Here is a 54446-nt window from a genome sequence, read left to right as displayed (position 1 = left end):
CGTGTTGCCTCACGAAGGAATGTTACCCGACGGATTGTTGTCGTTTCGCTTTCCTTCTTCTTTTCTTTCGTGGTTTTCCGGGCGCGCAGCGCCCGGCCCCCGCCGGCTTTCAACTTTTCTGCAGTTCACACTTCAGTCGGCGTTTCGGTGCACTGGCGCATGCTGCCCAGAACCATTTCTCTCACACGCTCAGCGCGCCATGCGTTGACCCGGCGATGCAGCGTTCGTAGTTGCGTCTTGCGTGCATAGACGTCCGGAACCATCGTTGCCAACCGGTCCATCAACTCCTTAACAGCAACTGTGGGCTCGGCGATCAACCACCCTTCAATGACCGGCCACACGTCGGCGAACGGATCCACCCGGGTCTTCCACCAGTGCTTTGCCTTGGGTTGCTTGCGGTGCGTCGGACGTGCTTCCCCTTGCTCCCATGCCGAAGAGAGGCTCGCGAGGAAAACGGCAACATCTGATTCGCCTGCTGGCGTTGCTTCAGCGGGCGCACCGTGGGCCGCGAACTCGCTCAAAGTCTGCTGGGCCGTTCGCATCTCCTGCAACAGTCGTACAGGATCGAGGCTGTTGAACTGCGCCTTCAGCTTTTCCTTGATCGCGGGTTCGACGCTGTCGTGCGCCAGAAGCCGATCGCACGGCGTTGCCGGCGCAAGGTAGACCTTGTGCACACGAGCGCCGTCGCGCGTCTTGGACTTCAGCTTGAATGAAGGCTGGAAGAAGTTAATGTATAGACGCGATGACGCGTATAGCTGCGCTAGCGCGTTCTTCGCATTGGTACCGCTCAGACGGCCATAACCAACCAGTCGTCGCACGACGGCGCCGTTCTTCTGTTCCACCCAGGCCTGATCGTTCTTCTTGTACGCACGCGAGCGAGTCTGCTCAAGGCCATGTCCCTTGCAGTAGTCGAATACGCTCTGGTTCATGAATGCGGTGTCGTTATCCGAATCCACCCCAAGCATTGAGAATGGCAGATCGGCGGCCACCTTCTCAAACGCTTCGATAACAAGCATCTGGTTGCGCGTACGCATGGCCACACATTCTGTCCATCCGCTGGCTATATCGGTCAATGTCAGCGTGTGAACGAACTCACCGTCGGTCTTCGAGCCGCCGCAGTGTTCGACCATATCGATCTCGAAGAAACCCGGCGGCGGATCACGCCAGTCGGCGAACGTGCGCACCGGGATGCTACGCCGGATGGCCGAGCCCACACCCTTGCGGCGTTTGCGCTGCCCGTCAATGTGCAAACGCGCATTGGCCAGCAGGCGATCGATGGTCGCCGCGCTGACCTGAAGGAGTTTGGCCTTGATGACCGGATCCAGATCGAGATGGCCGTGCCGTTCCATGGCGTCAACCAGCTTCGGAATCAACGCCTTCAGGCGCTTGCCACAAACCCGGTCGGCCGCTTCCCACAACACCGTCAGCGCCTGGCGTACCGCCTCGTCGTATAACCGGTTGCGCTCGCGGGTCTCCTTCGTTGCGCCGGGTTGCTCCCGCAGCAGCCGGATGGCGTGCTTGCGGTGATAGCCGGTCAAAGCCACGAACTCGTCGAGAATCCTGATCCGGTCACCGAACGTCGCGCTTCTATACCGCGATTGCAATGCTGCGACCAACTCCTTGCGTGTCGTCATGCTGATTTGCCTCGTCACCTCGTGCCGCTCCCGCCGGACAATCCGACGGGTAGCAAACTACGTGAGGCAACAGGTCAACGCGAGTTGCAATTCTGATGAGTCAATGCGCCCATGAAGTGTCGATTAGCGCATCCGGGAACACAGGTGCAATTGGCATAACAGCTAGCAGTCCGATCATAAAGAAGACCGCTAAAATCACCTGAAACGCTCGCCGCTTAACGGCCATGTTGATTGAGCCGAATATCTGCACAGGGAAAATTTTAAAATAGAGTCATAGCAATCGAATGCGACGAGATACTCTAGGTCGCCGGATATCTGCTTTTCATTCGAATCCTTTCGTTTTTTCGGATTCTATCGAAAAAAAGACCATCCAATAGCTTTTCGTCCAGCGCTCCGAGGCCTACGTTCGTATGGTGCACAAGGCGAGGTCATCCACCGTCACCCGGTTGGCCCCGTCTGTACGTTAGCGACCGTGGCAAGTGGACAGAAAATTCCATCGCGAAAAGCGTACGCTCGTACTGCTCCGTGCCCCCCACGCACATAGCCCACCCACCCAGAGTTTTGCTCAACACCCGGGACAACTCGGTCAACGTCTGGGCGCAAATCTCCACTTACGCCATAACCTACCGTGTCATTTTGCTCGTCAACGAGCACAATCAGGATCGCTTTGCGTACCTGCGGGAAGGAAACCCATCCCCCTAGTCTGCGCACCGAGCCAGCGACGACAATGCTATCCAAGGAACCTTTGCAACTGCGGGAAACGGCGCTGGCTTGAGAAAAATGCACCTGCCCCACCTCCGAAAGCAGACTATGCCCAAAGACAGAAAGCGCATGCATATTGGAATACGTGGCTAAGTCGCGCAATTCAGCGTGCATTGACCTTGGGTAAAGCCAGTCCGTATAAGCGAAGTCGTCCACTCCCATTTTTAGCGACAACACGCCGACGCGGCGATAAAAAATCTGCGGATCGTGATCAGCGATGTGAATTTGATAGAAGACCACTCCAGGTAACACAATCAAAGCCAGAAAAGCCGTAAACATCCAGAAGGCCGATCCGATCAGTATGTCAAGAAAAAGAAGAACACAGGCCAGCCATGAAAGAAGCGCGGGCGTCATGTAGCGCGTAGCTTCGGCAGCCTCGATACCGAAATTCCACCGGCCCGTCGACGCGGCAAATGCAGAGAGGGTAGCAAAGCCGAAAGTGGCGATCAGCATGGTCCGATAGGGATTCATCGCACCTCGTACGAGCAGTACGCCTGCGACCCCAAGAGTACTTAACAATACAATCGCACCTGTCACCATCGCCAGTTCGGCGGAGCCACTAAGAAAATACGCGGGTCCGCCTAGGAAGATCAGAAAAAATTGCGTAACTTGCGGAAAGTGGTGGATCACTCCATCCAACGGCGATGCATGGTATTTAGGCTGCTCGTAGCCGATGAAGTATAGGAGCCAGATTACGGCCGAAGCCACACAAAAAAAGATTATAGTTTTCTTATTCCGCCTCAAAGCGATCGCTTGTAGCACAAGCACCGGAAGCGCCAATAAACCATTCGACATACTGCCGGAAGCTAATGCGCAAAATAACACCGGCATTGAATTTACCAAACCGCCATATCGGCGCTCAACAAGCATGCTGTTCGACAGAAATGCAAGTACTGCGAACAGATAAACCGCGATAAACTGGCTTTGAAATCCCCAAGTCCAGTTTTCTCCCTGCATCCACGAAAATCGCAAAACTGCGACTACACCGACAACCAGAACAAACGAAATTTTCCGAGATTGAAGCCTGCAGTAAGCGATCAAAAACGTCCCAGCCAGTGCGACTTGCAGCACGCAATTCATCAAAACCGTGAAGATGTTTAATCCATCGAAATACTTAATGTCGAGCCAAAAAAGCAGCCGGGACACAATAATTCGATGTTCATTATGCTGGCGCCACCAAGCCGACCAATGGCCATTTTGAATTTCTCGCCAGAACCCAAGGTAACCGTTCCACTGATCCATATATGGAACTTCCGAGAAATTTAGGACAACCCCAACAAGGGAACTGATCATCGTGACCAGACCGAGTAGGGCGACCCAGCGTGTCATCACCGTCTTGAGTGGCGACCGGTTATTGCTTGACGCATGGACGTTGATGTCTGGGGAAAAACTCATTGGCTAATGTTATGTAATAGAAATTGTGGGGGCGTCGGTCCGCTACGACGCTCTGCCAACAAACACTCGTCGTGCACCCTAGGCAAAACAAGGTTCACTACGGGTGAAACTTTAATACAGTTTTCAATGCCCGCAGCGGCCGCGTAACCCGCCACGAGGTGCTACGCTTAATAGCCTCGATCATACGTAAAAATTTGTCACGCTCATCGTTTGAGGCGACGATCTGCTGCTTCAGTTCGACAATTTCGTCTGCCTGCTGCCTCGACAATTTCAGCACGCGATCCAATTCTGCCGCGGCGGAATTCAGCGTGGAAATTTTTTCACAAAAAAGCTGACTAGAAGAAACACCTTCGCGTTCGATCTCGCCTAACAAAACCGTTCGAGAAATATCTTCAGGCGCCGCCGCATGCTGAGACATAATCGCCATGAATTCGCATCCGACCTCTGGATGAAAAAAAGATTGCTGAAGATTCACCAAACCAGCGTCCCGTAGATCGCGCATCATTAGTCGAAAACTCGCCGGTGTAAAAACCCATTCATGCGCGTCCACGTATTGATCGCTTGCAAGCGCGTCAGCCAGCACCCGAGACGCGTCCTGTGCACCGTGCAGGCATTTCAAGTCTTGTTGCGCTGCTTCCCCCCAAGCCATTAAATCTGAATTTAGAACGAAAAACGCGTAGTGATCAAAAAGAGCCCCGAAATGTTTTTGGCGATGGGACAGGTAGGCATCGATGGCATGCCCAGCGGTGGAATTTGGCCTAAAATGATCGAAACAGAAGCGTTTGTCCGGGACGATCAACATTAGTTGGCCATCGTCAAGAAGAGCATCGCAAGATTTCAAAAAGCCGATAACGTCTGCGGTGTGCTCGATCATGTGACTGGCAACAATAACGTCAAACTTCCGACCAGCGGCTACAAGCGCGTTTAGATCGGTCGAGACAATATCCACATCCTCAATTTTCGACACGTCTACTCCGAAAGCTGCGTACTTCACCTTCAGCGCAACCGCGTCCGCGTGATCCATCACCGTGACGTCGAAACCATCGGCTCGCGGGGTAATCGGATTGTAGGACGGACCAATCTCTAAGATACGTTTGCCCCGCGCTTGCTCCCTGATGTATGAACGGAAATCCACAGCGACTCTCCTAAAGAAGATCAGCGAATAGCGTTGTTCTATACTTTTCCAGACTCAATGCTGCGCGGGAAGTAGACCGCAGCATCTCAATCCCACTTAAAGCGACCGTCCAAGTCCATACATTCTCTTCTTCGCGGCATCGACAGCCCCGTATACCATCGCGCGCCAGTACGAAATGCGTGGCCTAACAAGGAGACCATAGAAGAACATGAATTGCGCAAGACGATAGACGTGCGCAATGCGCCATGCCCATGGCATCGGCGTTACAGAAACCATTCGAAGCGTATTGCGGAACATGTAATACATGCGCACCGGGGAATGCACAGCTACCTCGCGCCACCTTAGAAACCAGACCCGGACTATTCGATCGCCCAACTCATGGTCCAGACGCGCCGCATCCACGCCAAACAGCGAATAACCTGAAGCACTCGCCCGTAAGCACCACTCTGTATCAACATGGTCAATAAAGTACGCCTCGTTCATTGGCCCCACGAACTCGAAAACGGTGCGATGAATCAGAGAACCTGAAGCAATTAGAAAGTCGGTCTTGACAATGGGACAGTTCGATGATGAAGCAATGCGTCGGACAAATAAGCCATCGAGGCGAACGAATGGCCAACGCGCGCCCGTCCTGAAATCCTCGCAAACTGGCCCCACCGCGCCCACTGGCTCGCCTCGCAACCTCAGCGCAATATCTGCACAAACGAGTTCCGTAACCATTCGGGCACTGGGCACACTATCATGATCCAATAACAAAAGATAATCACATTGCTCGGCCAACAGTAGTTTCGCACCCTGGTTCTGCGCTGAGGCGATCCCTACGTTGACAGGCTCTTCCACCAAGAGCGCCTCGAACCGGCGACAAAGCCCGCGCAGTTGATCGACTGACTCCGGCGGCGAACCGTTGTCAACGACGAGCACTCGAGCGACTTGAGGTGTAATTGCCTCGATCACACGCTCGATCTTCCGAACTTCCGGGCAAAAAGTGACAATGACTGCACCCACACGGACGGACTCGGCACGCACACCACCTGCATTGAGTTCAATCAGAGTCGTAGGACTTGCGGAGTTCAAACCGGTCATTGCTCGTCCAGCACCATCACACCGCGTTCAGCGAACTGCGCAGGATCGATCGGCTCATCGAGATTCGTCGTCGATGCGCTATAAAAGCCAGCGTGCTGCGCTGCCAAGGAAAACGCACGCTCTATAACGTGCGCCAAAGTTGCGTCGCGTTGACCCGCCTCTGCTTCGAAGTCCGACGTCTCGATGTGAAGCGCACGCAGACCGTCCAGTGCTGCGGGCCTGAACCAAAACATCGTACCAGCGAAAAAACCCAGCGACACTTGCGCGTCCGGGATTCCCAGTCGGGAGGCGAGATGGCGGAGACGCGCTTCATTGCCGCCCCAGAAGCGCGCGTGAGTAACGAACGCGTCATCCGGCCCAACGATCCCGCAAGACGGATTTCGCCGGAACGCTTCGACAATCTTAAGAACACGATAGGAATTGCCTAGAAGGCTGCTGAACAAACTGTCGCGCCAAGCCTGGCCTTTCGCACTATAAACGCTTTTCTTAGAATGAATCTTGCAAACACATAAATACCGGTCCAGTAATCCGCTATTGAGCAAACTGATAAACGGACCGACGTCGCGACCAATATTCTCATGTACATATAGAAAGACTTTGTGTCCGCGTCTACTGAAGACCTGTTCCGCAGAAAAATAATCCTCTACACTTTTTACTGAGACAAAAACATCAACTGGCACAACGATGTTGTCCAAGTAGTCGCTAATTTCGTCTGCAAGGTCTACGTGATAAAGATGAACAATCACCGCCAATTCGGCGTGAAGATGCGATAAATCAATCGACGACAGCAAAAACTCCGGTAGCAATATACTTACCGAGTTCGCTGCGGCCGGTGCGACGGCATCCCCCACAGGCCGTTTCCGCCGCATCCGCGTCATTTCCGCATTAATTTCCGAAACACGCTCAGTACCGACAATCTCCGCAAGGCGATGCATGCGCAGGCCGTTTGGATTGTCGCGCAATACTTCGCATTTAAGGAATCCGAGTTCCGACGCAACTCTGTCCCATAAGTAATGCGTTAGGTTTGAAGATCTAACACGCCGCCAATGAAGCAGCTCGATCAAAAATTGAAAAGGCTGAATTACCTTGCGTCGAGCTGCTAGCCGCCACGCAATGGTTAAAAAGTCGCCGAATTTTGGTCTGAATGCGGCCTTAATCCGTGCTCCGTGAGCAACAAAATGTTGCGTCATCCCAACTTCGTAGTTAAGGATGATCTCCCACTTGTTGTCTAGAACGCGCACATTGCGCCAAAACTTGGCGAACGCCGGCGTGACCAAAACAGACTTCCTGAATACCACAAAGTAAGACTGAGCATGCGAAACGATCTGGTCTGAAATGGTCATTGCCCACATATCGCACTCTGCATCCGACATGCGTTCGAACACATCCGAAAAGCTATGGTCGCGCACCATGTAGATGCTGTCGTTCGCGACAATCAATTCGTCATAAGCCCACAACGCGGAAATTGACTCGATTCCCACCTTGAATGAATAAAAATCGTAACCTACATTTTGACGAAGTACGACGGTAATGCGAGGGTCGCTTGACTCGAACGCCTCCGGCCGTAGGCCCGTTGAAACCACGATCAAGTGATCCGCGACCTCGAGCAACTGGCGCATGAGTCGCCTCGTTCGAACGGGCATCTCACCAGTGGGATCGAAATGCGCCATGACGGCGATTCGCTTCGCCCTCTTCATTTTATCGCCCTGTACAAACGCAGTACTGTCCGGTAAAGACGAGGGTAATGCACAAGACGGCTTGCAACGCGCTGCCTGATTCGTCGAGCACGGATCGTTTCTTGACGCTTAAGGTGATGCCTAGACTCGGCGGCGTTCATAACCAAATCGCGTTCAAGGCTCGCCTTTTGCTCTAGCAAACTCGCAAGACCGTCTTCGCCAATTGCGCGGGCCAATTGTGGATCCGACATGAGTATGCGTCGAGAATCATCGATTCCTTCGACCGCCTCTTTCGTAGCCTCCAGATATGCCAGACCGTGCTTTAAATCAGGCTCTAGATGGCAACCCTCCCCCCATTCGTTCCACGCATTAATAAACAGGAATTGGTGATCATCGCCGTTATTGACGCGTGTAAACTCAACCAACTGGTTAAGCCAAAAGCGATAAAGCTCAGGAGACGAACTAACCACCGTGTGCGGGTTGTTCTGGCGTCGGGCGGTATTGTCCCAAGAAGGAATGATGCCCCGGTACCACTGATAGTCTTTTGACGTCCGCTCCATCGACTGTGCAATGATTTTTCGATAGTCGATCATTCCGCCAACGAATTTGTCATTGATTAGTTCGGGAAACTTATCTGGCTTATTTTCCGGGCCAATGAACGTGTGCGGAGGAAATTCGACTGCCGCATCAAATCCCCACACCCTAGGATCCTCAATCCCATAGAACTGCACCGCACAGAGATGGAGTTCCGGAATGCCGTGATCTCGAGCAACCTCGCGCCAACGCTGAACGGTATTTTTGGCGCTCGGGAACAAGTCTGCTCGATACACCAGCAACATGGGTTTGCCGTCCACCTTAATTGCGCGACGGTCTTTTAGAATTGGAATCAGGTCCTCGATAAAGTGTCGATCTTCCTCGTCGCTATGAACCTGCTCTAATAACACGTTCTTTTCCATCCCGTCCCACGTGCGGGTCCAGTTCTCATTGGCCCAACACACGCAGAACGGGAATTCGATGTCACTTGCGAGGAAATTGTTCAGCGGCAGCTCGAGAATGCGACGTCCATTGAACCAATAATAATAGAAACAGAAACCGTGCACACCGTAGAGCGTCGCGTATTCCGCTTGCTGCCGCATCGTATCAACGATCCGGAGGTCATAAAATCCGAGGTCGCGCGGCACATGTGGCTGATAGTGGCCAACGAAATTTGGCTTCGCCTTGGCAACGTTGGTCCATTCGGTGAAGCCCGGCCCCCACCACTCCGAATTCTCGCGAACAGGGTGGAACTGAGGCAGATAGAATGCGATTGGCTTGATTTTCGACATGTCTTTTTTGCTAACCCGCAACTTGGCAACGATCACTGATTCAAAGACGCAAACGCCGACAGCGGCCTTGCATCTAGGCTAATAGATAGCACACATCCTGGACGAATCTTGTCAAGAATGTCTGCGGCGAGCGCCAGTGTTCCTCGCGGATCAAATCCTTGGGCGACCAAAAACAGCCGGACATCTGGGTCGGACGACGCGAAAGGCTGCAACTCCACCATTCCGGACAACAATGGAGCCTCGCCATCCCATCGCCACAACATCGATCCGTCCGCCGCCAAGATCTTGGCATCCCCAAGGTGAAGCGCCGAAGGCCAATCCGTTAAATCGAGACGTAGGCTGACCGGGGACTCAACGTCGAGCACGACGCGCACGGTCTGCCATCCGCCGCCGATTACAAGAGGCGCAGCGGCCGACCATTGTTCGGACATCTCACCGTCGGGACCCGCCCAATATATCTTTGTTTGCGTCTCTCTGAGCTGCCCGTTGCGCAGAGTGTTAACTGAGGACTGTCCATGGCGAAACTCGAGGCGTTCTCCTGCAACAGTGAAGAAGTTATGCATGTTTTGCTTCAAGCCTTCTTCGCTGCAGTCCTTGAACAATTCGATAAATTCGGCGGGAACATTCTGCCCCACGAACAGAACACCCAAGCCATTGCTGTGATGAAAGCGAAAACCAGGATAGGTTTGAACGATCTCGTCCCAGAAACGGTGAACACCAAAATTGTCGCGCTTTACTTCTGTGTCGTGGAAAAGAACGACCGCCCGATCCGACAGCTTTGGAAGCCAAGTCTCGAAGTCGTGCTTTACAGCGTTATAGGTATGCAAGCCGTCGATATGTAGAAGGTCGATTGTGGCGTCGGCAACCTGCTTGAGTGCATCATCGAAGGTCATGCGCAACAACGTGGCCTGCGAAGCGTAATTGGCACTGTTGTACTCCGCAACCTCCCGATAGATCTGCTCTTCGTAGAAGCCCGCATGTGAATCGCCGGCCCACGTATCGACACCGAACACGCGGGTATCGAGGCCCGCTTGGGACACACCTTGGCAAAACGCAAAAAACGAATTCCCAGTGTGTACACCGAGCTCGACAATAGCGCGTGGCTTGACAAATTCCACAAGCCAAATCGCGAAAGGTATATGTCCAAGCCAACTGTGAGGTGTCGTAACCCGACGCGGTTCCAAATTATGTAGGTTCATCTTCAGCCTTATTCGTCGTGATATTCGCCCGCGACGAGCTTGATATCGTTCATTGGAATTCCCATAAGCCCGGTCGGAACACTCGTAGACTCGGACCTAAACATGAGTGCATCGTGAACCCAATGATGGTGCACATGCTCATCCTGCGTTCCGTCAGCCACCGCCACACAAACCGAATAGTCGCCCTTGGGCAGGACGGGCACGAAGAAAGAAAAAAATGCTTCAATAGTCTGCCCTTGATCACACGGCGGTGCGTCGTTCTGATAACTCAGGTAGGTGTTGTCACCAAATAGCGTTTGACCGAGCCGATCGCGGATGTAAAACCCGATGATAGGCGAGCCCAACTGAACCAGCGCTCTCGCTTCGACATGAAGCGTCACTTCTTCTCCACCCACCACCCAATTGAGCGGATGTCCTTCTGAGTCGCAGAACGAGACGCTCATCACCTGCGCCCCCCCTTCCCCGAAGCTCTTGGCCGCTGGATCGAACTCGAAAACGCGGAGATCGTTGCGTAGGTTGCTGCTGTTCAGCCAATTCATGCGGTGGTCACGGACGGCTTTACGTTTAATCGGCAGCGCGGCCCGCTTTTTTTGCAAACGCGTCGTCGTCCCCGGACCTTGCTGCTCCTCAAAGAACGCTTGCAAGTAAAGATCACATACAGTCTTTGGGTCGCCCGCCTCAAGCACCTCGCCTTTCTCAATCCATATAGCGTGCGAGCACAGCGCCTTCACGGAAGCCGTATCGTGGCTAACGAAAAGGATGGTACCTGTCTTCATGAACTGCCGAAGAAAGCGCATGCATTTTTGAGTAAAGAACGTATCACCGACAGCAAGCGCTTCGTCGATCACTAGGATGTCGGCGTCGACGTGCGCGATGACCGCAAACGCCAAGCGCACAAACATACCGCTTGAGTACGTTTTTACCGGTTGATCAATGAACTCGCCGATATCCGCGAATGCGGTGATCTTGTCAAACCGCTCAGTGATTTGCTCCCGTGAAAGCCCATGAAGCTGAGCATTGAGAAAGACATTTTCACGTCCCGTATAGTCGGGATTAAAGCCTGAGCCCAGTTCGAGCAAAGCGGCGATCCGTCCTTTCGTTGCTACGGAACCCAACGTCGGCTCCAGCGTTCCGCAGATAATCTGAAGCAACGTACTTTTGCCCGATCCGTTCCGCCCGATGACGCCCACCGTCTGACCTCGCCCTACTTCGAACGAGATACCCTTCAGTGCCCAAAATTCGCGCGCACAGGCTTTCGCGCGCGCGCGAAAACGCTGCCTCAACGACTGAGTCGGCGCAAACCGTGCCGCCGCACCGTAAAAGCTTTGCTTTAGCCGATCCTGAGGACGCTCGTAGGTGTTAAAAGCCTTCGCAACATTCTGTGCGCGGATCGCGATTTCAGATGACATCAGCAAACCCCTTGCGAACGCGCTGAAACCACGCAAATCCCAGCCATGCGATAACTGATGTCGCCGCGACGTAGATCAACCACTTGGTCCACTCGATGGGCGTGCCGAAAACAAGTACGTTGCGCGCCTGTTCGATAGGAAAGGCCAGCGGATTAAGGTGGGCTATCAGCCGAAAACGCGGCGGCAACGAGTCGAGCGAGAAAAAAACAGGAGAAAGGAACATCAACGCCGTAATAAAAATGCCGATGGTCTGGCCGATGTCGCGAACAAAGACCCCTGTTGCCGACAGCCACCAGGTCACGCCCAAGGTCAGCAACGAAAGAGGCAGCAAGACGAACGGAAGCCAAAACACCGTGAGCGGAATCGAACCGCGCTCAACCAACTCGAACACCAACAGCACCGCAAAGCTGATGCATGCATGGAACAGCGCAGATAGGAGATTGACTACCGGCAACAGTTCGAGCGGGAAAATGATCTTTGTGACGTAGTTCGAATGGCCAAGGACGACACCGGGCGCTCTCGATACGCATTCACCGAAAATGTTGAATACGATCATGCCGGCGAAAAGCACGATGGCAAACGCCGTTTTTGAGTCTCCGGCGCTTGCACCGGCACCACCCCAGCGCGCCTTGAACACCTCGCTGAACACAAATGTGTAGACCGTTAGCATCAGCAACGGGGTCAACAGGGACCACAGAATGCCGAAAACAGACCCTTTGTACCGGCCAATAGCATCACGCTTGGCAAGATCGTATAAGAGTCGCCGATTGCGGGCGAACGAGTCGACTATTGCTTTGGGAGAACTAGAGAAACGTTTCATTACCTTGAATTCGAGTACGGCAAGCGGCATGAAAGCCACTCGTGCCGCAAGTACGATTTATGGTGTGGCGGCCGCGAACAGGTCATCCAGAACGAGGTGCATCGCGTCGCGCCAATCGGGACGGAAAATATCAAACCGGCTGGTTAGCTTGCCGTTGTCGAGCAATGAATTGAGAGGTCGACGCGCGGGAGTCGGATACTCTGCAGTAGAAATTGATTTGACGAGTCGCGTGACAACAGCGCTTGGCGTGCGCGCCCTCGCGGCATCGATGATCGCTTCGGCAAAACCGTGCCACGTAGTCACGCCCGCTGCCGTCAGATTAAATAAGCCGCTTTCAAACTCCGCTTCTGCCCGGCGCTCCTGCATGCACTGGGCAACAATGTGCGCGGTGGCATCCGCAATCATTCGCGCAGACGTCGGTGCGCCCAGTTGGTCACCGACAACACTGAGCTCTTCACGCGAAGCCGCGAGCCGCAGCATCGTGCGCAGAAAATTCTTTCCGCGCACGCCATAGACCCAAGTGGTTCGAAAAACAAGCCAATCTCCACCGGCCTGTCTGATCGCACGCTCACCCGCAAGCTTGCTTCTCCCGTAGGCGCTGAGCGGAGAGGTAGTGTCGTCTTCAAGATACGGTGAACTTTTAGTGCCATCGAAGACGTAGTCGGTGGAGTAATGGACGAACAATGCTTTGGCGTCACGTGCGGCGCACGCGAGTTCGCCAACGGCCTCGCCATTGATGCGTGTCGCGAAGGCTTCCTCGCTTTCGGCGTTGTCCACCGCCGTGTACGCTGCAGCATTGATCACTACATCCGGCGACATACGCTCGACCACTGCGGCAGCGCTGCCGGGTTGTGCCAGATCCAATTGCAGACGGTTCAGGCCTATTACCTCACCTAGAACGGCCATGCTGCGTTGCAACTCCCAGCCAACCTGCCCGTCGCAACCTGAAATAAGTATCTTCACGCGAAGACCTCGATGTCTGCCAAGCCCTTGGCTGCCGCATCCTTCGCCGCCAGTTGCGGCTGGCCGTCCATCGGCCATTCAATCCCAATCTGGGCGTCACTCCACAACAGAGAACGCTCGAACTCTGGAAACCAGTAGTCAGTGGTCTTATAAAGAAATTGCGCAGTGTCAGACAATACGACGAACCCGTGCGCGAAACCGGGTGGCACCCACAACTGCCGGTGATTCTCTTCAGAAAGATTCACACCGACCCACTTACCAAAGTTTGGTGAACATTTGCGAATATCAACGGCCACATCGAAAACATGGCCTTCAACGACGCGCACGAGCTTCCCCTGCGGGTGCTGAATCTGATAATGCAGCCCGCGCAGCACGCCCTTCGCCGAACGAGAGTGGTTATCCTGCACGAACGTGACACTGGCGTCCACGTGCTCGGCAAACTCGAGAGCATTAAAGCTTTCGTAAAAAAAACCCCGCGCGTCGCCGAACACTTTCGGCTCGATAATCTTGACTTCCGGCAGCGCCGTAGCGGTTACTTGGATGGCCATGCAACTTGGTCCGTAAGAAGGTTTTGCAGATACTTGCCGTATGCGTTCTTCGCCAGCGGCTTAGCGAGCGCAAGCAGTTGCTCACCGTCGATCCATGCCTGCCGGTAAGCAATTTCCTCCGGACACGCAACCACCAGCCCCTGGCGCTTTTGCAGCGTGGCGATGAACGTGGCCGCTTCGATCAGCGAATCGTGCGTGCCCGTATCGAGCCACGCATAGCCGCGCCCCATGATCTCCACATTGAGCGCGGCGTTAGCCAGATAACGCGAATTGACGTCGGTGATTTCAAGCTCGCCGCGCGGCGACGGCTTGATGTCCGCCGCGATATCGCAGACCTGCTTGTCGTAGAAGTACAAGCCGGTAACGGCGTAGTGCGAGCGCGGCTTGACCGGCTTCTCTTCGATCGACAATGCCCGGAACTGCTTGTCGAATTCGACGACGCCATACCGCTCCGGATCGTGCACGTGATAAGCAAAGACGGTCGCGCCCTCGTCCTTCTCATTTGCACGCTCAAGTTGCTTCGCGAGATCGTGCCCATAGAAGATGTTGTCGCCGAGAATCAGCGCCGACGGATCGTTGCCGACAAAATCACGGCCGATGATGAACGCTTGCGCGAGACCGTCCGGCGAAGGCTGAACCGCGTACTGAATGTTCATACCCCACTGGCTGCCGTCGCCGAGCATCGCCTCGAAACGCGGCGTGTCCTGCGGCGTGGAAATAATAAGCACGTCGCGAATCCCCGCCACCATCAGCGTGGACAGCGGATAGTAGATCATCGGTTTGTCGTAGACCGGCAGCAACTGCTTGGAGACGACATGCGTAATCGGATACAGGCGCGTGCCCGATCCGCCCGCGAGAATAATGCCTTTGCGCGCCATTGCCGTGCCCTTACGCGCGCTGCGCGTAGTTGGTCTCAACCCACTTCCGATACTCACCCGAAGCGACTTCGTCAGACCACGCCTGATTGTCCAGATACCACTGAACCGTCTTGGCAAGGCCCGTTTCGAACGTCTCGGCCGGCTTCCAGCCGAGTTCGCGCTCGAGCTTGCGAGCGTCGATCGCATAACGGCGGTCGTGGCCCGGACGATCCTTCACGTAGGTGATCTGGTCGCGGTACGAGGAGCCCGCCTTCGGACGCAACTGGTCGAGCAGGTCGCACAGCGTATGCACGACGTCGAGGTTCTTCTTTTCGTTCCAGCCGCCGACGTTGTACGTCTCGCCCGGCGTCCCGCGCGCGAGCACTTCGCGGATCGCGCTGCAATGGTCGCCGACATACAGCCAGTCGCGCACGTTCTGACCGTCGCCGTAAACCGGCAGCGCCTTCCCGCTCAGCGCGTTGGCGATCATCAGCGGAATCAGCTTTTCGGGGAACTGGTACGGACCGTAGTTGTTCGAGCAGTTCGTGGTGAGCACCGGCAGGCCATACGTATGATGGTAGGCGCGCACCAGATGGTCGGAACCCGCCTTGGTGGCCGAATAGGGACTGTTCGGCGCGTACGGCGTGGTTTCGGAAAACTGCGGATCGGTAGCGGAGAGCGAGCCGAATACCTCGTCGGTCGAAACATGCAGAAAACGGAACGCGGCCTTGTCGGCCTCGCCGAGCGTGTTCCAGTACTGGCGAGCGGCTTCAAGCAAGGTAAAGGTGCCGACCACGTTGGTCTGCACAAAATCCGCCGGACCGTGGATTGAACGGTCCACATGGCTTTCCGCGGCGAAGTGCAGCACGGCACGCGGTTTGTGCTCGGCAAAAAGCGCGTCCATTGCGGCGCGATCGCAGATATCGGCGCGCACGAACACGTGCCGGGGATTTCCCTGTTGCGACTTGAGCGTACCCAGATTGCCGGCGTAAGTGAGTTTGTCTACATTCAGCACCGCTTCGTCCGACGTATCAAGCCAGTCGAGCACGAAATTGGCGCCGATAAAGCCGGCACCGCCCGTTACCAGGATCATGTAATTCCCTTCTAGATGTTGGTGGCGGATCGGATTCGCTTTGCCGATCCACACACCCCGCGTTGTGGTGTCGGATTCTTGTCAACGCCCGGCGCAGCCCCTCGCACAGCAGGCAGGCGCTCAAACGCCAATCTTATGAAGCCCCGATTATAAAGCCGCCCGAGGCAAAAACTAGAACCCTAACAACTTGAAACAGCTTGACAAGTTTGGTTTCGACTGCGCAGCAAGGAACCAGCCGAACGCGCCGACCAAAAGCAAGATAACGACAAATGAGCGCAAATACCGTGGATTGCGCGACTTAAGCCGCCAACATCCAACGCAGCGTATCCATAAACGGAATGGCCTCGACCTTCGGCACCAGCGAACGCAGCTTGGCCGGCGACCCCGCCAGCATCTTCACGTCGGTTTGACGCACGAAAGCCGGATTGACCTGAATCTCGATCTCATGCCCGGTCAGATCGCTCGCCGCCGACAGAATCTCGCGCAGCGTGTACGGCGTGCCGGTGCAAACGTTGACCGTTTCGGCCGCGGCCGCCGAGTCGAGCAAAGCCTCATAGGCGCTCGCCACGTAACGCACGTCCGAGAAATCGCGCGCCACGTCGATATTGCCGAGTTCGATAGCCGGTTCACGCCGCGCAAAATGCTCGACGATCTTCGGCACGAGGAAGTTGGATGCCTGCCCGCGGCCGGTATAGTTGAACGGCCGCACGATCAGAATCGGCAGCCGGTCGAACCAGGTCCGCACCATCGTTTCCATCGCCGCCTTGCTGGCGGCATAGTGGTTCACCGGCGTGACCGGGAACGTTTCGTCGATAGCATCGCTCGTGACATTGCCGTACACGTTCGCGCTGCTCGCGATCAACAGCTTGCGGGGCGTATGGCCAACGGCTGCGCAGGCCTCCAGCAGATTCAGCGTACCGAGCACATTGACGCGATAAAAATCGAGCGGATCGTTATGGCCTACGAAGCTGATCGCCGCCAGATGCACAATGTAGTCCGGCCGCACGGTTTCGATCACACGCCGGCACATATCGGGCGACGTAATGTCGAGCCTGACGCGTGTCGGCGTTTCCGGTTCGTGACGCCCAGCCACGGTTTCGATCACGGTATGACCGCGGCCAAGCAGGTTGTCGACCAGATAGCGGCCCGTGAAGCCACTCGCCCCGGTGACGAGCGTGCGGATAGGTTGCTGTGCATGAGTAGACGGCATGCTTTCTCCGTTCACGAGGGTCATCCTGTTGTGGTGCAATATCGCGCGCGCCGGCAGCGGCACGTCTGAACTCAAGCCCGGCACCGCCCATTGCTGGCGGCTCGGCGCGGCGCATCCGCGATACCCGTGCTTCAAACGGGCTATTATGTCACGCTAACTTGCTGCACCGCCCAACGCGGCACGCCTTGTTCGTAACCGCGTGTATCGAATTGCACCGACTTCCGATGACATCCTCCCCCGCTTCCACCGCATCCACCTCTGCCACCGCCGCTTCTGCTGCCAGCGCCGTCCCGCAACCGTACCCGCTGCCGCTCGCTTTCGGCGACCTGCAAGGCTGCCGCACGCCGTTCCAGCAGTTGCTGGCCAAAGCCGCGCCGCCCGCGGACACGCCGCTGTGGTTCGCCGGCGACCTGATCAACCGGGGCTCCGAGTCGCTCGCCACGCTGCGCGACATCATCGCGCTGGGAGAGCGCGCAGTGCCGGTGCTGGGCAACCACGACTTGCATCTGCTATCGGTGTCGGCGGGAATCCGCAAATCGAAGAAAGGCGACACGATCAACGACATTCTTTCCGCACCGGATGCCGCCGATCTGCTCGAATGGGTCCGCCACCGTCCGCTCGCGCATTTCGATAACGGCATGCTGATGGTCCATGCGGGCGTGCTGCCGCAATGGGACGCCGCGCTGACCATGGAACTGGCCGACGAATTGCAGCGGGCGCTGCGCGCGCCGAACTGGAAGGAAACGCTCGCGGGACTCTACGGCAATGAGCCGAATCGCTGGACACCCGGTCTCAAAGGTATCGAGCGGCTGCGTCTAACGTGCAGCGCACTTACACGCATCCGCTTCTGCAATGCCGAAGGCGTAATGGATTTCAGCAGCAGTGGCGGCCTGAATTCCGCCCCGCCGGGCAGCATGCCGTGGTTCGACGTGCCGTCGCGCAAGACCGCGGATGTGACGATGGTGTTCGGCCATTGGGCCGCGCTCGGTTTGACCTTGCGCGACAATCTGATCGGGCTGGATTCCGGCTGCGTATGGGGCGAAAAGCTCTCCGCCGTGCGCCTCGCGCAAAATCCCGCGGAACGCACGCTGACCCAGGTCGACTGCGAGACCTGCCGCGCGCCGGCCGGCGGCAACTAGAAAGCCGGCTTCCAAAAAGCCGGCTTCTTTGACCGGCCGGCGGGACCGGTCAAGCCGAGCGGCCCGACCGATCGGCCGGCTCGATCAACACTGCCGGGGCGTTGGAAGCATTGGCGTCGTTAGCAGCCACAGGCGAGGAAATCGACGCCGCGATCGCGGCTCCGGAAGTCGTCATACCGCCCTGCATCTCCCGCAACGCCGCGGCAATCACCCTTTCCGCCTCGGCTGCCAGCGTCCGTCTGTCCGCGCCCGGCGCAAGCGGCGCGCCGACATACACGTGCGCGGTCAACGGGCCGCCGCGCAGCAACATATTCAGCGAGTCGGCCAGCGTCAGATCGTCGATATAGGCAGGCGCGGTGGACTGCCGGCCTTGCGCATCTTCGTACATGATGCACAGCGGCTGCACCGGCGCCGAGGCCGACACGGCGGCCTGAAACATATTCGCGTGGAACGGCAGCAGCGCCAGCCCGTTCGACGTCGTCCCTTCAGGAAACACGCACATCAGCTCGCCCGCGCTCAGACGGTCGGACAGCTCGTGCATGATGCGCTTCGCGTCGCTGCGCTTCTCGCGCTGGATGAACACCGTGCCCAATTGCTGCGCCAGCCAGCCGACCACCGGCCACTGCCGGATCTCGGCCTTCGAGACGAACGGCGTGGGCCGCCACGCGTTGATCACATAGATGTCGATCCATGAGATGTGATTGGCGACCACCAGCGCGCCGCGGTCGAGCCGTGCGCTGTCGTTATGCACGACGAGCCGCATGCCGCATAGACGCAGCATTTTCAGCGACCATTCGCGATTGAGTGTCAGCCGCCCTTCAGCGCCAACTTTGTGAAAGCGCGTCGCGACGATCCACATGCCGTGCAGCAGATGCGCGATAAGACGGGCTTTGCGTAACGCGAGCTTCATGGTCGGAGCTTTCCGTAACTGGGCATTGCCGCGGATATTAGTGCTGTTCGAATGCAACGTGACCGGACACGATGGTCGCCCGCACGCGCGCCGGCAATTCATAGCCGAGGAACGGCGTGTTGTGTCCCTGGCTCTTCAGTGCGCGCGGTTCGACACGCCAATATGCGTGGCGGTCGAACACACAAAGATCGGCGACCGAGCCCACGGCGATGCGGCCCGCCGCACCCAGCTTCAGCACCTCGGCCGGCGCCGTGGTGATGCGGTTCAGCGCCTTCGCCAACGGCACGCGCGCCTCGTCGGCCCACTTGACCGTCAGCGACAGGAACAATTCGAGCCCCGTCGCGCCAGGTGTGGCTTCGGCGAACGGCAGGAGTTTTTCGTCGTCGTCGACCGGCGTGTGGTCGGAGCAGATCGCGTCGATCGTGCCGTCGAGGAGACCCGCGCGTATCGCTTCGCGATCGCGCTGTTGGCGCAACGGCGGATCGAGCCGGAATTGCGCGTCGAAGTAGCCGATGTCGAGGTCGATCAGATGCACATGGTTCACGGTGACGTCGCACGACACCGGCAGGCCTTCGGCCTTGGCCGCACGCATCAATTCGATGCCCGCCGCCGAGGACACATGCGACAGATGCACCCGTGCCCCCGTCACGCGAACCAGTTCGAAGATCGTATGCAGCGCGATCGTCTCAGCCGACACCGGCACGCCCGACAATCCAAGCCGCGACGCCAGCGCGCCGCTCGCGGCCACGCCGCCCTTGCCGAGATACGCATCGACCGGGCGCAGCCACACCGTGAAGCCATAGGTCTTCGCGTACTGCAACGCGCGCATCAGCACCTGCGTGTCGACCACCGGCACATCGGCCTGCGAAAAGCCGATACAACCCGCTTCGGTCAATTCAACCATCTCGGTGATGACCTGGCCTTTCAGACCGACCGTCAACGCGCCGAGCGGATACACATGCGCCTGGTTCAGATTGCGCGCGCGGAACTTGAGCATCTCCACGAGGCCCGGTTCATCGAGCGTCGGATCGGTATCCGGCGGACACACGAGGCTCGTCACACCGCCCGCGAGCGCGGCGGCCATTTCCGATTCGAGCGTCGCCTTGTGTTCGTAGCCCGGTTCGCGCAAGCGCGCGGACAGGTCGACCAGACCCGGCGTAATCGAGAGGCCTTTGGCATCGATCGTCTTTTCGGCACTGAAATCAGCGGGCGCGTTGCCAATGGCAACGATCTTGCCCGCCGCGATAAAAATGTCCTGCTGCCGTTCGGTGCCCGCTGCCGGATCGATCAGCGTGCCACCCTGAATATGAATCTTCATGCGCTGCCTTATTTTTTAGTCGTGGTTGCCGGCGACAATGCCCATCACCGCCATGCGCACCGCGATACCGAACGTCACCTGGTTCAGGATCACCGATTGCGGGCCGTCGGCCACCTGCGAATCGATTTCGACGCCGCGGTTCATCGGACCCGGGTGCATCACGATCGCGTCGGGTTTGGCAAGCGCAAGGCGCTCCGGCGTCAACCCCCAGCTCTTGAAGTACTCCTGTGCCGACGGCAGCAGCGCGCCGCTCATTCGCTCGTTTTGCAGACGCAGCATGATGATCACGTCGACGTCTTTCAGGCCTTCGTCGAGGTTATGGAAGACGCGCACGCCCATCTGCTCCAGGCCACCCGGCAACAGCGTGCGCGGACCGATTGCGCGCACTTCCGGCACGCCGAGCGTGGTCAGTGCATGAATGTCCGAACGCGCGACCCGCGAATGCAGAATGTCGCCGACAATCGCCACGCGCAGATTCGTGAAATCCTTCTTGTAGTGGCGGATCGTGTACATGTCGAGCAGACCCTGGGTCGGGTGTGCGTGACGGCCGTCGCCGGCGTTGATCACATGCACGTGCGGCGCGCAGTGCTGCGCGATCAGATACGGTGCGCCGCTCGACGCATGACGCACGACGAACATATCGGCATGCATCGCCGAGAGGTTATTGATCGTATCGAGCAGCGACTCGCCTTTGCTCGTCGACGAAGCATTGATGTTCAGATTCAGCACGTCCGCGGATAAACGCGTCGCGGCGATTTCGAAGGTCGTGCGTGTGCGCGTCGAGTTCTCGAAGAACAGATTGAATACCGATTTGCCGCGCAACAGCGGCACTTTCTTCACTTCGCGATCGGTCACGCTGACGAACTGGTCGGCGGTATCGAGAATGTGATTGACGATCGCCTTCGGCAAGCCTTCGATCGACAACAGATGTTTGAGCTCGCCGTTTTTCGTGAGCTGCGGATTGCCCTTCAGAAAGCCGTAACGGAAGCGCTCGGTGGCGCCGTCGGCTGAATCCTGGGAGGCCTGGGTGGCGGTGTTCATGGTGTACCTGCTTATTGCTCAATGCGGCTCAATGCGGCTCGATGCGCAAAGCCGCGTTCAATCGACGCGGGCTTCGGTGTGAAAGGTGAAACGCTGATTGCCGTGCGCGCCGCCCTCTTCGCGGCTCAGCACGAGCGTCGTCTCGGCGGGCACTTGCACCACCCCGCCGACGAAGCGGGCCGCCACCGGCAACTCGCGTCCGCCGCGATCCGCCAGCACCGCCAGTTCGACCGATGCCGGCCGGCCGTAGTCGTACAGTTCGTTCAGTGCCGCGCGAATCGTGCGGCCGGTGTATAGCACGTCGTCCACCAGCACGATGCGGCGCTTGTCCACGGAAAACGGCAATGAGGTCGGGCTCGCCTGCGAGTGCAAGCCTTTTTTCGCGTAATCGTCACGATGCAGCGCGACATTCACTACGCCGAAGCTGGGCACGTGCAGGTCGCGCGCGAGACGCTCGGCGAGCCACGCGCCGCCACTGTAAATACCGGCCAGCACGGCGCCTTCCGCACTGTCTTGGCCGGCGCCGAGCCTGTCGCCATAGGCAGCACGAATCTGCTCGAGCAAAGCGCTGTACAGCGCTTCGGCGTCAATGGAACTCATGATCGTCGGAAAGTCCGTCTAGATATTGCTGGAGAATAATGCTGGCGGCTTCGGCGTCCAGCATGTCGGCGCGGCCGTTGCCGGCGCGAATTACCGCCTTCGCTTCGACTGACGAATAGCGCTCGTCGATCCACGTTACCGGCAGATTGAAGCGGCCATTCAGTTGATTGCCGAAGCGCTTCGCGAGTTGGGTCATTTCGTGCGGCGTGCCGTCCGGGTGCATCGGCAAGCCGACCACCAGCGCGTCCGGCTTCCACTCGGCAATCAGCTTGCCGATCGCCTCGAAACGGTATTCGCGGCTGCGGTTCTGCACGATCACGAGCGCCCGTGCGCTGCGGGTGAGCGAGTTGCCCACCGCCACGCCGATCCGCTTTTCACCATAGTCGAACGCAAGCAGCGTCGCCTCACGTCCGGCCGGCGGACTCATACGTTACCTTTCATGCGTGACCTGCTTCGCCCGACAGCATCGACAGCGAAATACCGAGCAGCGCGAGCGCGGCTTCCAGGCGTTGTTCGGCGGGCACGTCGAAAACGATTTTCGGGTCGGCTTCAACCGTGAGCCAGCCGTTCTTGGAAATCTCTTCCTCGAGTTGACCCGCGGCCCAGCCGGCATGACCGAGCGTGAGCAGGAAGCGTTCCGGACCGGTACCGCTCGCGACGGCTTCGAGCACGTCTTTCGAGGTGGTCATTTCAAGGCCGCCCGGTACCGACATGGATGACGTATACGCATTGCCGTCTTTCGGATCGTGCAGCACGAAGCCACGCTCGGTTTGCACCGGGCCACCGAAATACACGGGCACATGAAGAAGGGGTTCGATCTCGAGCTTGAGATCGATGCGACTGAAGAGCGCTTCAAGATCGATATCGGTCGGCCGGTTGATCACGAGGCCGAGCGCACCGCGCTCACTGTGATCGCAAAGGTAGACCACCGTTCCTGAAAACGTGGGATCGGCCATGCTCGGCATGGCGATCAGGAACTGGTTGGTCAGATTGATGCGATCGGTACTCTTGGACATAGTTCGAATTTTAGCAAAGACGATGCAGGATGGCTGGCTTTGGGCGCTGGAGCGCAACATGCGCGATGAAGAGCGCCGCGAGCCATCGACGGCGAATCAAGTTGCACTCTATCACGCACGCAGGCCTTGTCCACGGTGCGTTAGCGGTGTTTTGCGACACGCGGGGCGCGCGCCGCCGGGTCCGAACCTTGCTCCCCGCGGCGGCCGGCTGAGGGTGTCTGCCGGCGCGCGGGACAGGTTGCCAATTGCGCCGATTGCGCCAATTGCGCGGCCGCTCAGGCGCCGCCCTGCTCGATCGCGCGCGTCAACGCGGCCAGCGCGGTGTTGCTGCCGGTCGGCGCGACGCCGGCGGCGACTTTGTGCAACATCGCGCGCAACGCCTCGGCAGCCTGCTCGAGCGTGCTCGCCGCAGGCGCTCCGACGATGACGTGCGAGCGCACCGCCGGCGTGGAAACGCCGGCATGCGCGCGGCGGCGCCACGCCAGCCCGAGCGCGTCGGCTACTAGCGCCACGTGGCCCAAGCCCAGCGCGCATGCGGCAGCGCCGAGCCGGTAGGCGGCATCGCCCGCCTGCAGCGCTTCGCTCGGATCGGCTTTCTCGGGCTGATCGGCCGCGCGGGCGTGTTCGGTCAGCGCCGAAATCGACGCATCCGCCGTCTGCAGGAAATCTTCGTAAGCGTGCGCGTTGACGGTCAGCACACCCAGTTCGCGCGTCAGCGAACTGCGAGTCGCGCTGATTGCTTGCGCCTGCACGGCGCCCGCCTCCCAGAGCATTTCGGAAGCCTGCGTACCGGCGACGTGCCAATCGACCGTCAGGCCGTAGTCGTGCAGCACTTCGACCTGATCGGCATCTTCCGCTGCAGCGCCGAATAGCGCGTAGTCGCGCCACAGCAGCGCCAGCGTCGCGCGCACCAGCGAACGCGGCGCACGCTCGATGCCGCGCGCGTGATCGGCCAGCGTGAGATTGCAGCGCGCATAGAAGCGCCGCGCGTCGGCTTCTCCGGCAGCACGGCCGCTGACGCGCAGCGCCTTCGCGCACGCTTTGGCGAGACGCCAGAAATCGTAGGAATCCGGGCCGGCGAGTTCGGACAGGACTGCGTCCAGTTCGTCGAGCGCGGCATTGGTGAACGCCAGCGCGGCGCCGCTGTTGTCGGGCTGCGCGCGCAACACGGGCAGCAGCGCGCGCTCGTAGCGCGCCCGCAAATGAGCCAGTTGATCAGCGGGCTGGGCGTGCAGCGACACCGGCGGTATCGGACGTGAGGTCAGCGCGAGGTCTTCGAACGCGGCGGTTGAACCCGGCGTGTGCTCCGACAGATGGGTGCAGAGCGCGCGATAGTGCCTGAACAGAGTGGGCGAACAGGACAGCTCGTGCAGATTGTGACGCTCGAGCGCCGCGCGGAAATCGCGCAACGCCGCACCGAACACGGACCGCGCGTTGTCCGCGTCAGCCGGGTTCGCCGGACTCCCCTCGTCGGCCAAAGGCGAAAGCCGCACCAGCGCGTCCGCGAAGCGCTGCGCGCTCAGCCAGCCTGCCTCGCGCAACGCGTGCGACGCACGCAATAACGCCGAGGTGCTCTCGCTGTGTTGCTCGAACGCCAGCAGCGCCTCGGCCAGCGCCAGCTCTGCGGAACGGACAGCGCCGCCGCGCGGATTGGGCAAGGCATCGAAGGAATCAGGTGCAGCGGATCGAAGAGTCATGGGCTAGCGACAGGAAGCTGACGGGCCGCCGCCCGGCGCTGCACGAGAGACTGATCGGCTAACGCGCGAACTGGCGACAGAACAATGACAGACTACCGCTGCGACACGGTGCAACCGGGGACGTTCCGCATCGACGCGTTGGGGCGGCGTTCCGAACGCACGAATCTCGTTCGATCCGGGCGGCGCCGTCTGCAAAGCGCTGCGCGGCAGACGCACGACTGGCGCCCAGTCAGACAACGCCGGGCACCGCCGTTTACCCTCTCGGATCTCAGATCTGGACCATCTCGAAGTCTTCCTTGCGCGCTCCGCATTCCGGACAGGTCCAGTTGATGGGAACGTCCTCCCAACGAGTGCCCGGCGCAATGCCTTCGTCCGGCAAACCGGCTTCTTCGTCGTAAATCCAGCCGCAAATCAGGCACATCCAGCTTTGATATTCCATTCTTGTGTCGCGTCGTAGAGTCCGTGGAAACGGGAGCCATGATGGTACCGTGTTGCCGCCCCAATGCCTAGCAATCAGAAACGCGCAAATCGCAGCGTGCGACGGCCTTCGGCGATGCCGGGCGGGTCGCTACGTGGCACGCTTGCGGCGTAGTGCCACTGCACGATCGATTCGTCCCTGCGCCTGGATTTGCCGTCTGTTCGCCAGATAGCGGCTGCCGGCTTGCAGCAGGACATCGAAGAATGCGAAAAAACGCCTTCATGACAGTTTAGGCCGCATAATTGAGCCGATTGCGCACCGTCTGCGCCTAAATACAGCCCCTTTTTGCAAATTTTCATGCCCAGCGATACGCCTCCGATCGTCCTCACCTTCGGCCTTTCCGATCCCACCGGCGGCTCCGGCCTGCAAGCCGACCTGATGACGCTTGCCAGCATGGGTTGCCATGGCGTCTCCGTACTCACCGGCTATACCGTGCGCGACTCGGCAAGCTGCGACGAAGTCACCGGGCTCGACCCTGAAGTAGTCGCGACCCAGGCCCGGATGCTGCTCGAAGATATGCCGATCGCCGCGTTCAAGGTCGGCGCATGCACGCGTGCGGAAGTGGTGAGCGCGATTGCCGAAGTGGTCGCCGATTACGACGACATCCCGCTGATCCTTGCCCCCGACTTCACGCTCGACGACGAACACGTGCTCGCCGCCGACGAACTGCGCGAAGCGATTGCCGACCTGCTCGCACCGCAAACCACCTTGCTGGTCGCCGATTCGGCCACGCTGCTCGCGCTCGCCCAACCGGACGGCGACGCCGAGGCGCCGAGCCTCGACGCAGCGATCTCGCATTTGCTGTCACAAGGTTGTGAATACATTCTGTCGACGGAAACCGGCACGCACCGGCTCGTCAATACGCTGTTCAGCGAAGACGGCCAACTGCGCCAGGACATGTGGGACCGCGGCAGTCACAGGATCATGGGCATCACGGACACGCTCGGTTCCGCGATTGCTGCCCTGCTGGCCAACGGTCAGGAACCGGCCGAAGCCGTGCGCGAAGCACAGGAGTACCTGTATCAGGCAGTGCGCAGCGCATTTCGGCCGGGAATGGGCGCGTATATGCCGGATCGCTTCTTCTGGGCCCGCAGCAGCGACGACGATACACCGCCGGCAGCGGGTAAAGACGCGGCGCCGGGTGAGGCACGTCATTAATATTCGACGCGAGGCATGAGCGGCAAGCGCATGGCGAGCATTACAGCCATAACCTGGCAGCACCCATGAAAAACCCGCATTTCTGCGGGTTTTTTTCTTTTTGAACAATCCTCTGGCCGCCCTTTCGGGCGCAAACCCACTTTCAAACTTGTAATCAAACGTTACAACGAACGTTTTATCATCAGGTTAGACTTTCGATTCGTAATTCTGTCATATAGCTCTATGTCGTCGCCGACACCCATTCCCTTACCAGCCGGTGCTCCTGACGACTCCCGCGCCTTCCTGCAACGCAGCCACGGCGAAGTTACCAGCCGCGACAGGATGCAAATGTTCCGCCACAAGCCGGTTACGATCTGGCTGACGGGATTGTCCGGGGCGGGCAAATCAACCATCGCTTTCGAACTCGAGCAGCAGCTCGCAGCGCTAGGCCACGCGTGCTATGTTCTCGACGGCGACAATGTCCGCCACGGCTTGGCAAGCGATCTTGGCTTCGACAGCAAAGACCGGCGGGAAAATATTCGCCGGGTGGCGCACGTGGCGCAATTGATGAACGACGCGGGCTTGATCGTCATTACGGCTCTGATCTCGCCGATTCGCGAAGACCGGTCAATGGCGCGCGAAATCATCGGGCCCGGCAATTTCATCGAAACCTACCTGTCGGCCTCTGTCGACGCTTGCGCCCGCCGGGATCCAAAAGGTCTTTATGCCAAAGCCTGGAATGGCGAGATTCCGTCATTCACCGGGGTATCTGCCCCCTATGAAGTCCCGAGCGATCCTGAACTGAAGATAGACACCACAACGCTGACGCCGGCCGAAAGCGTGGGAAAACTGTTCGCCTACTTGCACGACAACTGCCTGACGGATCCCTGCTGCGCAGCGCGCAAGGAATATTGAGCGCTCCTCAGAGCAGTTCACCGTTCGCCCCAAAAGCAAAAACCCGCATTTCTGCGGGTTTTTGCTTTTGAGAAGCACGCCTCGCGACGCACTTCCCCATGTGTTTCGAACTGGACCTCTCATGAGAGAGGCCCAACCGAAATTACATGTCCATGCCCATGCCGCCCATGCCGCCGGGCATACCGCCGGGCATCGGAGCATCTTCCTTCGGCAGTTCGCAAACAGCTGCGTCGGTGGTCAACAGCAGGCCAGCGACCGAAGCTGCGTTTTGCAGCGCCGTACGCGTAACCTTCGTCGGGTCCACGACACCTGCGTCAACCAGGTCGACGTACTCGCCGGTTGCTGCGTTGTAGCCGTAGTTGCCCTTGCCTGCTGCAACTGCTGCCACCACGACGCTGGCTTCTTCGCCGCCGTTCGTGACGATCTGGCGCAGCGGTTCTTCCATTGCGCGCAGAACGATCTTGATACCTGCGTCTTGATCAGCATTCGCGCCCTTCAGGCCAGCGATTGCCGTGCGAGCGCGGATCAGTGCGACGCCGCCGCCAGCCACGATGCCTTCTTCCACAGCTGCGCGCGTTGCGTGCAGTGCGTCTTCGACACGTGCCTTCTTTTCCTTCATTTCGACTTCGGTCGCAGCGCCGACCTTGATCACTGCAACGCCGCCTGCCAGCTTGGCAACGCGTTCTTGCAGCTTTTCACGGTCGTAGTCCGACGTAGCTTCTTCGATTTGCGTGCGAACTTGCTTCACACGCGCTTCGATGTTTGCTGCTTCGCCAGCGCCGTCGATGATCGTCGTGTTTTCCTTGCCCACTTCGATACGCTTCGCTTGACCCAGTTCGGCCAGCGTTGCCTTTTCGAGCGTCAGGCCGGTTTCTTCAGCGATAACTTGACCGCCCGTCAGGATCGCGATGTCTTCCAGCATGGCCTTACGACGATCGCCGAAGCCCGGAGCCTTGACAGCAACAGTCTTCAGGATGCCGCGAATGTTGTTCACCACCAGCGTTGCCAGTGCTTCGCCTTCGACGTCTTCTGCGATGATCAGCAGCGGACGGCCAGCCTTGGCGACTTGTTCCAGAACCGGGAGGAGGTCACGAATGTTCGAGACCTTCTTGTCGTGCAGCAGCACGAACGGGTTGTCCAGAACAGCAACTTGCTTGTCCGGGTTGTTGATGAAGTACGGCGACAGGTAGCCGCGGTCGAATTGCATACCTTCGACAACGTCCAGCTCGTCTTGCAGCGACTTGCCGTCTTCAACCGTGATGACGCCTTCCTTGCCGACCTTGTCCATTGCTTCAGCGATACGGTCGCCGATCGACGAGTCGCTGTTTGCCGAAATCGCGCCAACTTGAGCGATTTCCTTGTTGGTCGTGCACGGCTTGCTGATCTTGCGCAGTTCTTCGATCGCGGCCGTCACAGCCTTGTCGATACCACGCTTCAGGTCCATCGGGTTCATGCCCGATGCAACGTATTTCATGCCTTCGCGGACGATCGACTGAGCCAGGACCGTTGCGGTCGTGGTGCCGTCACCTGCGTTGTCGCTGGTCTTGGAAGCAACTTCCTTGACCATTTGCGCGCCCATGTTCTGGAGCTTGTCTTTCAGTTCGATTTCTTTCGCGACCGAAACACCATCCTTCGTGACCGTCGGGCCGCCGAAGCTGCGTTCCAGGACAACGTTGCGACCCTTCGGGCCCAGCGTGACCTTCACAGCGTTCGCGAGGATGTTCACGCCTTCAACCATCTTGGCACGGGCGGAATCACCGAATACGACGTCTTTAGCTGCCATCTTCTAACTCCTTGAATTCTTGGGATATAACCGGGTAAGTAGCGAGTTACTCGCTTACTTCTGCACCACGGCCATGATGTCTTCTTCGCGCATCACGAGCAGTTCGCTGCCGTCGACCTTAACGGTCTGGCCTGCGTACTTGCCGAACAGGACGCGGTCACCAACCTTCACGTCGAGTGCGATTTGTGCACCCTTATCGTCACGCTTGCCCGGGCCGACTGCCAGGATTTCGCCTTGATCCGGCTTTTCCGCTGCGGCTTCGGGGATCACGATGCCCGACGCAGTCTTGGTTTCTTGATCCAGACGTTTGACGATCACGCGATCATGCAAAGGACGAAGGTTCATACATACTCCTCTCTTGATTGAGACTGAAGAACGCTGAGAAAACCCGGCTGGCTAAGCCAACCGGCGATGTTGTTAGCACTCTCGTGCAGCGAGTGCTAATTATATGGACGGGTGGTGACAAATTCAAGAAGGGATGTGGAGATCGATGCTGCGATTGTCGAGATTCGTTTAAGGTCGAATTTTGTTCGCTGCCGTTTGACCTCGCGCGTTGCGTCCGGATCAACATCACGGCGGGGGAATCTGCTGCCAAAACAATGGGTTGACAGAAAGCGAGTTGATTCGCGGGGCCGCGCGGGCAGCATAGCGGCGCGCTCTGTCTGATGGCTTGTGCCGGGGAAGGTGCTGGCGATTTACCTTTGCTCCAGGGAAAACCCCGAGTCGATGGGACGCCGACTGCGCGCGGTTCGCATGTACCAGCTGTCGGGTGAATACCGCGAGATTGTCAGGACGGTTCCTGATGGGGGGCTTCCAAGTACTGCACCGAGCCCTGCAGACGTCAGCCCTCGCGGCAGGCCGCGAACGGATAGCGCACCGGTGTCTGGAAGACCAAAGCGCCTCGGCACCTCCAGACTATTCATCCCGCATTCAGACTCGACTACGGACCCATCCAGGGGCGGCAGCTCGCCAGCCTACCGAAATTTAATGCACGTCAGTCCTGTCTGACGGGGTCTCACCGCGGTCACCCTAACAGGCTTGAGCGGTTGCCCTTCGCCATCAAGTTCAAAGACGCCGACGGCGCATTGCCGCTGCGGTGCATGCACAAGCAATCCGACGAACGAGCTACTCGGGTCGGACGGTTTGGCCCCTTCCTCGGCGATCAGCAAATAGTGCGCATCTTTCTGCGGCGTAAAGGTCGCGGGCATCATACAGGCGTTCTGCTCGTAAGAGATCACAAGCGGACTGCCCGGCACGACTTTCACCGGCACTGCGCCCGGGCTGCCGTCGACAGATGTTTTTCCCGTGTAGCAGCCCTTTTCATTCAATGTCAGGAGATAGACTCCAGCGCCCTGAATGCGGAGGTCCGCGGCGGGCTCCGAGTCTTTTGGAAAGGGATACGGATGGCCGACGGAGGTACAGCCTGCGAGAAGAGCAAATGCGCAAGCGATAGTTATTCTGGACTTCATGACTTTCTTTTCTAACGTGGAGAAACTATCTGGCCAGTGAGCCCACGAGCGCCTGTTGCACCTGCAAGGACACTCGCGACGTACGTCGCTCGACGCAATTTGCGCTCACTGACCGACGCCCGCTTACTCGGCCTTCGCGGCACTCGCCGGATCGGTTTGAGCCGTCGGCTCGGAAGCCGAGGCATCCTTCGGCGGCGCTTCTTCCTTGATCTCAAAGGACGGGTCGCGCACCCAACGGCTCAGATCCTTGCTGATCACAATGGTCGTGCGATCGAGAATCGAACAGCTTCCCTTGAACGCACCCCACATGCCGCCCACCGACCAGCGGTTAATCTTCGTGTGACGGATGACCTTGCCGTCCTCAAGCAGATCCGCACTCACCGTCGTAGCCTTGGGGCCGCTCCATGCGCCGCCGCCGACGCCCAATACGTGAGTGATCTGCAATCTGAGAATCTTCGCGCCGCCCGCGTCGGTTTGCGACGCGATGGTGCCGTCGCCCGTCTTGTTGATGCGGCGAAGTGCGTCGCCAACATGGCGTGTCAGCATGTCTTCAATGTGGCATTCGTTCTTGATCTGATCGACGACGCTAGCGTCCGGTGCGTAGGTGACTGGGGTTTCCAGTAAAACCTGACTGGCGGCGAAGGCAGAGGTTGTTGAGAAAAACAGTGCGGTGAAGAGAAGTTTTTTCATAGCGTGGCGTTTTCTAGTTTTTTGCTTTGGTGTGGATCATTGGATCGTGCGCAGCACCGAATGCATCCATCGCCGCGAGTGCGGGGACTATCGCCTCACGACGTCGCCTGGCGAATGGATTCGCGCGTACTTCATTCGAAGCTGAAGCGGAGGTCCTTGACGATCTGTTCATTACCCCACTTGAACGAACAGACGCGAGCTACCTCGACGCTGACTGTTTTCGATCCCGCGGTCTGCTTTTCACTGACAGGCAAACAGCCGCCCTGAATGGTCACAGTCGGTGCGCCTTGGTTCGACAGCGGGAATTCGACGCCTGCGTCCTCGGGAATGGTGTGAGTGAGCGAGACGTTTTCGATGTAGTCGTCGGGCGCCGAAAGAATCACGGCGTTGTCGACCGATAGCGTGTAGTAGTCGTGCTGGAACGGCACCTCAGTGATACATATTCTCGAGGTGTGCTGACCGAAAGTTTGTGTCTGGCATTTTGGTGCTGCCGCGAATGCTGGCAGTGCGCCAAGCAGGAGGGAAAGCGTGAAGATTTTTTTCATATGGGCGGCGTTTCAGGGAAATGATGGTGTACGCCGGCGAAGACATGGTGTTTCGACCGGAATCTTCCCATCGTCTTACCGTGTCCCGCGCTGCTTCCCCGTGCGCTGCTGATCACTCCCGCTTTCCCAAAACCGTAGGTTGCGGTTTCGTTTGGTGGATTCGCTCAGCGCACGCGGCTGTGCAGTTTACGGCATTCGTACGATGAATAACGGCCGAAGCGTAGTGTTCTTTAGTATTGGTCGGCGATATTTTTCAATCACATTTCGCTTTCGATGATCCGCAATAGCCAACCAGCCGGGGAAATCCGCGCCGACCTCGGTGCTGCGCATCTTGCCGCGCTCTTTCATCACCTCTATCCGGGCGCGCTGATGCATTGGCTGGCCCTGCCGGACCTGGAACTGCGCCGCGAATTCGCCTTTGCGACCAATGTCTTCCTGCAAAGCAGCGCCCGCCTGCCGAACGAAGAAAAATAGGAATCCAGATGAAACTCCTCGCGTCGACCTAAGGCACCGAAGGCGACACGCCTACGTAATCGGGATTCGGCAGCACGGTCGGATTCGACGGGAAAGCGGTGCTGAATGCCTTCATAGACGCTGCGCAAGGGCTCCGCGTGCTTCTGTATCCAGGGTGGCCCGGCACGCCCAACGATATGACGCTGCCCGACAATTTCTTCATCATCGAAGAGACGCCCCATCAATGGCTGTTTTCGCGGACCTAGCTCGTTATCCATCATGGCGGCAACGGCACTGCCGCGCAGGAGGGCGATCGGTCGTATCGCCTTTCGCAGGGGACCAGTTCTTCTGGGCGCATCAAATGAAACGCCTCGGCGTAGCGGGCGACTCAGTATCGACGCGCAAGCTGGAGCGCGACAAGCTCAAGCAGGCAATCAGCTTTGCGCAGCGTGCAGAGATCATGCCACGCGCCTCTGCGCGGGGAAAACGAATGGCGCGGGAAAACGGCACAGCAACCGCCGTTGCGGAGATAGAGACGCTCTTCCGCCCATGATTCATCGAACCCTGCGGCAATGGGCACAACTCAGCGGAGCGCATCGCTCATCGTGTTGAAATAGAGAATGTTTTCACCGTAGTTCAAGAAGCGAATCCGCGGCGCCACCGTTCAACGAAACCAAAAATATTCTGCGCATCGAATGATGTACAGCGCATAACTAAAAATCGCACATAGGGTCCGCTATCCGTTCGAAGGCTTAATGACGGCTTTCATTTCGCCCTCCGCCGGCTACGTGCGCAAACGCACCGACAACACCCACTCCGATATCGCGTAATAACGGCAAATTCCAAGTCTTAAAACCAAAGCACGGCGAAGCATTGGAAAAGACCTCCGCGGCGAATGCCGTGACTCGCCGCAAGGATAGAGAGACGAATAAAGTGGACTTCAAAATGCATCCTGTCGATTTCGGCGGACATTTCGGTTGGCTTTACGAGCCAGTGTCACGGCCTGACAAAACCAGGCAATTAGGGATCGTGCTCTGTGGCCCCCTCGGCCATGAAGCTTTATGGCTGCATCAAACCATCCGCTCGCTCGCCGACCGTCTCGCGGACCAGGGATTTGCAGTACTCAGATTCGACTACGCCGGCACCGGCGACTCCGTCGATACCGGCAAGCTCGTCGAACCGGACAAATGGGTAGACGAAGCGATCGAAGCCGTGGATTTCCTTCGACGAACAACGGGCATCGAACGCGTCGCGCTGGTCGGGGTCCGCTTTGGCGCGATGGTTGCCGCGCAGGCTGCGCGCGCGGCACGCGTCGATACGGTGGCGCTCATCGCACCCGTCGTGGTTGGACGGCAGTTCGTGCGAGAAATGGATGTGCTGCAGCGCACGTGGCTCGACAAGACGGCCCGCCACGTGGCCAGCTATACCGAGCCTGCCGACGCATTCGATGTGCTGGGGCATCGCTTCAGCCGCGCCGCCATCGAAGCCGTCGGCAAATACGATTTGCGCCGGGTTACAGCGGTGCCCGCGAGCAACCTGTTGATCGTTCACGCCGGCAGTCAGGGTCCCAGTTACGAGCTGGCGAACCTGTACAGCAAGCTTGGCGCAAAGGTCGATTCCCTGCCGTTTCCCGAATACCCTGAGGCGATGCAGCCCTCATGGCTGGCCGTGCTGCCTCGCGCAACATTGAGTTCGGTCGAAGCATGGTTCGTCCGCGAAGGAGCACGCTTGCCCGCGCCGTTTCAGCCCGCTTCATTCGACGCAGTGGCGTCCTTAAAACCTTCGCGGCGAGCGGTCGGTCTGGACGGCATTGTCGAGACGCCGGTCGAGCTTGCCGATGGGCGCATATTCGCCATGCTGTGCGAACCGGCCGGCCGTTCGGAACGCTCACCGCTAGTTGTCATCGCCAACACTGCGGCAACGCATCATGTCGGCGACGGCCGGTTTAACGTTGAACTCGCCCGTTCGCTGGCACAAGCGGGCATCGCATCGCTGCGACTCGATGCAGACGGCATTGGCGATAGCCGCGGTGCGGGGACAGTTGCGAACCCGTCCTTGCTCAGTTACGACCAGCTCGCCGCCGATACGTCGCTGGCGGTCGACTGGGCCGTCGACCGAGGGCATCCGCGCGTCGCCGTCTTCGGGATCTGTTCAGGTGCCTATTTGGGGCTTCATGCAGCCACGAAAAACCCGGCCGTCGCAGCCCTCCTGCTGGTCAATCTCCAGGGTTTCGAATTTCCGGTCGGCTTCAGAATGTGCGACGCCGCAAAGATCGGCGCCGGATCAACGCGCGCCCATTTCCGCGCCATGCTGCGCGCGCAAAAATGGTCGCAGGTTCTACGCGGCGAGGTCAGCTTGCGGCCGGTGCTGCGAACGCTGTCCCGCTATGCCATCGACACGGTCGTGAATGCCGTCGCATCATTGACCGGCGACGCGAACGGCAGCGCGGTGAACAAGGGCTCGCGCGCCCGGCGGCGCATGATGGATCTCGACAAGCGCGGCGTCCGGGTGCGGCTACTCTTCAGTCCGCTGGACCACGGCCTTGACGAACTACGCCTGCACTTCGGCCGTGGCGGACGCCGGCTCAACAAGCTGGCGCACGCCAGCGCGATGGTGATTCCGAACATGGACCACGAAGTGTTGAATCCCGCGGCACGCCAGCGAGTTGCCGCGTTGTGCGAGACATTTTTCACCCAGGCGCTCGCACCAAAATAAGTGTGACCGGGCGCACAAACGCATGTAATTCGCCACCCCGCGCACGCCGCCATCAGCTATCTTTTTTTAGTGGGTTCCAGGAGATTGCACTCACCTGCAGCGGTAACGTGTGAGCGGCACAGCGTCTCCCTTCGTCAGACATTCGCAGAGACTGCAGCCAGGGCTTGATTCAACAAATAAAATGAACACGCGCCCCCATTCCATCGAACACACGTCGGGTCGAACCCTGACTCGACGCGCCGTGCTGCGCGGCATGGCATCGGCCGCGCTGGCCGCGATGTCGCCTCGCTTATACGCGCAACATGTGCAGATGGGCGTCGTCAATCCGCCCGTTCAACTCGACGATGCGTGGTTGATCGACCAGACCGGCAGGAAGCAACGTTTGAACGACTTGCTGAGTCAGCACGTGACCGCACTGCAGACGATCTACACCGGTTGCAGTTCGGTATGCCCGCTGCAAGGCGCACTGTTCACTGCGGTGCAGGACCGGCTGCCGCATATCCGCGCAAATCATCCGGTTCAATTGCTGTCGATCGGCATCGATCCGCTTTCCGATTCGCCCGCCGCCCTGCATGAATGGTTGATGCGTTTTCAGGCGGGCCCCGCCTGGAATGCGGCAACGCCGACATTGGGCGATGTCGACCGGATACGCACGGCGCTCTCGGGCAGCCGCTTGCCACTCGGGAACATCGCCGATCACGCAACCCAGATTTACTGCTTCGATGCGAGCGCAAAGTTGCGCTGGCGTAGTGCCGACCTTCCGCGTGCAGACGAAATCTGCGATGTGCTCAACGCGCTGGGACGAGTGTAGTCCGACGTTCAAGGATACCGAGGCCATGGCACGCATTCTTTCCGCAAGAACCATCATCCGGTCGCTCAACAGCGGCGTGAAGGCCCTGTTGCTGATCGCGTTGGCGTCGGCCTTCGCGACACTATCCGGACTCGCCCAGGCGCAAACGTCAGCCTCGATCGCACTGACGGGTTCGAGCTTTTGCGCGGACGTCGACTCGCAGTCGCTAACGCCGGGCGCCGCGGTCCTTACCTGGACCTGCAATGGCGGCGCCAACCAGAGCTGGCTGCCATCGGCTTCGGGAAGTCAGTACACCCTGCTTAATCAGAACAGCAATCTGTGCATGGACGTGTCGGGCGCCAGCAAGGCCGCGGGCGCCCCGGTCATTCAGTGGACCTGCAATGGCGGCACGAACCAAAGCTTCACGTTGAAGGCGCAGGGCAGCGGTTACGCGATCGTCGCGGTGCACAGCGGCATGTGCCTCGCCGCGGCGAGCCAGACCAACCAGGGGGCCCAGGTCCTGCAGCAGGTGTGCAACGGCAGTGCGTTGCAAACCTGGCAGGTCAACGGCCTGCCTCGCGCGGCACTGATTTCCAAGTGGACCGCGCCGATCACGCTGCCAATTATTCCCGTAGCGGCCGCCAATCTGCCCGACGGGACCGTGCTGGTCTGGTCCGCCGACAGTCCGTTGAATTTCACAGCGGGTGAAGTCACGCCGGGCAAAACATACACGGCGATTTTCAATCCCGCCACGAACACCAGCAAACAGGTGGTGGTCACCAACACCGGCCACGACATGTTCTGCCCGGGCATCGTCAATCTGCCGGACGGCCGCATCTATGTGACAGGCGGCTCCAGCAGCGACTTGACCAGTTTCTACACGCCTTCGACCCATGCGTGGACTTCAGGCAACCCGATGAACATTCCGCGTGCCTACCAGGGCAGCGTCACGTTGAGCAACGGCGGCGTGTTCCTGGTGGGTGGCTCATGGAATGGCCCATTGGGCGGCAAGACCGGCGAAACATGGACGTCGGGCTCGGGATGGCAAGTCAATAGCGCGATACTCGACGACTACATCCTCACGAACGACGCGGGCGGCATATTCCGTGCCGACAATCACGCGTGGTTGTTCGCGGTCTCCAATGGCCGTGTCTTCCACGCGGGGCCGAGCAAGGCGATGCACTGGTTCGATACGGCGGGCGCCGGCAGCGTGATCCAGGCCGGCAATCGGGGCAACGACAACGATGCGATGAACGGCAACGCCGTCATGTATGACATCGGCAAGATCCTCGCGGTCGGCGGTGCGCCAAGCTACGACTCCTCCCCCGCCACGTCGAACGCGACGCTCATCGATATCAGCAGCGGCACCGCGGTCACCACCGCGATCCGCTCGATGAACTATCAGCGCGCCTTCAACAACAGTGTCGTGCTGCCGAATGGACAGGTCGTCGTGGTGGGCGGCCAGACCTTCGCGCAACCTTTCTCGGACGACACCGCGGTGTTGACGCCGGAGTTGTGGGACCCGACTAAACAAACCTTCTCGCCGCTTGCTCCGCAAGCCGTGCCGCGCGTTTATCACAGCGTTGCGCTGCTGCTGCCGGATGGTCGCGTGCTAAGCGGCGGTGGCGGACTCTGCGGCACCTGTTCGACCAACCACCCCAACGTCGAAATACTGACCCCGCCGTATCTGCTCAACGCGAACGGGTCCGCGGCAACCCGGCCGACCATCAGTTCGGCGCCGACCGTGGCTCAACTCGGTACGTCGATCGCGGTGAGCGCCAGTAGCGGCGTCAAGGCATTCGCGCTGATGCGCCTGTCGTCCGTCACCCATTCGATCAACAACGAGCAGCGCCGCGTGCCGGTAAGTTTCACAGTCGGCACGGGAGGCGAATACCTGTTGACCATCCCCTCGGATCCGAGTGTCGTGGTGCCAGGGTACTACATGCTCTTCGCGTTGAACGCGAACGGTGTGCCGAGCGTGTCGCGCACGCTGCAGATCCAGTAATGGCGTCGCCGTCCCGACGCCCGGCGGCACGCGTGTCGATCGGCCTCGTACTGGCCGCGGCGGCGTTGCTTGTCAACGCAACCCAGGTGGCTCATGCCGCTGAGCCGTGCGAGGCCGACGACCTGGGATGCGCGATCTTCAATGGGCAGCATGCGCTCGCGGCGCAACTGCGCGGCGACGATCGCACGCTGCCCGCCTCGACAACCCGATGCATCAACTGCCATGCCCAAACCGATCCGGCGGGAGCCTTCGCGCCACCGCTGACGCGCGACTATCTGCTTGACGCGACAAGCCGGCGAGGCGGCCCGCCCAGCCATTACGACCTCGCGAGCTTCTGCCACGCGCTCAAGGAGGGGGTCGATCCGGCCGGCGTCGTGCTGCGCAAGTCGATGCCTCACTATCAGGTCTCCGATGCCGAGTGCACGGCGCTCTGGCGTTTCATCACAAATCGTTAGGTAGCCTATGAACCGGAAAACCAGGTATTTCCCCTGGCCCTCTGCACTATTTCTCGCCGCTTTGGTTCGGGATGTCGTGATTCGACTGCAGGATGGCGTTTTCACGCGCTATGCGAAGCACTCCGAAAGCAATGCGCGGTGTTACGCTGAAGCAAGAAGCCTTCGCGGCAGTGCGCCGCCGTTCAGCGACAGAGTCAGCACCTACGAGAACGTACCGCGAAGCGCCATTGCCGGCGAACGGCGAAACATCGCTGCGGGAGCGACTGCGATGGAATTCAAAACATATATAGCGTTGTTAATCTGGGTGTTTAGCAGTGCTGCTTTCGCATGGCAGCCGCTCACCTATCCAATCCGAAGCCAAAGCGCCTACCAGCGCAGCGTCGACACGGCGATGTGTTATGCCCAGGCGAACAGAGAGTCCAAGGTCAACATCGCCCACGAATCGCAGTTGCCACCGCGTCAACCTGTTGCGACCAGGACTTCGTCGACCGGCGCGCCGTCGCGGCCCCCTATTCCTCCCAGCAGCTTTTCGGCAGCCCCGTTTGGCGCCAGCATGCCTGCCGCCGCACCGGCCGCAAGCGGAGCCACGGCGACCACCGCAAACAACGCCGCAGCGATGAAGTCCGCGAGCGCACCCGCCGCGTCGGCAGCGGCAACGGCAACCACTGCGGCATCGGCAGCGGCAACCACCGCGGCGGCTTCGGCGGCGGTCGCAGGCAACGGCGCTTCGGAAACAGTAGCCGGCGGCGCTTCGGAGAGCGCAGCGGCGTCCAGCGTGAAGCTGCCGCCGCTGCCCGCGCCCGAGCCGCCGATGACCCGGTATTGGGCCGTGTATAGCGCATGCATGCAGGCGCGAGGGTATGTCGTCGCACAGTAACCCCGCGAGTCCGCCAGCAGGCCTCGTTGCCGTACGGTGTACTTTTTTGATGCCGGCGCTGGCATTTGGCGCCCGTTTTCGACATGGCAATGCTTAGCGACATTACCTCCGATGAGCACGATTCCCCCCGATGCAGGCACTGCGGTGCGCTGCTAGCCGACCGCTTTACGCCCTGTCCTTCGTGCAATGCGCGTCCGCTCGACTCGCTGGGCAGGCCCTCCGCGACGCCAGCTCCCCTTAAAATGCAGCTGGCCGATAGCGACGCGCTGTTCGGGCCACAGTTGCCGGTACGCAAGATCTGGCGGACTTCCTCGCGCGCACTGGTCAATCCGTACGATGTCGCCGAAGAATCGCAAGTTGCCGTACCGGTCGCCCAGAAACTGCGCCGCCCTCTTGTGATGGGCGCGTCATTGATGGTGGTGACGTCCGCTGTGTATCTGGGTTTCATTCACACCAACGACGGGGAAATCAGTCCCCCAATCGCGGTATCCGGCAAAGTGACCGGCCAGAACGGCAAGCCGCCGGCCGGAGCGCTTGTTCTCGCCCAGCGGTCCGCGCCGCGGTCCGCCGCGCAGCAGCCGGCATCGGCCGCACTCGCTGCGCGCGCCGCGCCTGTCCGTTCCCCACCTGGTGCGCAACCGGCTACGGCTGCAGCTACAGCAGCGCCGGCTGCACGTCGTGTCGTGGCGGTCGCATCGCCGGCTGCGAAGCACAATCCCGGCAGCCCGCCGGACAAGCCTCGCGTGGATGTCTCGAGGCAGCTCAGAGCCGCCCGCGCCAATCTGCAGCAAAACAATCTGGCCGCGACCAAGGCGAGGCTCGCGGCGGCCATCGCCGCACAGCCGGACAATCGCGACGCGCTGAGCATTCGCACCACGCTCGTCCAACGTGAGCAGCAACGCGACGCGCTGCTGAGCCTGGCGCGCGGCTGCGGCTATATCGCACGGTGGGGATGCGCCTGGCACAACGCCGCTAACGCGCTGCTGCTCGATTCGAGCAGCAAGGAAGCACAGAATCTCGCCTCGGTTGCGATGCGCGAATCCGAACTGGCGAGCGCAATGCCGCCGACGTCTCCCGCGCAGGAGACGCCGGCGCCCGAAGACCGCACCCCCATCATCAGCCATCACTGACTGTGATGTGCCACGGCGGCCATCGCCTGCCATGCGCGCGACGCGGGCTTTAGCGTTTTCGAGCCCGCTAGCGAACCGACACCGCCAGATGATGCCGGCTGACCTGCTGCGCGATCGCCCGATAGCGGGCCGCGGTATCCCTGAGCGTCAGACCGGTAAGCGAGCGTTGCGCTCGCGCCTGCCCCAAGGCCACGACCACGGCATCCGCATAGCACGGCACATTGTCCGTATCGACCAGTTGCACACCGGCAAATCCGCTTGCGAATGCAAACGACGGAATCTTGCTCGCGACGATCGGGATCCCCGAGGCCAGCGCTTCGAGAAACGCCACGCTATGCCCCTCGGAACGCGACGGCATGACGAACACGTTCGACTCCGACAACACGCTCGCCACGTCGGTACGCGGGCCGGCCACCACGACGCGGCCAGTTAGCCCCAACGCCTCCACCTGTTGGATAACCGCGCGCTGATACTCCGGATCCTCGACGACGCCGTACAGCACCAGGCGCGCGTCGGCCACGCGCTCGACCACCTGACCAAACGCGCGCACCGTCAGGAGTTGATTTTTCACCGATGCATAGCGCCCGATCTGCACGACCTGAGGCGCCCGGCCGCTACGCCCGGCGCCGTCGGTGAACGCGAAGCGGCCGAGGTCGACGCCGTTGGGCACCACGGTCATCGACGGATGTGGCCCGATGGCCTGCACGTAGTCGGTCACGCCTTGCTGGGACACACCGATCACCACGCGTGCGCGTCCCGACAGAATGTGCTCGACGCGCCGGAACAGCGGCCGCTCGAAGTCGTTAGTCGCCGAATGCATGACGTAGACGACCGGCACGCGCAGCGGTAACGCACGCGCATAAAACGACGGAATCGTGGCATGCGCGAAAATCACATCGGGGCGAAACCGCCGCACCGCGAGAAACAGCGTCCATAGCTTGCCGGCGATGCGATTGCGCCGCGCCGGAAACCAGCATTGCACGCCGTGCTCCTGCAACTCTTCCTGTAAAGGCACGAATTCGGCATGCGCGGGCAACAGCGAAGCCATACAGACCGCCATACCCTCGGCGCTCTGATCGATCGCGAGATCCTTCGCGAGAACTTCGGCGCCGGACAGACGCGGCGCGAGAACCAGATGTAACACGCGCATCATGGCGTCCTTGCAGTCAGCGTCCTGAACAGCATCCATGCCGCAGCGCAGCCGAGGCCCGCGGTCATGGACCAGGCGATGCCCGTCACGCCCCACCAATGAACCGCCGGCGGCACGCTGACCAGCAGCACGACCACCTGAATCAGCGACGCATGCACCGTCGCCTTCGCGTCGCCCACCGCGCGCAGATACGCAACCAGCACGGCGATCAACGCGCCGATCGCCATATTGATCACCAGAATTCTGAACAGCGGCACCGCCGGCAGCCAGGCCGCGCCGAGGATCAGCGAGAAGAGCGGTTCAGCGACCAGCCTCAGCACCTCGACGAAGACCGCCAGCCCGATCGCGATCAGGAACAGATAGATCTTGATGAGCCGGGCGGCCGACTGCGGACTGCGGCGATGATGTGCCGAAAAAGTTGGGAAAAGGTATTGCGACATGGCGATCGCGGCGTCGGCGAGCAGCATCTGCGCAAGCCGCGACGACATCTGGTAGCCGCCGAGTTGTGCCGGGCCGAGCAGTTTGCCAACCACCACTTTATCGAACTGGTTCAGCAGCAGATTGACCACACTGCTGGCCCAGATCCAGCGGCTGAAGCCCACGTAATGACCGATGCCGGACCATACCGCGCGAATCGGCGGGCGCGGTTTCATGGTCGACCAGGTCAGGATGCTTTTCAGGCTTTCGCCCGCCACCAGTCCGATCAGCACCGAAATCGCCCCGGCGCCGAAATAGGCCAGTGCCAATCCGACCGAACAATCTACAAACGACGCCGCAATCTCGACGCCGGCAATATGCTGGAAACGCCGCTCGCGCTGCACCACGTAGTACGTGGGCGATGCCAGGCCGCGCAACAGCGGCAGCAACGCGGCCAACTGGATCAGCACCAGCGAACCGTTCAGATGAAACTGACTGCTCAACAAGGGCGCGAGCGCCACCAGCAGCAGTGAGATGAGCACGCCGCGCGCGGTCAGCGTGGTCCACACCGCGCCGAGTTGCGAACGCGTCGGCGGATGCTCGCCTTGAATGACCGCCTGCGCAAGACCGGTGTCCGAAAGCGCCTCGGCAATCGCCACCGCGAGCAAGGCCACGCTCACGCTGCCGATCGCCGCCGGCCCGAGCATCCGGCCAATTGCAAGAAACTTGATTGCCACAAGTCCACGCACGGCAAACTGCTGCAACAACACCCACGTTGCCGCGCTCGCGCCGAAGCTGGCCGCTATCGAGAGCGCCGGAAGCCTGATCGCCCGCAAGCTGTATCTCCGTCGAATCGGAGCGCCGTTTAGTCGGCCGCACACAGCGATTCAATGCATCGCTGCGAAACGCCGCCGGCGCATAAATAGTTAGGTCGCGCCAGCAAGCCGGCGAGTTTTTCATCGAATTCCATGTACGACCTTACCGCGAGAGAATCGGCGACAACCGCCATCTGCTAGGCCAGTTCAGCCGAAGCCATTGCGCCCTGGTACGTTGACCCACAGAACGGGTCAAATAGACGGAGCCACGCATGTCGTCGATGCTAACGTTGATCAAATGGCGCGCTCCGGGCACCCGTCGCGAAGGCGCTTTTCACAACGCATTCGACCACTGAAGACCCCTGAATCGATGGAACAAGATTACGTCCTGATTGTGGAACCCAACCTCACGGGCCATCGCTGGCGCTATGTCGAATGGACCATGCAGGCCTGCACGGAAGCCGGCTATCCCTGCATCCTCGCCACCGAGTCCGCCAACGAGGATCATCGGCTCGCGAGGCAAATCGCCGCCGCGAACCGTGCGGATCTGCAGATCGCCTTCGTCGACCCCGAGGAGGAGCCACGCGGGTTGTTGCGCCAGTCGAACCAGTATTCGCGCTTTCACCGCTATTTCAAGCGTGTGCACCGAGTGGTCAGCCACGCCCAGCCGATCAGGCTGGTGGTCGTGCCTTACGCCGATTATTTCTTCTACGGGTTGCCGTTTCTCGGCTCGCCTTTTCGCAAGACACCGTGGATCGGCATCACGATGCGTTCGACCTTCCATCATCACAAGGTCGGCATCAAGTCGCCGGACCGACCGCTCGTGAATGCGGTCAAGGCGCTCCTTTTCAAACGCGCGATCCAGTGTCCCGGCTTGCGCACGCTGTTGACGATCGATCCGACGCTGCCGGAGTGGGCGGCACACCACGCCGCGAAGAACAGCGCGGCAATCGCCTACGTAGCGGACCCGTTTCCCGATGAGCACGCGGAAAACCCGGTACTGGCCCGTGCGCGGCTCGGGCTCGACCCTGAGCAGCGCTATCTGCTGGTGTACGGCTCGATCACCGAACGCAAAGGCATCTACGAACTGGTGCACGCATTGAGCCGCATGGACCATGCGCCCACGCTGATCGTCGCCGGCGAGCAGGACGCGGGCACGCGCCATTTCATGCGCAATCATGTGCGCAGCCTCAAGCCCGCGCCGCTGGTCCTCGATTCGTTCATTGCCAACGACGTCGAACGCGATCTGTTCTCCGCCTGCGACGCGGTCTGGCTGGGCTACAAGGGTCACTACGGAATGAGCGGCGTGCTGGTGCAGGCCTATCGCTTCGGCAAGCCGGTGATTGCAACGGAAGACGGTCTGATCGGCTGGTTCAGCCGGCGCTGCGAACTGGGGCCGATTCTGAGCGACCTCAGTTCCGCCTCGATCGGCCGCGCGATTACCGAATCGATGACGTCCTGGCCGCACGCGCCGCACACCGGAGCGGCAGCAGGCGAAGACCTGCTGTCGCGGCACACGCTCGGGCAGTTCAAGCAGACCTTGCTGCAGCAGATGGCCTGAGGCCCGAGCCCTGAACCGGCCGCACGGGCTGGGCAGGGCTCAGGAAGGCTCAGAGGGTCACTGAAGGTCACAGAAGGTCAGGACAACTGCCCGCCGGCCACCGGCACTTCCTCACGCACCGAACTGTTGCGCTTGGCCGGAAACAGCGCGTTGCGCATCAACAGGAACGGGTACTCGATCGCGCGTGTGGTCACATAGCCGATTGCAATCGCGAAGGCGAACTGCGCCGTGAGCGCCACCACCCAGATCAGGCTCGGTGCCAGACCCATGGCGGTCAACTTGCGAATCAGGATGTCGCCGGGGGCCAGCGCAAGCGAGTGCCACAGGTAAATACCGTACGAGTAGAGCCCAATCCAGGCGACCCCGCGATACACCCACGAGGAACGCAGCGAGCCCGAATACTCCAGCACGAAGACGATCAGCGCGGCGAACCCGAGTGCCTGAATCGTATAGCCAATGCTTTCGTCGAGCGCGAGATGTGGCGTCGCAAAAGCGAGCCACGCACACAACACCGCGATGCAGGCGACCAGCAGCCACTTGCGCTTCGCGATCTGATGATAGACGCCCGGTTTCATCCAGTAGATCGCCGACAGAATCACCCCGACCAGCAAGCTGTCGATGCGATATTGCGTGTACGCGAATGCCGCCTCAAGGTTGCCGTCCGCCACCGCGAAGCAGCGCGCGGTGAGCACCACCGCGCAGATTCCGCTGAGCACGCCGACAATCGTCCATGCGCTCAGGCGCCAGCGCGCGAACAGCAACAGCAGCGCCGGCAGCACGAGGTAAAAGTGTTCTTCGACCGCGAGGCTCCAGGTCTGGGTAATCGAGGTGCCCAGATAGTTCTGCAGGTGGGTCAGGTTCTGGACCAGGAAGGTATTCCACGGATGGCGCCCGGCCAGCACGTGAAAGGCGATCAGCACGTAATACGCGGGCCAGATGCGGAAAATCCGCCGGATGATAAAGCGCTTTGCGTCGACGTTGCCTGTTTCGGCGTACTGTCGAAGCAGCAGGCCGCCCACCAGAAAACCGCTCAGCGTGAAGAACAGATTGACGCCTTCGCGCCCAAAGCTTTTCAGCGGGTACTCGATAATCTGAATCAGAAAATTACCGGTGTGAACGGCATGAAAGTGAAACCCCATCACCATGATAATGGCAATGCCGCGCACGAAATCCAGCTCGATGGCCCGGCCTGCCGTTACGGATCTCGCCCCGCCGAATAATTTCATGTTTTTCTCCCCTGTCACCTTTCGCGGGCGTATGTCCCTGCATGGCCCTTTTTGCATCTTCGGTGGCGGCAAGCGTGCGTGCGCGCCAACATCAAGGCATTGGCCGACAACATGAACAAGTGTGCGCGCGTCTTGCAGAGAGCGCCCTTGCCGGGGTCGCCAGAACCCAGGTAAAGGGCGACGAAAGGGGGGCTACCGAACATTCAGGCGGCCCGTTTCCCGGACAATGACCCGATGCGAGACCGTCTGCTTTAGACCGACGGCGGATCGACTGCACGGGGAGGAATCAGCAATGCGCCACCAGTATGCGACGCTCTGGATATGGTTTTTTCTGTTACCGCTTGCGTTTGACTACAAAGCGACCGACGCCAATGTAAGTCACTTTGCGCAGTCCGCGCTGGTCATTCCGGCCGTCGCCGCGGGGCTCGCGCTTGTGCTGATCGCGCCACGCTTTCGCGACCGCTCGCGCCTGCGCTCGACGATCACGTTCAGCCTGCTGCTGTGCGTGCTCGGCAGCATCGTCGCCCAGTTCGTCCAGGACAACGACTCCGGAAATTATTTGCGCGTGCTGCTGCCGTTCGCGCTGTTTTTGCTGGGCTACCTCGTGGCCTGCCGGCCGTGGAGCGAATACAGAATCTCGCAGTTCGAGAAAGCCTTGTTCGTCGCGAACGTGATCTGTCTGGTCTTCACCTTCGTGTATGGCATGGTGACCGGCGGCGACCTCGAAGACGTGCGCTTTCGCATCATCTCCGTCACGCTGCTCGGCTTGCAAGGCGTGCTGCTGCACGAATTCATCGTCGCCAAACGCTTTTCGTTTTTTACCGTTGCGGTGTTCGCCTTCAGTGTGATCGTCGAATTGCTGAGCGTCACGCGCAGCTTGCTGGTCGGCACCATCCTGCTGTTTCTGGTCGCCATGGCATTGTCCGCGCCGTCGCTGCAGTACGTGTGGCGCGCCGCCGCCCGCACCCTGATCGCCGGCGCCGTGCTGGCCGGCGTGGCCGGCATCGCGGCGTTGAGCTTTCCGACCGTCGCCGAGCACTGGACACAGCGTATCTTCGCGTCGGAGGAAACCGTCACCGGCAAGGATCCGACCACGATTACCCGGCTCGCCGAAATGCGCGATCAGTACGACCAGGTGACTGCCTCGCCGGAAACGCTGCTGTTCGGCGCGGGCTACGGCCACTACTATCGCTACTCCCCTGCCTACCTGCCGGACCTCGCCGGCCAGATCAGCGAGAAAGACTTTTACGCGATCAATGAATGGGCCGCGGGTCACAACTTCTGGGTCTATCAGCTCTTCGCGGGCGGCCTGCTGTTCGGCATCGCCATGCCTCTGGCAACGCTCGCCGCCCTGGCAATCTGCTTCTTCTCGTACCGCTACTGGCGCTCGGTGGTGCCCGACGCGCCCATGCTGCCGGTGCTGGGGCGCGCCATCATGCTGTTTGCCGCGCTGCCGGCCACCTCGATCGGCGGCAATCCGCTCGGGCCGCGTTTCTCCGGGCTGGTTTTCGGCGTCGCCCTCGGCCTGATGATCGCCACCTACGCCCGCTTGCAGCGCGCACTGCCGGCGCGGGCCAGGCGCGTGCGGACGCCGCCGCGCATGCGCACGGCCGCCGTGCCTGACTTGCCGGGCAGGATCCAGCCCGGCATGGGCCGCGCGGATCTCGCGAAGACCCTCGGCATGTCACCCGCGGCAGGCGCCGCCCCCGGTTCCAGCAAGTTCGGCGCCCTCGTATCGCGCGCCGCGTCGCCACGAAACGTCAATCGACAAAAATTCGTCCGATGAAAATTCTCCATCTGCTTGCCAGCGTCGATCCGCGCGCCGGCGGTCCCGTTGAAGGCGTGCGCCGCAGCGGCATGGCGATGCAGGACGCCGGGCACCACATCGAAGTGGCCACCTGCGATGCGCCCGGCGACGCCTACCTCGCGCACTTTCCGTTTCCGGTTCATGCGTTCGGCCCCGTCACGAGCCGCTACAGCTACAGCGCGCGGCTCGCACCGTGGCTCGCCGCCAACGCGAAGCGGTTCGACGCGGTCGTCGTGCACGGCTTGTGGCAATACCACGGGCTCGCGGCGTGGAAGGCCGTGCGCAAAAGCGGCGTGCCCTATTACGTGTACACGCACGGCATGCTCGACCCGTGGTTCAAGCAGGCTTATCCGCTCAAACATCTGAAGAAGTGGCTGTACTGGCCGTGGGCCGAATACCGGGTGCTTCGCGACGCGCGCGCCGTCATCTTTACAACAGAGGAAGAACGCACTCGCGCGCGCCAGTCGTTCTGGCTATACCGGGCCCAGGAGCGGATCGTGCCGTTTGGCACGACCGTGCCGCAGCTTGAGGCCGCGCCTTTGCGCGAAGCCTTCCTGCAAGCTGTGCCTGGCTTGCGCGGCAAACGCATCGTCCTGTTTCTCGGCCGCGTGCATGCGAAGAAAGGTTGCGACCTGCTGATCGATGCATTCGCGCGCGTGGCCAGCCGCGATCAGTCGCTGCATCTCGTGATCGCGGGTCCCGATGAAACGGGCTGGGCAACCAGTCTGCGCGCCCAGGCTCAGGCGGCAGGCGTCGCGCAGCGCATCAGCCTGCCGGGCATGCTGCAAGGCGAGCTCAAGTGGGGCGCGTTTCATGCAAGCGACGTGTTCGTTCTGCCCTCGCATCAGGAGAATTTCGGCGTGGCGGTTGCCGAAGCGCTCGGCTGCGGATTGCCCGCCCTGATCTCCGACAAGGTCAACGTGTGGCGCGAAATCGAAGCGGATGGCGCGGGGATGGTTGCGGCCGACACGGTCGACGGGACGGAAAAGAATCTCGTGCGCTGGCTCGAACTCGACGACACCGCGCGCGCCGCGATGCGCGCTCAGGCGGCCCGCACTTTCGAAGCGCGCTTCCGGATCGAAACCATGGTCAGTGCACTGACCGCGCTGCTGGAAACGCACGGCAGCACCGCTGAAACGCGCGATAGCACGCTCGCCACGCTGCGCGGGAGCCAACCGGGCACCCAGCCCACCACCCAGCCGAGTCCGTAACGCTGGCGGGTAACAGCGCACCGGAGGGCGCGCTGTTACCCGCTGCTCTTCACTGTTCCTTCATCAACGGCGTCAAGGTCGAGGCTGCGATCGGCAGCGTGTCGACTTGCGGCTGCTGCGCCGGAACCGACATCAGCGAACTGTTGGCAGCGTCGTTGCGGGTACTGCCCACAATATCCGGAACATCGAGCTGCCGCACCAGATGACCCGCGAGGCGTAGCGCAAGCGCGGCGATCGTGATGGTCGGAAAGTTGGCGCCGACGGTCGGAAACACGGAACTGCCCGCCACATAGAGATTGCTCATCCCGTGCACCTTGCAGTCGCGATCGACCACGCCTTCATGCGGCGAATCGTGCATGCGCGTGGTGCCCATGTGGTGCCATGTGCCCTCCAGCTTGGCCGGCCAGCGCCGGCCCTCGAGCGGCGCGTCGAGTTCCACGTCCGCGATCCCGGCCATCTGCAATTCCTGAGCGAGCAGCGAGAACGTCTTGTCGAAGGTGCGCTGCACCTGTTCGCCCAGCCGCCACTCCACCTTCACGCGGGGCATGCCGAAGCGGTCCCGCTTATCGGCCGACAAGGTGACCCGGCTGTCGGGATCGGGTACCGCTTCGACAATCGCCTGCAAGGTCACGTCGGTGATCAGCACCGGCCATTGCAGCAGTCGCGTCAAGCCATAGCCGACCGTGTGCAGCGGGTGCGCGATCATCGTCGCGATATCTGTCTTCAGGCTGCGGCCCGGCTGGTCTTTCTGCAACAGCGCTTCCTTGCAATGGATCAGCGCCTCGGACCCGGCCGTGCCTTCACCGTACCAGCGCGAATAGAGCCACACGCGCGAATTCAGCAGCTTCTCGCGCTCCATCAGTTCCTGCTTCGGTGCGAACTGGGACGATATCTTCGTGCCGTGCGCCGACACCGCGGCATTCTGATAGTGATACTTGATGTCGTACAGTTTGTTGCGCGCGTTGCCCGGGCGAAAACGCACTTTCCCGGACATCATGCGCGGATGATCCATGAAGTAGCGGCCCACCAGATCGTTGGCATTGCCGAGACCCGCCGCCTGCACGTTGTTCGAGGCAAGCAGCAGACGCGCATTCTCGATGCCGCCGGTGGCCAGCACGAAGATTTTCGCGGTTACCGTCATCTTGCGGCCACTAATGGTGGCCACCTGGAGCCGCGAAACGGAAGTCCCTTGCGGATCGGCGTCGATGTTCAGAACGTTCGCATACAAGAACACGCGCACCCGTGCCGAACGCTGCAACTCGTCGCGATAGACCTTGCCGAACCGCACCGGCGGGCTGAACTGCGCGACGGTATCGCGCATATCGCCAGTCGCAAGCGGAATGCGGCGCACATCATGACGCCCGATCTCGCGCTCCCAGTAGGCCGGATCGAAATTCTGCGGACCCAGCTTCAGCAATTCGTGCGTGCGTGCATAGTACGGCGCCAGTTCTTCGAGTCCGAACGGCCAGCCGCTATGAGGGATCCAGTCGCGCTTCTCGAAGTCCCACGGATCCAGCGGGCGGCACCAGCCGCCCCAGCAGTTGCTGCTGCCGCCGAAGTAGCGGCTGCGCGAGCCGTCCGCGAATGTATAGGGAAGCCCGACGTTCTCGCCGCGATACAGATCGCGGGTTTCGTCGTCTGGCCCGAAGCCCCCGCTTTCGAGCATGCAGGTGTCGACCCCGGCCCTCGACATCTCCCGTGCAAGCGTAATGCCGGCGACACCTCCGCCGATAATGCAGACCGTTGTTTCAATAGCCGTGTTGTTTTGAACCGTACGAGTATCGATAAACATCCCTACTCCCCATCTTCTTCATGCATTTCTGAGTGCGTCAATCCGGCTACTCATCCAACCGGGGCTGGCAAGCAAACCACGCACATGTCGTGACTGAACGCCTGACCGGCGTCGCCGCGGGTAACGATCAAAAATATCGACCGACCATCCCATTGCGGCCGCCGACAGTGCGGTATGTCAACGACTGGCCTCCTCAGCATACGAATGCTGCGGTTCTTTATCTGTGGTTCAGGTCACGGAGTCGAAGCGGTTGCGAATGAAGCGGCAGGGATTGCCGCCGTACACGCCTTCCGGTTCGAGCGAACGATGCACGACCGACAAGGGCGTGACCACCGCCGACCGGCCGATCGTCACGCCCATCTGCACCACACATTTCGATGTGATCCAGACGCCGTCCTCGATCACGATCGGCGCGACGCGCAGATCCATCGTCGTGCTCATGTCGTGAGAGCCGGCGCTCAGGAACGTACCTTGGGAAATGCAGACATTCGATCCGATCCGGATCAGCGCCTGGTTGTAGATCCAGACGTCGACACCGAACCAGCAGTTGTCTCCCACTTCCAGATTCCACGGCGACTTCACCCGCAACGGATGTACGAAGCGGCAGCCCGTGCCGATCTTCGCGCCGAACAGGCGCAACAGCGTGACCCGGACCGACGAGAGCGGCAGCAGCTTGTTGTTGATCACGCAGGCTTCAACAAAAAACCAGATGAGCTCGATCAGCGCCCCGCGCTTCGCGCGATAGTTTCCCTTTCCCGCCGCGCTCAGATCGATGACGCGGCCATCCTTGCGCGCGCCTTCGGCTTGCGGCTTGCGCCCGATTTGCGGATCGTCGGCAACGTTACCCATCAGTTTTCTCCGAACCACGAACGGGAGTCGGCATACCCATGCAGCCTTCTTCCATTATGTTTCGAGTCCTTAATGAACCCGGCCCGATGTCCGCCTTGGCAAGCGTTTTGGCGGCTGCGCGCGTGCCGTTTGGCGCACGATAGCTCTATTGCGACTGCATCTTCCTGGGGCATACGATGACCATCCCGTTTCGGCGTACCAGCAGCTTGCTGATTCTCACCTTCGCCGCCTACGGCGCACCGGCGCTCGCCCAGAATGCGGCACCCGCGCCCGCCGCGCCGGTCCTTGCCGCTACGGGCTCGACCAGCTACGGCACCCCCGCCGCGGCAGCACCCGTCAAACCGGGCACGGCGCATCGCAAGAGCGAAGCGGATCTGCTCGGCGCCCCACGCGACTATGGCTCGCCCGACGCGCAACAGGGCGACACCGCCGCCGCCCAGCAGGCCGCGCTGCTCGACGAACAACGCATGACGGTATTGGGCGGACAAGGCGCGCAACCGGCGGTAGGCAAAGCCCAGCGCAACAACAAGCTGCCTGCCGGCGCCAACGGCAAGGTGCGCGTGGCCGGCCAGCCTGGCGGTCCCAATGCGGTCGACGGCCTGATGCCCGAAGGCGCGGCGAAAAACACGTACGCCGATCCGTACGCTCCGGGTAAGCACGCCGTCTACAAGTCCCCGTGGTGATATCGCATTCATGAGATGGCCGCGTACCGGATCAATCCGGCGCGGCTTCCTCCGTTGTGGCCGGCTTATGCGGCCGGGCCGCGGCGGGTGAAGGCCGCGGCGTACCGAAGTACGGCGCCTCCACTTTCGCGCGCTTGCCGCGCGACTCGCGAACCAGCGTCGCGAGCCGCTCCTCGAAGGTCCCAATGGTCGCTTCCGGCGACAGCGAGCGTTCCGCGTAGTCGCGTGCGGCGCTGCCGAGCGCCGCGCGGCGTTCGGGATCGCTCGCCAGCGCGGCGATCTCCGCAGCCAACGCATTGACGTCGTCCGGCGGCACGACCACGCCACGCGGCGACACCGCCTCGTAAAGACCCGTGCCTTGCCGCGCCATCGCCACCACCGCGCGTCCGCTGGCGAACATGCCGGTGAGTTTCGACGGCATCACCAGATCCGCGGCATCGCCGCGCTGCGGCAGTACGTGGATATCGGCGAGATTGAGCAACTCGTTCAGGTGTTCCACGGGTTGCAGCGGGATGAAAAGGCAGTTCGTCAAGCCCGCGCAGCGCGCGAGCAAACTCTCTTTCGCGGCGCCACTGCCGCAGAAAACGAAAGTGACGTCGGCACGTTGTGCAAGCAACGCGGCCGCATCGGCGAGCGTTTCGATGCCCTGCTTCGCGCCCATGTTGCCGGAGTACAGCACCACTTTGTGGTCATCCGGAATGCTTAACAGGCGCCGGTAGTCGCTCGCGCGCGAAAGCGGAAAAATGGTCGACACATCGACCCAGTTGGGCAGGCACACTACCCGTGAAGACTCGACACCCTTGAGCACCACGCGCGAACTCATCTGCGGCGTGATCGACGACACCGTATCGAAGTGCCGCAGCAACGTGCTTTCTATCCAGCGCGCCACGCGGGCTACGCGCGAGCTCTTCAGGAGACCCAGGTCGAAAGCCGCATCGACCTCGAAGTCCTGAATGTGTGCCCACGCACTTGCGCTCGTAAGACGTGCGAGCGCCAGCGTAGCCGGCGCGCACATCAGGGTCGGCGCGATCAGCATCGCGACTTGGGGGCGCCATAGTATCTGGCGGGCGAGCAACGGCAACGAACTCGCCGCGAAGCTCATCAGGTGCAGCATCCGCTTCAGGCCGTTGGGGTGCGTGGGCACCCACAGCGGAGCACGCCAGATCGTCACCCCGTCGCGTGTCTCGCGCTGATACTGCCATGACGTGTAGTTGTCGGCCACGTGCCACTCAGGATAATACGGGGGCGCGCACACCACGCGAACCTCGTGGCCCCGACTGGCCAGGAGCGCCGCCATTTCCGCCGTGTACTTGCCCACTCCCGTCAGTTCAGGCGCGTAGTTAAGGCCGTAGATCAGGATCTTCATTGTGGCTGCCAGAACGTGTTAGAGCTTTTTTTCATACGCGGCGGGCCCCGTCGCGCGTCAGTCGCTCAGCATCAGCGCGCAGCCACGAGCGATGTTGGCGGCTGCGGAGGGCGGATCGAAACGACGAATCACATCCATACAACGGCGCGCCGTACCGCCGGCGTCAGCGAAGGCCTCCATCGCCTTGAGCATGGTGCGCTGCAGTCCGGCGACGTCGCCCGCTGTGAATGCATAACCGCTCACACCGTCGATCACCAGTTCCGGCACGCAGCCGCAGCTTTCGCTGACCACCGCGGGACAGCCATGCGCGAGCGCCTCGTTGACAACGAGGCCCCACGGCTCGCTATAGCTCGGCAACACCATGCAGGTCGCACCGTAGTATTCCTGAGTAAGCGGCTCATCCTGCAAGCTGCCGGCGAAGGTCACCGCATCGCCCAACTCGAGCTCGGCCACCTTCGCGTGCAGCGCGTCCGCCATCGGCCCCGTGCCGACAATGCGCAACTTCGCTGCCGGAATACGGCGCCGCAAACCGGCGAACGCCTCGATCAGTGTGCCGATGCCCTTCTCTTCAGAAAGACGGCCGACATAGAGAAAAATTGGAGGATTGCCGGCGCGTGCCGCAATCCGCTCGACCAGCGCGCGCTCCGGCGAGAACGAGCCGGGCAATGCCGCGGCCTGACATGGCACGAAAATCTTGTCGCGCTTTGCGCCGAGCGACAGCAGATACTCGCGGCTACGCTCGCCAAATCCGAAATAACCGTCGCATAGCGAAAAGAACACGCGCTTCGGAATCGACGTCAGCAACTTCTTGGGCCGGTCGCGCGCGGTCGAATCGCAAAACACCGCGCGCCGCTTGCCCGTTACGATGCACGCTGCCAGCATCGCCCAGTACTCAGGACGGTGGTAGCCCGGCAGAACGATCAGATCCGACTTGGCACGCAACACTTCCCAGGTGAGCCGCGCGATCATCTTCATCGTCGGCACATCCTCATAGCAACCGTCGAACAGCTTCTGCATCGGATAGCGATGGTATGAATAGTCGACATCCGAAAAACCGACACGATCGTGCTCGGTATCCGCAATCTGCACCATCGAGTAGCGAATCGCGCCGGATGCCGAAATGTTATGCAAAGCAGAGAACACGACACCCTTATGGCGCGACCACACGACGTTGTGGAAGATCGTGACTGACGCTGTCATTTTTATGCCACTCCTCGAAATATCGTCCCAGTGTGCGTTGCACGCAATGCGTGCGAAGCACCCCATGCGTTTCCCCAGTTCCGCCAGCCGCGCTCGA

General features: G+C 60.3%; 49 protein-coding genes. 15 read left to right on the top strand and 34 right to left on the bottom strand.

The genetic code is table 11. The features are described from left to right. Positions 1 to 125: 125 nt before the first annotated feature. The 14 genes from HWX91_RS33855 to HWX91_RS33790 form a co-directional block, all read right to left on the bottom strand. Positions 126 to 1634: an ISNCY family transposase gene (locus HWX91_RS33855; RefSeq protein ID WP_028199846.1), complete on the bottom strand. Its 1509-nt coding sequence runs from the start codon at positions 1632 to 1634 to the stop codon at positions 126 to 128. 438 nt (positions 1635 to 2072) lie between these two features. Further along, positions 2073 to 3638, bottom strand: a complete 1566-nt coding sequence (locus tag HWX91_RS33850; RefSeq protein ID WP_127837897.1) for a hypothetical protein — start codon at positions 3636 to 3638, stop codon at positions 2073 to 2075. 250 nt (positions 3639 to 3888) lie between these two features. Next, on the bottom strand, positions 3889 to 4926 hold the full coding sequence (locus tag HWX91_RS33845) for a class I SAM-dependent methyltransferase (protein ID WP_052660816.1): 1038 nt from the start codon (positions 4924 to 4926) through the stop codon (positions 3889 to 3891). A gap of 96 nt (positions 4927 to 5022) precedes the next feature. Further along, entirely contained in the window at positions 5023 to 6009 is a 987-nt protein-coding gene (locus tag HWX91_RS33840) for a rhamnosyltransferase (protein ID WP_052660817.1), read from the bottom strand. Further along, on the bottom strand, positions 6006 to 7628 hold the full coding sequence (locus HWX91_RS33835; RefSeq protein WP_162181309.1) for a rhamnan synthesis F family protein: 1623 nt from the start codon (positions 7626 to 7628) through the stop codon (positions 6006 to 6008). The genes HWX91_RS33840 and HWX91_RS33835 overlap by 4 nt, the downstream gene beginning before the upstream one ends. A 74-nt stretch (positions 7629 to 7702) precedes the next feature. Beyond that, complete coding sequence (locus HWX91_RS33830; protein ID WP_028199848.1) at positions 7703 to 9010, bottom strand: glycosyltransferase WbsX family protein; 1308 nt, start codon at positions 9008 to 9010, stop codon at positions 7703 to 7705. A 32-nt stretch (positions 9011 to 9042) separates the two neighbouring features. Further along, positions 9043 to 10128 carry a class I SAM-dependent methyltransferase gene (locus HWX91_RS33825; protein ID WP_062859113.1) on the bottom strand — a complete coding sequence of 362 codons (1086 nt, stop codon included), beginning with the start codon at positions 10126 to 10128 and terminating at the stop codon, positions 9043 to 9045. Positions 10129 to 10217: 89 nt separating this feature from the next. Then, positions 10218 to 11618, bottom strand: coding sequence for an ABC transporter ATP-binding protein (locus HWX91_RS33820; protein WP_028199849.1), 1401 nt, complete (start codon positions 11616 to 11618; stop codon positions 10218 to 10220). Continuing rightward, positions 11608 to 12438: an ABC transporter permease gene (locus tag HWX91_RS33815; RefSeq protein WP_028199850.1), complete on the bottom strand. Its 831-nt coding sequence runs from the start codon at positions 12436 to 12438 to the stop codon at positions 11608 to 11610. Before HWX91_RS33815 ends, HWX91_RS33820 begins: the two co-directional genes overlap by 11 nt. 57 nt (positions 12439 to 12495) lie before the next feature. Further along, positions 12496 to 13401, bottom strand: a complete 906-nt coding sequence (gene rfbD / locus HWX91_RS33810; protein ID WP_028199851.1) for a dTDP-4-dehydrorhamnose reductase — start codon at positions 13399 to 13401, stop codon at positions 12496 to 12498. After that, positions 13398 to 13949 (bottom strand): dTDP-4-dehydrorhamnose 3,5-epimerase, encoded by a 552-nt coding sequence (rfbC, locus tag HWX91_RS33805; protein ID WP_028199852.1) that lies wholly within the window; start codon positions 13947 to 13949, stop codon positions 13398 to 13400. The genes rfbD and rfbC overlap by 4 nt, the downstream gene beginning before the upstream one ends. Next, positions 13934 to 14827, bottom strand: a complete 894-nt coding sequence (rfbA, locus tag HWX91_RS33800) for a glucose-1-phosphate thymidylyltransferase RfbA (RefSeq protein WP_028199853.1) — start codon at positions 14825 to 14827, stop codon at positions 13934 to 13936. Before rfbA ends, rfbC begins: the two co-directional genes overlap by 16 nt. 10 nt (positions 14828 to 14837) lie before the next feature. After that, a complete protein-coding gene (gene rfbB, locus HWX91_RS33795) occupies positions 14838 to 15899 on the bottom strand; it encodes a dTDP-glucose 4,6-dehydratase (RefSeq protein WP_028199854.1) in 1062 nt (353 codons plus the stop codon). Between the two features lie 298 nt (positions 15900 to 16197). Beyond that, the gene (locus HWX91_RS33790) at positions 16198 to 17109 is read right to left on the bottom strand and encodes a GDP-mannose 4,6-dehydratase (RefSeq protein WP_028199855.1); all 912 of its coding nucleotides are present in this window, start codon (positions 17107 to 17109) and stop codon (positions 16198 to 16200) included. A gap of 224 nt (positions 17110 to 17333) precedes the next feature. On the opposite strand from HWX91_RS33790, the gene HWX91_RS33785 reads away from it, so the two are divergent. Further along, positions 17334 to 18248 carry a symmetrical bis(5'-nucleosyl)-tetraphosphatase gene (locus HWX91_RS33785; protein WP_028199856.1) on the top strand — a complete coding sequence of 305 codons (915 nt, stop codon included), beginning with the start codon at positions 17334 to 17336 and terminating at the stop codon, positions 18246 to 18248. Between the two features lie 49 nt (positions 18249 to 18297). Here the strand turns inward: HWX91_RS33785 and HWX91_RS33780 are convergent, their stop codons facing one another. The 8 genes from HWX91_RS33780 to HWX91_RS33745 all read right to left on the bottom strand — a co-directional run bounded on the left by HWX91_RS33780 (position 18298) and on the right by HWX91_RS33745 (position 25269). After that, the gene (locus HWX91_RS33780) at positions 18298 to 19158 is read right to left on the bottom strand and encodes a lysophospholipid acyltransferase family protein (RefSeq protein ID WP_028199857.1); all 861 of its coding nucleotides are present in this window, start codon (positions 19156 to 19158) and stop codon (positions 18298 to 18300) included. A 37-nt stretch (positions 19159 to 19195) separates the two neighbouring features. Next, positions 19196 to 20476, bottom strand: a complete 1281-nt coding sequence (locus HWX91_RS33775) for a dihydroorotase (protein ID WP_028199858.1) — start codon at positions 20474 to 20476, stop codon at positions 19196 to 19198. A gap of 15 nt (positions 20477 to 20491) precedes the next feature. Continuing rightward, a complete protein-coding gene (locus tag HWX91_RS33770) occupies positions 20492 to 21517 on the bottom strand; it encodes an aspartate carbamoyltransferase catalytic subunit (protein ID WP_028199859.1) in 1026 nt (341 codons plus the stop codon). 57 nt (positions 21518 to 21574) lie between these two features. Further along, on the bottom strand, positions 21575 to 22117 hold the full coding sequence (gene pyrR / locus HWX91_RS33765; protein WP_028199860.1) for a bifunctional pyr operon transcriptional regulator/uracil phosphoribosyltransferase PyrR: 543 nt from the start codon (positions 22115 to 22117) through the stop codon (positions 21575 to 21577). Beyond that, positions 22104 to 22544 (bottom strand): Holliday junction resolvase RuvX, encoded by a 441-nt coding sequence (gene ruvX, locus HWX91_RS33760; RefSeq protein ID WP_028199861.1) that lies wholly within the window; start codon positions 22542 to 22544, stop codon positions 22104 to 22106. Before ruvX ends, pyrR begins: the two co-directional genes overlap by 14 nt. Positions 22545 to 22554: 10 nt before the next feature. Then, positions 22555 to 23133 carry a YqgE/AlgH family protein gene (locus HWX91_RS33755; protein ID WP_025496512.1) on the bottom strand — a complete coding sequence of 193 codons (579 nt, stop codon included), beginning with the start codon at positions 23131 to 23133 and terminating at the stop codon, positions 22555 to 22557. Between the two features lie 275 nt (positions 23134 to 23408). After that, the gene (locus HWX91_RS33750; RefSeq protein ID WP_028199862.1) at positions 23409 to 24830 is read right to left on the bottom strand and encodes a FimL-related protein; all 1422 of its coding nucleotides are present in this window, start codon (positions 24828 to 24830) and stop codon (positions 23409 to 23411) included. 268 nt (positions 24831 to 25098) lie between these two features. Beyond that, entirely contained in the window at positions 25099 to 25269 is a 171-nt protein-coding gene (locus tag HWX91_RS33745) for a rubredoxin (protein ID WP_006047743.1), read from the bottom strand. Positions 25270 to 25605: 336 nt separating this feature from the next. Between HWX91_RS33745 and HWX91_RS33740 the strand changes: the two genes are divergently transcribed. Continuing rightward, the gene (locus HWX91_RS33740) at positions 25606 to 26466 is read left to right on the top strand and encodes a hydroxymethylpyrimidine/phosphomethylpyrimidine kinase (protein WP_025496515.1); all 861 of its coding nucleotides are present in this window, start codon (positions 25606 to 25608) and stop codon (positions 26464 to 26466) included. A gap of 222 nt (positions 26467 to 26688) precedes the next feature. Beyond that, positions 26689 to 27360 (top strand): adenylyl-sulfate kinase, encoded by a 672-nt coding sequence (gene cysC, locus HWX91_RS33735; RefSeq protein ID WP_042276854.1) that lies wholly within the window; start codon positions 26689 to 26691, stop codon positions 27358 to 27360. A 142-nt stretch (positions 27361 to 27502) separates the two neighbouring features. Here the strand turns inward: cysC and groL are convergent, their stop codons facing one another. From groL to HWX91_RS33710, 5 genes are all read right to left on the bottom strand, one after another. Continuing rightward, entirely contained in the window at positions 27503 to 29143 is a 1641-nt protein-coding gene (gene groL, locus HWX91_RS33730) for a chaperonin GroEL (protein ID WP_025496517.1), read from the bottom strand. Between the two features lie 54 nt (positions 29144 to 29197). After that, positions 29198 to 29488, bottom strand: a complete 291-nt coding sequence (gene groES, locus HWX91_RS33725; protein WP_025496518.1) for a co-chaperone GroES — start codon at positions 29486 to 29488, stop codon at positions 29198 to 29200. A 629-nt stretch (positions 29489 to 30117) separates the two neighbouring features. Beyond that, entirely contained in the window at positions 30118 to 30612 is a 495-nt protein-coding gene (locus HWX91_RS33720; RefSeq protein ID WP_127837961.1) for a hypothetical protein, read from the bottom strand. A gap of 123 nt (positions 30613 to 30735) precedes the next feature. After that, positions 30736 to 31302 (bottom strand): hypothetical protein, encoded by a 567-nt coding sequence (locus tag HWX91_RS33715; RefSeq protein ID WP_028199865.1) that lies wholly within the window; start codon positions 31300 to 31302, stop codon positions 30736 to 30738. Between the two features lie 131 nt (positions 31303 to 31433). Then, on the bottom strand, positions 31434 to 31847 hold the full coding sequence (locus tag HWX91_RS33710; RefSeq protein WP_025496748.1) for a hypothetical protein: 414 nt from the start codon (positions 31845 to 31847) through the stop codon (positions 31434 to 31436). A 273-nt stretch (positions 31848 to 32120) separates the two neighbouring features. Here HWX91_RS33710 and HWX91_RS33705 point away from each other — a divergent pair, with 273 nt between their 5' ends. The 8 genes from HWX91_RS33705 (at position 32121) to HWX91_RS33670 (ending at position 40272) form a co-directional block, all read left to right on the top strand. Continuing rightward, positions 32121 to 32321 carry a hypothetical protein gene (locus HWX91_RS33705; protein WP_028199866.1) on the top strand — a complete coding sequence of 67 codons (201 nt, stop codon included), beginning with the start codon at positions 32121 to 32123 and terminating at the stop codon, positions 32319 to 32321. A 340-nt stretch (positions 32322 to 32661) separates the two neighbouring features. Continuing rightward, complete coding sequence (locus HWX91_RS33700) at positions 32662 to 32853, top strand: hypothetical protein (protein WP_028199867.1); 192 nt, start codon at positions 32662 to 32664, stop codon at positions 32851 to 32853. Positions 32854 to 33329: 476 nt separating this feature from the next. Further along, positions 33330 to 35015: an alpha/beta fold hydrolase gene (locus HWX91_RS33695; protein ID WP_162181310.1), complete on the top strand. Its 1686-nt coding sequence runs from the start codon at positions 33330 to 33332 to the stop codon at positions 35013 to 35015. 181 nt (positions 35016 to 35196) lie between these two features. Next, positions 35197 to 35826 carry an SCO family protein gene (locus tag HWX91_RS33690; protein WP_028199868.1) on the top strand — a complete coding sequence of 210 codons (630 nt, stop codon included), beginning with the start codon at positions 35197 to 35199 and terminating at the stop codon, positions 35824 to 35826. A 25-nt stretch (positions 35827 to 35851) separates the two neighbouring features. Continuing rightward, entirely contained in the window at positions 35852 to 37810 is a 1959-nt protein-coding gene (locus HWX91_RS33685) for an RICIN domain-containing protein (protein WP_042276858.1), read from the top strand. After that, a complete protein-coding gene (locus tag HWX91_RS33680) occupies positions 37810 to 38265 on the top strand; it encodes a hypothetical protein (RefSeq protein ID WP_028199870.1) in 456 nt (151 codons plus the stop codon). The genes HWX91_RS33685 and HWX91_RS33680 overlap by 1 nt, the downstream gene beginning before the upstream one ends. A gap of 268 nt (positions 38266 to 38533) precedes the next feature. Continuing rightward, positions 38534 to 39142 carry a hypothetical protein gene (locus tag HWX91_RS41000; protein WP_081833231.1) on the top strand — a complete coding sequence of 203 codons (609 nt, stop codon included), beginning with the start codon at positions 38534 to 38536 and terminating at the stop codon, positions 39140 to 39142. Positions 39143 to 39384: 242 nt separating this feature from the next. After that, positions 39385 to 40272 (top strand): hypothetical protein, encoded by an 888-nt coding sequence (locus tag HWX91_RS33670; protein WP_244144173.1) that lies wholly within the window; start codon positions 39385 to 39387, stop codon positions 40270 to 40272. 67 nt (positions 40273 to 40339) lie between these two features. Here HWX91_RS33670 and HWX91_RS33665 read toward each other — a convergent pair whose 3' ends face one another. After that, positions 40340 to 41422 (bottom strand): glycosyltransferase, encoded by a 1083-nt coding sequence (locus HWX91_RS33665; RefSeq protein WP_025496234.1) that lies wholly within the window; start codon positions 41420 to 41422, stop codon positions 40340 to 40342. After that, positions 41422 to 42675 carry an oligosaccharide flippase family protein gene (locus HWX91_RS33660; protein ID WP_028199873.1) on the bottom strand — a complete coding sequence of 418 codons (1254 nt, stop codon included), beginning with the start codon at positions 42673 to 42675 and terminating at the stop codon, positions 41422 to 41424. Before HWX91_RS33660 ends, HWX91_RS33665 begins: the two co-directional genes overlap by 1 nt. 349 nt (positions 42676 to 43024) lie before the next feature. Between HWX91_RS33660 and HWX91_RS33655 the strand changes: the two genes are divergently transcribed. Continuing rightward, positions 43025 to 44215: a glycosyltransferase gene (locus tag HWX91_RS33655; RefSeq protein ID WP_028199874.1), complete on the top strand. Its 1191-nt coding sequence runs from the start codon at positions 43025 to 43027 to the stop codon at positions 44213 to 44215. A 77-nt stretch (positions 44216 to 44292) separates the two neighbouring features. Here the strand turns inward: HWX91_RS33655 and HWX91_RS33650 are convergent, their stop codons facing one another. Continuing rightward, positions 44293 to 45441 (bottom strand): acyltransferase family protein, encoded by a 1149-nt coding sequence (locus tag HWX91_RS33650; protein ID WP_028199875.1) that lies wholly within the window; start codon positions 45439 to 45441, stop codon positions 44293 to 44295. Positions 45442 to 45733: 292 nt separating this feature from the next. Between HWX91_RS33650 and HWX91_RS33645 the strand changes: the two genes are divergently transcribed. After that, the gene (locus HWX91_RS33645) at positions 45734 to 47227 is read left to right on the top strand and encodes an O-antigen ligase family protein (protein WP_028199876.1); all 1494 of its coding nucleotides are present in this window, start codon (positions 45734 to 45736) and stop codon (positions 47225 to 47227) included. Then, the gene (locus HWX91_RS33640) at positions 47224 to 48459 is read left to right on the top strand and encodes a glycosyltransferase (protein WP_028199877.1); all 1236 of its coding nucleotides are present in this window, start codon (positions 47224 to 47226) and stop codon (positions 48457 to 48459) included. The genes HWX91_RS33645 and HWX91_RS33640 overlap by 4 nt, the downstream gene beginning before the upstream one ends. A gap of 49 nt (positions 48460 to 48508) precedes the next feature. On the opposite strand, the gene HWX91_RS33635 is transcribed toward HWX91_RS33640, so the two are convergent. After that, positions 48509 to 50251 carry an FAD-dependent oxidoreductase gene (locus HWX91_RS33635; protein ID WP_028199878.1) on the bottom strand — a complete coding sequence of 581 codons (1743 nt, stop codon included), beginning with the start codon at positions 50249 to 50251 and terminating at the stop codon, positions 48509 to 48511. A gap of 228 nt (positions 50252 to 50479) precedes the next feature. Further along, complete coding sequence (locus HWX91_RS33630) at positions 50480 to 51100, bottom strand: LbetaH domain-containing protein (protein WP_028199879.1); 621 nt, start codon at positions 51098 to 51100, stop codon at positions 50480 to 50482. Between the two features lie 176 nt (positions 51101 to 51276). Here HWX91_RS33630 and HWX91_RS33625 point away from each other — a divergent pair, with 176 nt between their 5' ends. After that, complete coding sequence (locus tag HWX91_RS33625) at positions 51277 to 51783, top strand: hypothetical protein (protein ID WP_028199880.1); 507 nt, start codon at positions 51277 to 51279, stop codon at positions 51781 to 51783. Between the two features lie 31 nt (positions 51784 to 51814). Here the strand turns inward: HWX91_RS33625 and HWX91_RS33620 are convergent, their stop codons facing one another. Next, the gene (locus HWX91_RS33620; RefSeq protein WP_028199881.1) at positions 51815 to 53149 is read right to left on the bottom strand and encodes a glycosyltransferase WbuB; all 1335 of its coding nucleotides are present in this window, start codon (positions 53147 to 53149) and stop codon (positions 51815 to 51817) included. A gap of 57 nt (positions 53150 to 53206) precedes the next feature. Continuing rightward, complete coding sequence (locus HWX91_RS33615; protein ID WP_028199882.1) at positions 53207 to 54349, bottom strand: glycosyltransferase family 4 protein; 1143 nt, start codon at positions 54347 to 54349, stop codon at positions 53207 to 53209. Between the last annotated feature and the right edge of the window lie 97 nt (positions 54350 to 54446).

It is taken from the genome of Paraburkholderia fungorum (assembly GCF_902833645.1).
In the GTDB taxonomy this organism is placed as follows: Bacteria; Pseudomonadota; Gammaproteobacteria; order Burkholderiales; family Burkholderiaceae; genus Paraburkholderia; species Paraburkholderia fungorum.
The sequence above is the reverse complement of the archived record's forward strand: the minus strand, read 5'-3'. Positions and strand labels throughout refer to the sequence as shown.

Excerpts from the sequence above, each read along its gene's own strand:
- HWX91_RS33745 (WP_006047743.1), bottom strand. The coding sequence starts at position 25,269 with ATGGAATATCAAAGCTGGATGTGCCTGATTTGCGGCTGGATTTACGAC.
- rfbB (WP_028199854.1), bottom strand. The coding sequence starts at position 15,899 with ATGATCCTGGTAACGGGCGGTGCCGGCTTTATCGGCGCCAATTTCGTG.
- HWX91_RS33855 (WP_028199846.1), bottom strand. The coding sequence starts at position 1,634 with ATGACGACACGCAAGGAGTTGGTCGCAGCATTGCAATCGCGGTATAGA.
- HWX91_RS33715 (WP_028199865.1), bottom strand. The coding sequence starts at position 31,302 with ATGAAAAAACTTCTCTTCACCGCACTGTTTTTCTCAACAACCTCTGCC.
- HWX91_RS33790 (WP_028199855.1), bottom strand. The coding sequence starts at position 17,109 with ATGCCGTCTACTCATGCACAGCAACCTATCCGCACGCTCGTCACCGGG.
- HWX91_RS33640 (WP_028199877.1), top strand. The coding sequence starts at position 47,224 with ATGAAAATTCTCCATCTGCTTGCCAGCGTCGATCCGCGCGCCGGCGGT.
- HWX91_RS33630 (WP_028199879.1), bottom strand. The coding sequence starts at position 51,100 with ATGGGTAACGTTGCCGACGATCCGCAAATCGGGCGCAAGCCGCAAGCC.
- pyrR (WP_028199860.1), bottom strand. The coding sequence starts at position 22,117 with ATGAGTTCCATTGACGCCGAAGCGCTGTACAGCGCTTTGCTCGAGCAG.
- HWX91_RS33785 (WP_028199856.1), top strand. The coding sequence starts at position 17,334 with ATGACATCCTCCCCCGCTTCCACCGCATCCACCTCTGCCACCGCCGCT.
- HWX91_RS33850 (WP_127837897.1), bottom strand. The coding sequence starts at position 3,638 with ATGGATCAGTGGAACGGTTACCTTGGGTTCTGGCGAGAAATTCAAAAT.
- HWX91_RS33665 (WP_025496234.1), bottom strand. The coding sequence starts at position 41,422 with ATGCGCGTGTTACATCTGGTTCTCGCGCCGCGTCTGTCCGGCGCCGAA.
- rfbA (WP_028199853.1), bottom strand. The coding sequence starts at position 14,827 with ATGGCGCGCAAAGGCATTATTCTCGCGGGCGGATCGGGCACGCGCCTG.
- HWX91_RS33700 (WP_028199867.1), top strand. The coding sequence starts at position 32,662 with ATGAAACGCCTCGGCGTAGCGGGCGACTCAGTATCGACGCGCAAGCTG.
- HWX91_RS33830 (WP_028199848.1), bottom strand. The coding sequence starts at position 9,010 with ATGTCGAAAATCAAGCCAATCGCATTCTATCTGCCTCAGTTCCACCCT.
- HWX91_RS33775 (WP_028199858.1), bottom strand. The coding sequence starts at position 20,476 with ATGAAGATTCATATTCAGGGTGGCACGCTGATCGATCCGGCAGCGGGC.
- HWX91_RS33815 (WP_028199850.1), bottom strand. The coding sequence starts at position 12,438 with ATGAAACGTTTCTCTAGTTCTCCCAAAGCAATAGTCGACTCGTTCGCC.
- HWX91_RS33685 (WP_042276858.1), top strand. The coding sequence starts at position 35,852 with ATGGCACGCATTCTTTCCGCAAGAACCATCATCCGGTCGCTCAACAGC.
- HWX91_RS33635 (WP_028199878.1), bottom strand. The coding sequence starts at position 50,251 with ATGTTTATCGATACTCGTACGGTTCAAAACAACACGGCTATTGAAACA.
- HWX91_RS33780 (WP_028199857.1), bottom strand. The coding sequence starts at position 19,158 with ATGAAGCTCGCGTTACGCAAAGCCCGTCTTATCGCGCATCTGCTGCAC.
- HWX91_RS33840 (WP_052660817.1), bottom strand. The coding sequence starts at position 6,009 with ATGACCGGTTTGAACTCCGCAAGTCCTACGACTCTGATTGAACTCAAT.
- HWX91_RS33705 (WP_028199866.1), top strand. The coding sequence starts at position 32,121 with ATGATCCGCAATAGCCAACCAGCCGGGGAAATCCGCGCCGACCTCGGT.
- HWX91_RS33655 (WP_028199874.1), top strand. The coding sequence starts at position 43,025 with ATGGAACAAGATTACGTCCTGATTGTGGAACCCAACCTCACGGGCCAT.
- HWX91_RS33645 (WP_028199876.1), top strand. The coding sequence starts at position 45,734 with ATGCGCCACCAGTATGCGACGCTCTGGATATGGTTTTTTCTGTTACCG.
- ruvX (WP_028199861.1), bottom strand. The coding sequence starts at position 22,544 with ATGAGTCCGCCGGCCGGACGTGAGGCGACGCTGCTTGCGTTCGACTAT.
- HWX91_RS33755 (WP_025496512.1), bottom strand. The coding sequence starts at position 23,133 with ATGTCCAAGAGTACCGATCGCATCAATCTGACCAACCAGTTCCTGATC.
- HWX91_RS33670 (WP_244144173.1), top strand. The coding sequence starts at position 39,385 with ATGCAGCTGGCCGATAGCGACGCGCTGTTCGGGCCACAGTTGCCGGTA.
- HWX91_RS33835 (WP_162181309.1), bottom strand. The coding sequence starts at position 7,628 with ATGCGCCAGTTGCTCGAGGTCGCGGATCACTTGATCGTGGTTTCAACG.
- groES (WP_025496518.1), bottom strand. The coding sequence starts at position 29,488 with ATGAACCTTCGTCCTTTGCATGATCGCGTGATCGTCAAACGTCTGGAT.
- HWX91_RS33650 (WP_028199875.1), bottom strand. The coding sequence starts at position 45,441 with ATGAAATTATTCGGCGGGGCGAGATCCGTAACGGCAGGCCGGGCCATC.
- groL (WP_025496517.1), bottom strand. The coding sequence starts at position 29,143 with ATGGCAGCTAAAGACGTCGTATTCGGTGATTCCGCCCGTGCCAAGATG.
- HWX91_RS33615 (WP_028199882.1), bottom strand. The coding sequence starts at position 54,349 with ATGACAGCGTCAGTCACGATCTTCCACAACGTCGTGTGGTCGCGCCAT.
- HWX91_RS33770 (WP_028199859.1), bottom strand. The coding sequence starts at position 21,517 with ATGAACACCGCCACCCAGGCCTCCCAGGATTCAGCCGACGGCGCCACC.
- HWX91_RS33680 (WP_028199870.1), top strand. The coding sequence starts at position 37,810 with ATGGCGTCGCCGTCCCGACGCCCGGCGGCACGCGTGTCGATCGGCCTC.
- HWX91_RS33750 (WP_028199862.1), bottom strand. The coding sequence starts at position 24,830 with ATGACTCTTCGATCCGCTGCACCTGATTCCTTCGATGCCTTGCCCAAT.
- HWX91_RS41000 (WP_081833231.1), top strand. The coding sequence starts at position 38,534 with ATGGAATTCAAAACATATATAGCGTTGTTAATCTGGGTGTTTAGCAGT.
- HWX91_RS33740 (WP_025496515.1), top strand. The coding sequence starts at position 25,606 with ATGCCCAGCGATACGCCTCCGATCGTCCTCACCTTCGGCCTTTCCGAT.
- HWX91_RS33720 (WP_127837961.1), bottom strand. The coding sequence starts at position 30,612 with ATGAAGTCCAGAATAACTATCGCTTGCGCATTTGCTCTTCTCGCAGGC.
- HWX91_RS33690 (WP_028199868.1), top strand. The coding sequence starts at position 35,197 with ATGAACACGCGCCCCCATTCCATCGAACACACGTCGGGTCGAACCCTG.
- HWX91_RS33710 (WP_025496748.1), bottom strand. The coding sequence starts at position 31,847 with ATGAAAAAAATCTTCACGCTTTCCCTCCTGCTTGGCGCACTGCCAGCA.
- HWX91_RS33625 (WP_028199880.1), top strand. The coding sequence starts at position 51,277 with ATGACCATCCCGTTTCGGCGTACCAGCAGCTTGCTGATTCTCACCTTC.
- HWX91_RS33820 (WP_028199849.1), bottom strand. The coding sequence starts at position 11,618 with ATGTCATCTGAAATCGCGATCCGCGCACAGAATGTTGCGAAGGCTTTT.
- cysC (WP_042276854.1), top strand. The coding sequence starts at position 26,689 with ATGTCGTCGCCGACACCCATTCCCTTACCAGCCGGTGCTCCTGACGAC.
- rfbC (WP_028199852.1), bottom strand. The coding sequence starts at position 13,949 with ATGGCCATCCAAGTAACCGCTACGGCGCTGCCGGAAGTCAAGATTATC.
- HWX91_RS33620 (WP_028199881.1), bottom strand. The coding sequence starts at position 53,149 with ATGAAGATCCTGATCTACGGCCTTAACTACGCGCCTGAACTGACGGGA.